Below are 57,671 nucleotides of genomic sequence, written 5' to 3'. Positions count from 1 at the left end.
CATATTATTGGGCAGGAAAAACTCCTGCAGCGCAATTTTTTGCAGCAGTTCCTTTTGGGATGAATAGTCAACAAATAACTTCTTGGTTAGAAGTAGGAGGGGGATATGAACTTTGGAAGAAAACCTATGCAAAATTCAATTTAGTTCCCTTTATGGGTGGTAATACGGGAGTGCAGATGGGAGGATGGTTTAACCGTGAAATTAATTCGGTAGAAGATTTTAAAGGATTAAAAATGCGTTTGCCAGGAATCGGTGGTAGGGTTTTAGAAAAAGCAGGAGGAGCCGCAGTGCTTGTTGCAGGAAGTGAAATTTATACAAGCTTAGAAAGAGGTGTTATTGATGCTACAGAATGGATAGGTCCTTATCACGATTATAAAATGGGATTTCATAAAATTTCAAAGTATTATTATACTCCTGGATGGCACGAAACAGGATCTCAATTAGAGTTTTTTATTAATAAAAAACTTCACGACGGGCTTCCTCCACATCTGCAAGCTGTGTTGCAAGCTGCATCAAAACGTGCACAAGTCTGGGTGCTATCAGAGTTCGATAAACAGAACGGAGTTTATCTAGACAAATTGGTAAATGAGGAACAAGTAGAGATTCGGGAGTTTTCTAAAGAAACGCTAGACGCATTACGAGGTTTTACGGAGGAAGCAATACTAGAAATGATAGGTGATGATCCGTTATCGAAAGAAGTATATGAGAGTTACTCTAATTTTCAGAGAAGAATTTCTAAATGGTCTGAAATTACAGAAAAAGCCTACTATAATAAGATTCAGAAGTAACGTGTTTTTTTTGAAAAACTAGGCAGCGGACGGAGCTAAGCAAAATGTTATTTGTTATTATCACTATTATAGAGATCAATTTTTTACTTCCATTTTCTTTTTCATTCGCATGTTTAAAAATTCAACGAGTAAAGAAAAAGCAATAGCAAAATACAGGTACCCTTTGGGGATAGCTCCAATTTCCTGATTGAAAATAACCGCTTTTGATAAATGAGCCGCTTCTGTGATAAGCATAAAGCCAATTAAAATTAAAAATGATAAAGCCAGTAATTGCATTGATGGATGTTTGTTGATAAAAGTTCTTATTCCATTTGCAAAAATCATCATGATTAATATAGAGATTACCACAGCAATAATCATTAAAACCAGTGCATCCTGTGGTTTATCGCCAATTCCGTTAGTCATTCCAATAGCAGTTAATATCGAGTCTATAGAAAAAATAAAATCTATAATAAGGATTTGAACGATTGCCCTTTTTAAAGAGGTTATTTTTTTATTTTTTAATTCATCTTCCTCTTTTTTAGGAGTATCTACCTTATCGTGAATTTCGGACGTACTTTTATATAGTAAAAAGATACCTCCAAAAAATAAAATTAAACTTTGCCAGCTAATACCAATGTTCAACCAAGAATTATCTATAGTATAAAAAGGTTCTTTTAGTGCTACAAGGTAAGAGACACCAAATAGTAAAATAATTCTTTGTCCCATTGCTAGAATTAACCCCCAATTAGTCGCTTGTCGTTGTTGATGGGCAGGTAGTTTGCTGGCTGCAATTGAAATAAAAACAATGTTATCAATACCTAAGATAATTTCTAAAAAGGTAAGGGTTAATAATGCAACCCAGGCATCTGCATTAGTTAAAATATCTAACATTTTACTTGAAGATTTATACGAAGTAAATCAAAAAAATACAATTCCAATAGTTAGAATTGTATTTTTTTTTTAAATAAATTTCGGAGTGAAATTCCAATTGATCTTTTGTTACATTTTATCAATTTCTTCTTTCAGTTCCTCTTTTGTTTTCCCCGTTTTTTCCTGAAGGTTACCTAGCATCTCATCAAATCTACCTTCAGCGTACGTCGTGTCATCATCGGTGACTTTCCCATATTTCTGTTTGAATTGCCCCTTTACTTGTTTCCATTTGCCCTCTAATTGATCAGTATTCATAGTATATAATTTTAAATTATTAATAATCCACAATTTATTGAAATTGACAGGGAAACATTAACCCGATTAAAAGGTTTTTTAACCTGAATGCTAGTACGGTGTTTTTGATATAATATCCTCCAATAACAAAATATTTTCTTTATGAGGACTAGCAAGGTTGTTATAAAATTTATATCAGTGTATGATTTGAATGTTTTTTTATAACTTGAGAATAATTACGTTGCAAAGAATTTTTCTAATCCATACCTTCGCAGCGAATGTTCGCTAATCATCACTTAAACACGAAAATATCACCATGCAGATCAAAAAAGTTTTAGTTGCCAATCGAGGGGAAATAGCTATCAGAATTTTTAGAGCTTGTACAGAAATTGGCCTACAAACTGTAGGGGTTTATACTTATGAAGATAGGTATTCTTTACATCGCTATAAAGCAGATGAAGCATATCAAATAGGCGCGGATAACGAGCCTTTAAAACCGTATTTGAATATAGATGCAATTATCAAGGTTGCAAAAAGTAATAATGTGGATGCGATACATCCAGGATATGGTTTCCTTTCGGAGAATGCAGATTTTGCCCAGAAATGTGAAGAAAATGATGTTATTTTTATAGGGCCTAAAGTATCGGTGCTCCGCTCGTTAGGTGACAAAATAATGGCAAAAGAAGTCGCTATTAAGAATGATATTCCTATTATTCAAAGTAATAAACAAGACCTTACAGATGTAAAAATTGCAAGTAAAGAAGCGAAACGAATTGGTTTTCCTGTTATGCTAAAAGCAGCTTCTGGAGGAGGAGGCAGAGGAATGCGAGTAATTAGAAGTGTAGAAGAGTTAGAAAAAGCATATCCCGAATCCCAAAGAGAAGCCCTCAATGCATTTGGGGATGATACTGTTTTTTTAGAGAAGTTTGTCGAGAATCCAAAACATATAGAGATTCAAATAGTTGCTGATCATCACGGTAATATGGTGCATCTTTTTGAGCGTGATTGCTCTGTTCAGAGGCGATATCAAAAAGTGATTGAATACGCTCCATCATATGGAGTGCCACAAGAAATTCTCGAAAGTTTATACACCTACGCTTTAACTATTTGCAAAGCAGTGGACTATAATAACATTGGTACGGTAGAATTTTTAGTAGACGATGACGGAAGTATTTATTTTATAGAAGTAAACCCTCGGGTACAGGTAGAACATACAGTTACAGAAATTGTAACAGGAATCGATTTGATCAAAGCGCAAATATTTATCGCTGGTAACTATAAATTATCAGATAAACAAATCAAGATAGAAAGTCAGGAGAGCCTAAAGGTTAATGGATATGCAGTACAATGTAGGATTACAACCGAAGATCCAGAAAATGATTTCAAACCTGATTACGGAACTATAACAACCTACAGAAGTGCATCTGGATTTGGGATTAGACTAGACGCAGGAAGCGTGTATCAAGGGGTTACCATTTCACCATTTTTTGATTCCATGTTAGTAAAGGTTTCTGCTAATAGTAGAACCTTGGACGGGGCTTGCAGAAAAATGCGCAGAGCGCTTTCAGAATTTAGAATTCGAGGTGTAAAAACCAACATGCCTTTTTTGGATAATATTTTGCAGCATGAAACTTTTAGAAAAGGCAAGGTTACCGTTAATTTTATTCGGGATACAAAAGCATTGTTCACCATTAAAGAACCTCGAAACCGTGCAACTAAATTAGCAAACTTTTTAGGAGATATTATTGTAAACGGTAATCCAGATGTAAAAGGTATCGATTCAACGAAGACTTTTGTTGTTCCCAAGGTGCCAGAATTTGATCAAACTAATGGATATAAAAAAGGAACAAAAGATTTATTAACTGAATTAGGTCCCGAAAAATTTTCCTCTTGGTTGAAAAGCGAAAAGAAAGTTCATTTTACGGATACTACTATGCGTGATGCACACCAGAGTTTATTGGCTACCAGAATGCGAACGTATGATATGCTCAAAGTTGCAGAAGGATTTGCAAAAAACCACCCCGAAGTATTTAGTATGGAAGTTTGGGGAGGAGCAACTTTTGATGTGTGTCTTCGATTTTTAAGAGAAAACCCTTGGGAGCGCCTTCGCTCTCTAAGAAAAGCTATGCCCAATTTGTTGTTGCAGATGCTAATTCGAGGGTCAAATGGCGTTGGATATACCGCTTACCCTGACAACTTAATTGGAAAGTTTGTAGAGCAATCTTGGGAAAATGGAGTAGATGTCTTTAGGATCTTCGATTCATTGAACTGGATGAAATCAATTGCTCCTTGTATCGAACACGTTAGGACTCGTACAAATGGTTTGGCTGAAGGTTCCCTGTGTTATACAGGAGATATTTTGGACCCTAAACGAACTAAATATACGTTAGCATATTATGTTCAATTGGCAAAGGACATAGAAAATGCAGGGGCTCATATCTTAGGGATTAAGGATATGGCTGGATTGCTGAAACCCTATGCAGCATACGAGTTGGTATCAGCATTAAAGTCTGAGATTAATATCCCTATTCATTTGCATACGCACGATACTTCTTCTGTACAATCTGCTTCTTATCTAAAGGCAATTGAAGCAGGAGTAGATGTTGTAGATGTTGCGTTAGGAGGGCTTTCTGGATTAACAGCTCAACCTAATTTTAATGCAATTGTAGAAATGTTGAGATTTCACAATCGTGAAAACCCAATAGATATAAAAAAATTGAACGAATATTCTAATTATTGGGAGGTCGTACGCGAATATTACTACGTTTTTGAATCTGGTCTGAAAGCAGGAACAGGAGAAGTTTATCAACATGAAATTCCTGGAGGGCAATACTCTAATCTAAAACCACAAGCGCAAGGATTAGGATTGGCTGATCGTTTTCATGAAATTACTAAGATGTACGGAGAAGTAAATACCCTTTTTGGGGATATTGTAAAAGTAACACCAAGCTCAAAAGTAGTAGGAGATATGGCTCAATATCTTGTTAGCAATAATCTAACCATTGCGGATGTAAAAGAAAGAGGAGAGACAATTTCATTCCCCCAATCTGTAGTTAGTTTGTTTAAAGGAGAGCTTGGACAGCCAGAAGGAGGGTTTCCGAAAGATCTTCAGAAATCAATTTTAAAAGATCAGAAACCATTTACTAATAGACCTAATGCACACTTGGAACCAGTGGATTTTGAGACTGAATTTAAAGACTTCGTAAAGGTATTTAAGAAAGGAATGGGCAGACCATTGGATATCACAGATTTCCTTTCATATAAGTTGTACCCCAAGGTATTTACCGGAGCATACAATCATCATGTTCAATATGGTAATGTAATGAATATTCCGTCTAAAAATTTCTTTTATGGAATGACTCCGGGTGAAGAAATTATCATTGAATTGGACAAAGGAAAGATCTTATTGATAGAATTGATTTCAATAGGAGAGCCTCACGAGAATGGTAAGGTCACTGTATTCTTTAAAGTAAATGGTCAAACTAGAAACGTAGAGATTAAAGATAACTCCATAAAGGTTGATAAAGTTGTACATGCTAAGGTGGATAAGACAGATCCAAAACAGGTGGGAGCTCCGCTACAAGGTTCCTTGTCTTCAATAGTAGTAAAAACAGGTCAGGAAGTAAAGAAAAATGATCCATTATTTGTTATAGAAGCTATGAAAATGGAAACCACTATTACTGCGAACGAAGATGCTACGGTTAAAAAAATTGTGTTGAAATCAGGCAAGATGGTAGAAGCAGATGATTTAATCATCACTTTCAAATAAGATCGGTCTTTATTTCAAAAGGTTTATAAATCTGTTGAGGTAAATCAAGTTTTATTATTTTAGCCAAATGCTATACTTTTTAATGGTAGCCTTATACAAGTATTCTGTATTTATCACACTTTTAAGTATAGAAACGAATACTACTGGTATTTTCTAATTTTATTTTTACCAGTTATTGGTTGTATTACCTATCTCTTGACCCAGGTGTTTATTAAAAAAGACTTAAGTGTCGTTCAAAATGAGATTATTACTGTTGTCAATCCGACCAAAAGCGTAAATGATCTTAAAAAAATAGGTTAATTTTGCTGATACTAATCAGAATCGAGTACATCGTGGAGATGCATTATGTGAAATGAAAGACTACCATGTAGGTATTGATGAATATGAAATAGCTCTGAAAAGTAATTATAAACAGGATGCCGGAGTTATTAAAAAATTACTTCAGGGATATTATAAAACAAATGAATTTGATAAAGTTGTTTTCTGTGCGGAGCAAATAAACTCGAAAGCAGATTTTACAGGTTCCAGAAACCAGTTTCTTTATGGTTTGGCATTAGATAAGCAGGGCAGATCAGAAGAAGCAGAAGAAAACGTAAAGTCTATTGATTAGCGATATGTTAATTATAAAGAACGTTATACCCTAGCTCAATTTCTACTAGAAAAGGGAGAAGAAACAAGACTAAAGAGATTTTAGAAGAGATTATTATAGAATCTCAACATTTTTCTAAACCCAATCGAAATAAATATAGCGGAGTGGTTAATGATGTAAAAACCTAATTACCTCCATCTAGTAAAAAGGTATCGTTACCTCTACAGTTAGAGTGATTATAAGCTAAAAAGATGTAATCTGATCATTATTGGTTTAGGATTTATCTGTAAACCAATGATTATTCCTTTGCATTTCGCAAAAACTTTCTATTTTTACAAAAACCAAAAGTCCCCGATAATCTTGAAAATCAAACCTATTCAAATATCCTTGTTTCTAATACTCATATTGGGTGGATTATTTGGTCTTATGTTTTTGAGTAAAAAAGGAGGAATCCAAAAAGAACAAATAGAAGAAGATGGTTTCTCGTATGAAGAAATCTCTCTTAAATACCCTACTTACAAAACTTTTTTGGCGTTAGAAAAGGATTCAACGCTTACCAAAAAGCAAGATATTCTCAAAGTAACTGAAACAGTCACGCCAATAGCAGATGAAGCAGACCTAGAACCGGATATGTCGTCTGCTGAAGTAGCGAAGAAAGACAGTTTACAACGACCTGATTTTTCTAAAATTGATACCACCAGAATTGAAAGAATAAGATATCCGGCAAGTAATCCAGATTTTGCGAAAGAGCTACAAACTAAATTGTCTTCTAGATCTTGTAGGATATTGCATTATGGTGACTCTCAGATCGAAGGTGATAGGATTACTGGGTACGTAAGAAATAGATTACAAGGGATGTACGGTGGCAGTGGCCCAGGATTTATACCGGTAAAACCTGTTTATAACCAAATTGCAGCTATTGTGAAACCTAGTACGAATTGGCTAAGATATGCAAGGTTTGATCCTACACAAGAAAAGTTTAAACATAGAAAATATGGCGCATATATGTCTGTTTCACGATTTACAGAACATAAAAAAACAGCTCCAGATAGTATGGCTCTGGACACGTTGCCAATAATAAAAGCCTCAGTAACCATAGGTAAGTCTAAGAAAGCATATGCTAAATTCAGGAGATTCACCAATATAGGGTTGCATTATGGTAACAGTAATTTTCCTATTAAAGTTTCTGTATTTAACAACGGAAAGTTAATCCAAGAAGATAGTTTGATTGCTGATGGTAAATACCATAAGTACAGTATTAAAACTAATACAACGCCTAGTAACTTAAAAATTGAATTAGAAGGGAAAATAAGTGCAGATTTTTATGGATTAACCCTTGATGGAGGATCAAGAATACAAATGGACAATGTGGCGATGCGAGGTTCATCGGGAACTATTTTTTCTAGCACAAATGCGTCAATATACGGCCAGATGATAAAGAATTTAAAGCCCAAGGTTATTATTATGCAATATGGTGGAAATACAATGCCATATCTAAAAGATTCTACTAAAGTTGATAACTATGCTAAATCGATTGTTAATCAAATTAATTGGTTAAGACGTAGGACCAAAAATGTAAGCTTTATATTTATAGGCCCTACCGATATGTGCCTTCCTATTAATGGTACGATGGAAACGTACCCTCTGTTGCCGTATCTAAATGAAAAATTGATAGAAACCTGCTCTGAGAACAATGTGGCTTATTGGAGTATGTACGATGCCATGGGAGGAAAAGGATCTATGCCCTTTTGGGTAGAAGAAAAGCTAACAGCCAATGATTATATGCACTTTACCTGGAAAGGAACTAAAATTATTTCAGAATTATTTTTTACCGCCTTATATCTTGATCTAAAAGAAAAAGTTGATGATGAAACATAACGTACTATTTTTTTTCGTGTTCTTGTGGAGTATTTCAGCAATAGCTCAGGATTATGTTTTGGACACAATTCAGAATAAATATCCTTTTGTGAATTGGAAAGCTAATCAGATTAAGTTTGTAGAAAACGCACCTTCTTTTGCTAAACTGTTTCGTAAACTGGATACTATTGCCAAAGGAAAAGAACAGGATGTTCATATTTTTCATATTGGCGGATCTCATATTCAAGCGGATATCTATTCTAATAGATTAAGGACATACCTGCAGCATATGAGCCCGACGTCAAAAGGGCAACGTGGTTTTATTTATCCATATAAAATAGCAAGCACTAATAACCCTAGTAATTATGATGTGGAGTACGATGGCAATTGGACCGGATATCGTTGTTCCATAAAAAAAGACAGTGTAGCTTGGGGATTGGCAGGGGTTACGGCTGTTTTTAGAGATTCTGTCGCAAACATCAAGATAAAGGCAAACTATAGAGGGTATGATACACAGCAATATGATTTTAATAGAATAAGAGTCTTTTATGATAATTGGAGTGACGACTACGAAATCAACTTCAAAGAATCAGGACTAATTGCAGATACTAAAATAAATAAAGAAGCACATTTTATTGAGTTTGTTCTTACTAAAACCTTAGAAGAATTAGAGTTTTGCGTACAAAAAATTAGTGATCAGGAGAATACAGAGTTTCTGATGATGGGTATAGAATTAATGAATGATAAAAGAGGAGTAGAGTATACAACGATAGGGGTCAATGGGGCTAGCTTTAATTATTATAACCGATGTGAGTTTTTCAAGGATCAATTACTATTGTACAAGCCAGATCTATTTATTGTTTCTGTAGGAACTAATGATGGATATCATCCGGATTTTAAACCAGAAGAATACAAAAAGTATTACGAGAACCTTATTCTAACCGTACAGAAAGCAAATCCGAATTGTGCAGTGCTGCTGACGGTGCCTAATGATTCTTATTATAAAAGAAAATACCCAAATCCAAGAACACGAATAATGCAAAAGATTATTTATGAACTGGCAAAAAAATATAAAATGGCTGTTTGGGATTTTTATGAGATTATGGGAGGTTTTAATTCTTCCAGAGATTGGTATGAGCATAAATTGATGCCAAGCGATAGAATACATTTTACACAATTGGGATATAGAATTAAAGCAGATTTACTATTACAAGCATTGACTGATTCATGGGAAAAAGAATTACAGTTGGAGCCAAATTCTGTTTTAAATCAAATAATTAATGAATAGGCTAAAAGATATTTTTTCTTTTTCAGAGGATTTTCCTCTGATATTTACACAGGCAGATTTCTGGATTTTTTTTGCAGCAGTCTACTTTTTGTATGCAATAATATATCGTAAAAAGACAATTCGTAGTGCATATCTTTTTGCCATTAGTTTGTTGTTCTATTATAAAACCAGTGGATTATTTATTGGAATTTTATTATTTAGTACAGTAAACGATTTCTTTTTAGGAAAAGCTATTTATCACAGCAAATCCATTATAGTAAAAAAAATCTTGGTTGCCTTTAGTGTAATTATTAATCTAGGAACGCTCTGTTATTTCAAGTATGCTTACTTCTTTACGGAGTCATATAACAACTTATTTCATACAGACCATCAGGTGATCAACTATCTGGCAGAGTTCGCTAATACCTGGGCAAGTGTAGACTATTTTACCGTAGACACCATCATACTACCTGTAGGGATTTCTTTTTATACCTTCCAGACGATTAGTTATAGTGTAGATATTTATAGAAAACAGATCAAACCATTAAACTCTATAATTGATTTTGGCTTCTTCGTTAGTTTCTTTCCCCAATTGGTTGCGGGTCCGATTGTACGTGCAGCAGATTTTGTACCACAGATCAGAAAAGAGATTCATATAACCAAAGAAGAATTTGGAAATGCAACTTTTATGATTCTGAAGGGCTTGATAAAGAAGATGCTTTTTGCAGATTTCATTGCGATGAATTTTATGGACCGTGTATTTGATGTACCTGAGATGTTTTCTGGATTTACCAATATTATGGCAATGTTTGGGTATTCATTACAGATTTACGGAGATTTTTCGGGATATACAGACATTGCCATTGGATTAGCATTATTGATGGGGTATAAACTCCCTGTTAATTTTAACTCACCCTATAAGGCAATACATTGTGGAGATTTCTGGAAACGTTGGCATATCTCACTTTCTAGTTGGCTGAAAGATTATTTATATATCCCGATAGGTGGAAACCGAAACGGAAGTATTTTTTCGTATGTGTTTATTATTATTTTTACCTTTTTAGGAGCTTTTGCATATGCTGATTTTGGTATTGCAATCATCTCCACTGCAGGAATCGGATTGTTGCTTATCGTTACATTATTTTCCGCTAAACTGGCTTGGCATTTTAATAGAAATGTAAATATTATGATTACCATGCTGGTAGGTGGTTTATGGCACGGAGCATCCTGGAAGTTTGTGATATGGGGTGGTCTGAATGGTTTAGGAGTTGTTGCTTATAAATATTGGCGAAAAATAAGTCCTTATGAAAACTCAAATGCTTGGTTAGTAACGATATGGAAAATAGCATTTACTTTTGTTTTTATAACTTTTACTCGAGTTTATTTTAGAGGAAATAGCATGGATCACATTGACCGTTTCTATCAATCAATAATGACCAATATGGATTGGACCAATGCATTGCTTGTTCTTTGGGAATATAGAGTTGTGTTTATTGTTATGCTCGTTGGATATGTTACACATTGGTTGCCTTACAGAACCAAGGATTGGTTATTAGATCAGTTCATTAGAAGTAATGTGGTGGTTAAAGGATTCATAGCGATGATCGTTGCTATCATCTGTTACCAAACGTATGCTGCCGATTTTCAACCATTTATTTATTTTCAGTTTTAATAAGAGAACTGGTCAAGTGTAACTTTTGATACTGTAAATTGCTATAAATCAATTGCCTTCTAAAGATTAAAAGTCCAACCATTTTTGGTCGGGCTTTCTATAAAATTAAGGGAATTTTATGTTTCTTAACGTGGTGTTTGGTATCAATATCTAAGTACACCGAAAGGATTTAATCCAGAATCAAATTCGGATAGTTGTTCCAATTGGGCGTTTCTGCCTACTTGGTAAAATACAACCTTAGTTGCAGTACTTCCAGAGTGAGATAAGAATAATAAATTTCCTCTACGATTGACCGTCAAATTATGAGGAGTGTTGAATTCTGTATCAATTTCAGAAACTACCCTATTAGAAAACCTGTCGATCACCCCAACCAGATTATCAGCAATAGCTGTTGTAAATACTAATCTTCGGTTATTAATAATTCCGTGAGAAGAAGAAAAAGGTATTTCATCTAATTTTGTTAGATTAAATCTATTGAAAACAGTTATTTTATTTTCATTTTGAGCAGCAACGGATAATGCTATTCCTACTGGTGATAAATGTGCATCTCCGCCTACAACTTCGTGTTTTATGTAATCTAGAGTTCGGGTATTGTACATGACAACATAGCTTATATCATTTCCATCTAGAATAGTGACATACGCAGCAAAACCATCTGGCGAAATAGTAACATCGTGTTGTACCGTATTTTCGGTAAGTTAGGGGATTTCTTGTATAGGTAATGGAATGTTTTTGAGTAAGATATTTGATTGTAAATCAATTATATATGTGGTTTTAGAAACAATGTTGTTTACCCATAACTGATTCACTCGGTCATTTATCCACATATGGAATGCACCTTCTTCTATTTCAATTTCTCCTAAGAAATCAAAAGATTTATCATCATAATAAACTATTTTTTGGTTAATGAAATCCCCTACATAGATGCTGTTGTTTTTCTATGCGCAAGATAAGTAGGTTGTGCTCCTGAATCTGGCAATGTGATTTCATTAATAAAATCAGTAGTTTTAGCATTAAAAATAGTAACGGTTGAAGCACCTCTATAGGCAACAAGAAAAAATTCATCATCATTGAGGTCTGATACTTATTATTCAATTCATTTGCTTCTTGTTGATTAGACCTCGTATCAACTGTTTCATTTTCGCAAGAACTCAGAAGTATCATTATACTAGATACTAATAATAAAAGTGCTTTTTTCATTTGTGTATAAATTTAAGTTGGATTAATTATTCTAAACAGTTTCAAGAGTAAACGTAATTATTTATAAAAATAATCATTGATACTTCTCTGATTTATTAGCTACATTACGAATTAGGTTCAACTATTTTTTATTTTTGGAGAGGACTTTAGTAGCAGTAAATAATTCATTATAAATAGTACCAATAATTTAAAATCAATTTTGTTAGAGCATACACATCCATACGAACCCTTTTTTCCAAAGGGAGCTACAAAACTAATTGTGGGTACTTTACCGCCACCACGTTTTACATCTGGAGAACTAAAAGAGGGAGATGTAGATTTTTGCTATGGAAGTATTAGCGGATTGCTTTGGCCGGTTTTAGATCGTATTTTTCATTTAAATCTCATATTCGAAACTACTCAAGAAGCGATAAACCAGCGAAAAAAATTCTTGACCTCTCGTGGCATTGGAGTCTGTGATATTGTACATAGTTGTCAACGGGAGAAAATTGATGCCTCAGATTTAGGAATGCGAGATATAAAATTAAGAGATGTCGTATCCTATGTAAGCCAATACCCTAAGATCGACACCCTACTTTTTACAGGAGGTAATAGTAAAAATGGTCCCGAATATTTTTTTAGAAAACACCTTAAGGATTATCAAATACAATTACAGCTGATTTCAGATAAAACTCCAAGAATTCATAGTTTTCAACTAGGAAACAGAAGTATCAATACAGTTTCTTTAACCGCTCCATCAGGAGCTGCTAATAGATCTATTGGAAGTATGCAATCCTATAAAGACTTAAAAAATCAAAACCCTAAATTCAACACCATCGATTTTAGAGCAATGCAGTATAAAGAATTCTTTTAGTTAAAGTCTCCCAAATTTCCCGTATAAACCCCTATTTCAAATCACAGTGATAAGGCATAGTTTAGTAGTGGGCTTAACTCATAGCACGCATTATAATTCCTAAGACGGATATTCCGAATTCGATTCAATATAGAACCAAAAAGGCAGGAGAAGACGAAACTTTAAACCCTAATTGGTCATTGTGCTAAGAAGTTGATTGGTACGTTGTTTATAATCACCAAAAATTATCCTGATATCAGTTATTCTTGATTTCTAAGACTGCTTTTATACCTATAATGCCCAATAATTTTATAGTCAAACAAACAATCTGCCAGAACCTGTCCACCACCAATATTATGAACAATTAAATAGCGTTGCTGGTCATCAGATTTTTTATCTACAACCAATCCAATATGAGTAAGCCCTCCACCTAAACTCCAACATACAATGTCTCCTGGGATATAATCTTTTGTTTTGTCAGAAATAGTTTTTACATCACCAAACCTAGAAAAAAATGTCATCAAATTAGGAACTCTTCTATGATCAATATTTTTATCAGGTTTTACTAGTCCCCAGTTCTTTGGATATATATTAAAATTAGCAATCATATCTTCATGAACTTCCTTTTGTAGATCAATCCCTAGTTTTCTATAAGCTCTGATCACTACATCTGTACAGACACCCTTATTGGCAGGTACATCGCCGTTGGGATATGGAATTGAGAAATAGGAAGGGTCATAGACCACATTCTGGGTTGTTAATGTTAACGTAGCATCCGATAACCTATCATAAAAGTCTTTTTGAGAAAAAAGACTAGAAGAAAATATCAGAAATAAAATTAGTAAAAGTGATTTGTTCATTTGGATTTTTTTCAATACGTTAACAAAATTAATTTTTTATTATTAAGAAAAATCTTGCATTATAGTATTTTAATTCTTTTTTTTGATGCTGAATAAAAATAGGCTAATTACTTGAAACTAATTGGACGAATTTATTTTACACCCCCTAATCTCCCATTTTCGAATTGTACCTCTTAAGCGAAGGTAACTAAATAAGGTTACTACGATATTTCGTTATGAGAACTCATCATTTATTTATTTTTTCTTATTGTCTGCTCACTTGTGGCTATTCACAGCAGATAGATACTGATTTTTCTAGAAACGGTTTACTGTTATTTAAAGAGTTAGGGATGGTTTCATCTCACATTATCGACTTTGATGTTATTGAAGAAAACAAGATCAACGTCCTGTATGAGACGGATGCTAAGAAAAATATGGTACGCCTTTTCAAAAATGGTACAAAAGATATTCAGTTTGATATAACTTCCAGTAATTTAGATAATCAAAATACCATACCAATAGCTTTGGGTGCCAAATCAGATGGAAGTGTTTTAGTCTTATCTAATTATTGGAATGGATACAGCTGGATGATTTCTGTAAACGGTTTTTATGGAGATGGGAGTGTTAATGCCAATTTTGGAAGTAGTGGAGTGTATAAAAAGAATATATTGGATAATTTAGATGATAATTATGGGCAATATATTTATGCATCATCAAGGGATGAAATAATTGTGGTAGCTAAAATAAAAGGTGTTAATACTTCAAAAAAAGAAGAAAAAATTGCAATTCTGAAGCTTTCTGATATTGGAGAAACTTTATCATCTAGTCTATATGATGATCATCATTTTACATTGAACTGTTCAGCAATGGAGAATGATTATTTACTGCTTGCGTATTCTGAGTCAGTAAACAATGGACAAGAACAAGAACAAGCAACCTATTTGGCAGGATTCGATAGTGAACAAATGGCATCTAATAACCTTTATTGTCTTACCATAGAAGAGGATTACCAATCTTTTGACCATATCGTTTTGTCAAACTCGAACCTATATACATCCCAGATAGAAAATGAGTCCGAGGGCATATATCGTATTCGTAAGTATGGAGAAAAAGGAAATTTAGACATTTCTTTTTCTGATTCTGGAGAAATGGGATATAGCTCAGATATTTACAATACTGACTTTGTAGTAAATGAAGAAGGAGAAGTATTTGTAATCTCTCAAAGTCTAGACAGTGAGTTGGAAATATTAATCAAAAAACTATCAAGTAACGGTATTGTAGATACAACTTATGGTGTGAATGGTGTTGCATCTGTTTTGTTGAAGTATCCTATTCTAGATCTCCACAAAATACGATTAGATAAAAAAAGCGAACTTTATATTTCTGGCTCTATGAGTATTGAAGGTGATTCATATGGATTTATAACAAAACTTAAACTTAATGTCCAGCAATTAAAAAAAGAAAAACTGGAGAAATTCATTGATAATTTTTTTTCTAAAGAATAACGACTTACTTGGATAGTTCTTCTAGCCTTTCTTTTTCTAACGTACTGAGTTTATCGATACCTTGTTTATTAATTTTATCCAATAACCTGTTTAATTCTTTTTCCTTTTCGATTTTACTTATGTTGTAACGATCATCAACGTCTAACAATCCTTCTGGTTTTTGTGTAATAGTTTTTTTGAATTGAAGAAAATCAGGTTTCAACCATCTGATAAACAAAAAAATGATGATGATCGCAATTAATAACGGAATAGATATAAAACTCATTAATAAACTCAGTTAATCTTAATAATTTGATTGATTTTAGAGAAGTAAATTATAAAAATAGTAAATTTTTCGTAGTAGAATTTATAGATGTTAGCGAATTCCTTTTACAAAATCTTGGATGCGATCCACTCCATTATTAGTTAGGTGTTTGATAAAAGCTGACCCAATAATTGCACCTTTTGCAGTCTTTGTTGCTTGTGTAAAAGTCTCGTTATTACTAATCCCAAACCCTACAATTTGTGAGGCATTCAGATTCATATTTGCAATACGTTCGAAATACGCTTCTTGAGTATTTCCGAACCCAGAAGTTGATCCGGTAACACTGGCAGAACTTACCATATAGATAAACCCATTAGATACACTATCGATGAAACGAATTCGCTCTTCAGAGGTTTGTGGTGTAATCAAAAAAACATTAATTAACCCATACTTTTCAAAAGTTTCTTGATATTGTTCATGATATTCGGCAACTGGAAGATCTGGTATAATCAACCCATCAATACCTATTTTCTTACATTTTGCACAAAAAGCTTCTACACCATACTGCATCATAGGGTTAAAATATCCCATGATGATTAATGGAATATTTACTGTTTTACGAATATCCTCTAATTGTTGGAATAGCAGTTTTGTTGTCATCCCATTTTTTAAAGCTGCCGTAGAACTTTCTTGTATTGTTGGTCCATCGGCTAATGGATCACTAAATGGTAATCCGATTTCGATCATATCCACACCGCTTTTCTCTAGATCCTGAATAATTTGTTTCGTATCGTGTAATGATGGATATCCTGCAGTAAAATAGATGGATAGTAGTTTTTTATTTTCTGCTAATTTTTGATTAATTCGATTCATTGATTAGTATATTTTTTTAGTTCTCTTATCCTTTTTGTCATTCCAGCGTAGGCTGGGATCGATGATTCGTACCAGTTGTTTGCTAAATCATTCCAAGCCAGATTATCTTCTTCGATGAGATCAATTTTCTATTGTCTTTTCCAAGCTTTTAACCTTTTTTCTCTTGTAATAGCATCATTCACATAGGTATGCATCTCAAAATAAACCAGTTTATTTAGATCATATTATCTTAAGAACCCTTCGATCATTTTGTTTGTATGTTCATTAATTCTTTTTTCCAAAATAATAGTCATTTCCATATAAAGAGTTCCGTTCTTTTTATTACTAAGTATATAGAATGAATATTGATGTTCTGGTTTGAGCATTTATTTTCATTCTGGATTTCAGCCTTTGTTGGAATGAAAGGTACTCGGTTTATTATGTATTTAACTTACAATTTAAAATAATCGATGTAAGTGTTAAGGTCTTTGTCTCCACGACCAGAAAGACTTATGACCACAATGTCATCTGGTTTAAATTGTTTATCATTGAAAATAGCCAAGGCGTGTGATGTCTCTATTGCAGGAATAATGCCTTCTAACTGTGATAATTCTAATCCTGCTGTCATTGCATCATCATCGGTCACCGAATAAAATTCACCACGTCCGGTTTTATATAAATGGGAATGCAGTGGTCCCACACCAGGATAATCTAATCCTGCAGAGATTGAATAAGGTTCTGTAATTTGTCCATCGGGTGTTTGCATTAATAACGTTTTGCATCCGTGGATAATACCTTCTTTACCTAATTGTGATGTGGCTGCACTTTCTCCACTATGAACTCCCTTTCCTGCTGCTTCTATAGCAATAAGTCTCACATTGGGTTCATCCAGGAAATGGTAGTATGTTCCTGCAGCATTACTTCCACCACCGATACAGGCAACGACATAATCTGGATTTTCTCTTCCTTCTTTTTCTTTTAATTGCCATTTAATTTCTTCAGAAATAATTGATTGAAATCTGGTTACCATATCAGGATACGGATGAGGTCCGATAGCAGATCCTATGATGTAATGAGTATCAACCGGATTGTTAATCCAATCTCTAATAGCTTCATTGGTTGCGTCTTTTAGTGTTTTGCTTCCAGATTTTGCCGGTCTTACTTCTGCGCCCAGCATTTTCATACGCGCCACATTAGGAGCTTGCCGCTTGATATCAATCTCTCCCATATACACAATGCATTCAATTCCCATTAATGCACAAACGGTGGCAGTAGCTACACCGTGTTGTCCGGCTCCTGTTTCAGCAATGATTCTGTTTTTACCCAATTTCTTGGCTACAAGAATTTGTCCAATGGTATTGTTTACCTTGTGTGCACCTGTGTGATTCAGGTCCTCCCGTTTTAAATATACTTTTGTTTTATGTTTTTCTGATAGACGTTTGGCATAATATAATGGTGACGGTCGCCCAACATAATCCCGTAATAATTGGTTAAACTCTTCTTTAAAAGAAGGTTCATTCATAATATCCAGATAGGTAGATCGTAATTCTTCGACGTTTGGATATAACATCTCCGGGATGTAAGCTCCACCAAAATCACCATAATATCCTTTTTCGTTTACTTGATAACTCATTTTTTTATTTTTTTGGCGTGTCCGCTTAGACGGACCGGGTTATTCGTTTCAATTCCACTCCGCCTCAGGCGGATGCGGGATTTTCACTGCTATCCCTCACGCATATTATTGAATCTTTCTTTAAATTTTTTTAGATCATGTATATTTTTTAACCCTGGTTCAATTTCAAATTTACTATTTACATCAATAGCATATAGAGGTAAATCTGTACCCAGGATTTCTTTTATTTTTTCAGTTTCCTGTAACCCAATACCCCCACTTAAAATAAACGGAGTGGCAGCATGATAATTCTGCAAAACATTCCAGTCAAAAGCATATCCATTACCGCCTTTTGCTTTTCCTTTAGTATCAAATAAAAAATAATCGACAACTCCTTCGTATGGTTTTAGTATGTCAAAATCAAATTGATCTTTGATAGAAAAGACTTTAATAATTTCAATTTGATTATTTTGCTTCATATTAGATCTTTTATCAAGTGCAGGAAGACAACGTGTTTTTAGTTCCTTACAATATGCTGCGGATTCATTTCCGTGTAGTTGAATTGCTCTGAAGTTGTATTTTTTTACTTTTTCCAGAACAAAAGAAATTAATGCATCAACAAAAACCCCGGTTTTTATAATTGAATCTGGTATTTGCGGTATCCAGGTGTCGAAATTACGTGGGGATTTTTCGTAAAAAATGAATCCTAAATAATCGGGTTGCAGTGCAGCAACTGCTTCAATGTTTTCCTGATATTTCATTCCGCAAACTTTGAGTTTCATTTTTATATTTTTTATCATTTAGACCTGTTAGGTTTCAAAATCTAACAGGTCTAAAAACCTCTATTTATTGTTCCTTCAATTTTTTAATAAACGCCACAGCACTACGTCCCGGATTTTCCGTTTTCATAAAATTTTCACCTATTAAAAAACCTTTATAGTCGTATTGTTGTAAATCCTTTATCGCTTCAATACTACTAATGCCGCTTTCTGAAACTTTTACAAAATCATCAGGAATATGCCGACTTAGTGTTTTACTCACATTGGTGCTCACATCAAAAGTCTTTAAATTTCTATTATTAACACCCAGCATGTCTAGTGAAGGCATTACTGATTTTTCTAGTTCTTCTTGATTATGCACTTCTAATAATACATCTAGTGATAATTTTTTTGCAAATTCTGACAATGATTTTATCTCACCTCTAGATAATACAGCTGCTATTAATAAAATTACATCTGCTCCATAGGCTTTAGCTTCTAATAATTGATATTCATCGATAATAAATTCTTTACGAAGCAAAGGCATTTTGGAAGCAGCACGGGCTATTAATAAGTCATCCAGAGAACCACCAAAATATTTTCCATCTGTTAAAACAGACATACCGCACACTCCTGCTTTTTCGTATCCTGTGGCTACATCTTGTACACTAACTTTTTGATTAATAACCGATTTTGACGGAGATCTACGTTTATGTTCTGCAATGATACCGGTATCGCTTTTGCGTAAGGCTTCTGCCAAAGAGTTTCCTTTTCGATCAAATAAAACGGAGTTTTCTAATTGATGAATTGGTATTAAACTTTTTCTTAGGGCAACTTCTTTATATTTATCGGCTACTATTGTATCTAGTATGTTCATGTTAAGTTTATGGTTGATAGTTGGTTGTTGATGGTTTTTTGAATTTCTAATGTTTTATAATAGTTCATAAAACCATTAAATAATTTTTTGAAACCAATGATCTGATCTAATAATTCTTGATGTTCTTCTGATTGGTTATAATTTTGGTCTAATGCCAGATATAATTGAGTTCCTAATTCATATAATGATCTTCTGTAAATATGAAAAAAATGAATACTATCTTTCGGGCTTCTTCTCCCACAACTCTCTGCAATATTGGAGGGTATAAAGATCGAACATCTTCTTGTCTGATTTATCAACCCATAAAGTTCATCTTTTGGGAATCGTTTTGTTACATCATAACTACGATTGACTAATAATCTTGTTTCCTTAGAAATTTCTAATGCTGTATATTCCATACTATAAACAATGCACTAATACCTATCAATTAATTCTTACTCAGCTCCTGTACTTTTTTCAAGGCTTTTAATCCTTTACCTGAAAGCAATGATTCTTTTGCCTTTTCAAATCCTTTTTTTGGAATTAACCCTTCAACCGTAGCGATTGCCATTCCTGCATTAGCACACACAACATTATTTTGTGCTTCCGTACCGTTTCCGTTAAGAATGTTCATAAAAATAGTAGCAGATTCTTCGATAGAATCTCCACCAACTATTTCTTCCATTCTTAACGCTTGTACGCCAAAATCATCTGGCGTCAGCATTCCTTCCGTTTTGTTTGATATGGTTTTAGTATTTCCTGTAAGTGAAATCTCATCATATCCATCCAATGCATGAATAATGGTAAAGTTTTTATCTGTGTTTTGGTACAAATACCCGTACATTCTGGCGAGTTCTAGATTAAAAACACCTACGATTTGATTTTTCGGAAAAGCTGGGTTTACCATGGGTCCCAACATATTAAAGAATGTTTTTACTGCTAGTTCTCTTCGTATCGGAGCAACATTTTTCATAGCTGGATGAAATAGGGGAGCGTGTAATACACATATTCCAGCTTCATCAATACTTCGTTTGAGAAAATCTTTATCATTACTAAATTTTATACCTAAATGTTCCATAACATTAGAACTACCACATTTAGAAGAAACGCCATAATTACCGTGCTTGGTAACTTTGATTCCTGCTCCTGCGGATACAAATGATGAAAGTGTAGAAATATTAAAGGTGTCTTTTCCGTCTCCGCCGGTGCCACAAAGATCAATTGGGTTGTATTCGCTAAGATCTATGGCTACGCAAAGTTCTAGTAAAGCATCTCTAAACCCTTCTAACTCTTCTATGGTGATACTACGCATCATATAAACTGTTAGAAAAGAGGCTATCTGACTTTGGTTATACGCTCCTTTTGAAATATTTACCAAGACTTTTTTAGCCTCCTTTTTTGAAATAGTCTCGTGATTGATTAATCGATTGAGTAGATCTTTCATATCTTCTTTTTATCTTTAATTGCCAGCAGTTTGATAAGACTTATTCTGTGTCTTCTTTTGTATACCTTATGCTGTAAACTTTTTACCTGTTAGTAGAGAATACTAATTATTAATCCAGTTTTCTAACATTTTTTTTCCATCTGGAGTGAGTACAGATTCGGGGTGAAACTGTACACCTCTAATATCCAGTTTTCTATGCCTTAGGGACATAATCTGTCCATTTTTATCAAATGACGTTACCTCTAAACAGGAAGGTAAATCAGCCTCTGCAACTACCCAGGAATGATATCTGCCTACATTAAAAGTGTTCTTTAATCCTTTAAAAAGAAGCTCATCTGACACAGTGGTTTTTACTTCGGTTGCAACACCGTGATATACTTCTTTCAGATTAATAAGGCTTCCTCCAAAAACTTCTCCGATTGCCTGTTGACCCAAACAAACCCCAAAAATACTTTTGGTGTCCGCATAAGTATTGATGATGTCTTTTAGCAATCCGGCTTCATCCGGAATTCCAGGTCCGGGTGAAAGTAATATTTTATGAAAAGGTGCAACATCTTCTAAATCTAATTGATCATTACGTTTTACGACAACCTCACAGCCCAAATCTTCCAGATAATGAACCAGATTGTATACAAATGAATCGTAGTTGTCTATTACTAATACTTTTTTCATCTCATTTTAATAGGAGTTTATGAGCTCCTTATATTTCTTCAGCTAGTTGTAAAGCTTTGGTTAATGCTCCTAGTTTATTGTATACTTCTTGCAATTCATTTTCTTTATTTGATTCATTTACTAATCCAGCTCCAGCTTGCCAATGGAGTTGATGGTTTTTGCTTAAAAATGTTCGTATCATAATTGCATGATTAAAGTTGCCAGAGAAATCCATAAAACCTATGGCGCCACCATAAAAATCTCGATTTACTGTTTCGTATTTTTCTATAAGTTGCATCGCCTTATGTTTAGGAGCACCACTTAACGTTCCTGCAGGAAACGTGTCTGCAACTATTTGCATTGTTTTGGTATTCTTATGTTTTTTACCGGTAACCTTACTAACCAGATGGATCACGTGCGAATAAAACTGAACTTCTCTATACGTATCTACCGTAACTTCACTTCCATTACGACTTAAATCGTTGCGAGCCAAATCTACCAGCATTACGTGTTCTGCATTTTCTTTTTCATCTACAGATAATTTTTTAGCCAGTTCGGCATCTTGCTCATCATTTCCGGTACGTTTAAAAGTACCTGCAATAGGGTGGATCTCAGCGATATCATCTTTAACCACCAATTGAGCTTCTGGAGAACTACCAAATATTTTAAAATCACCATAATCAAAATAGAATAGGTAAGGAGATGGGTTAATACTGCGTAAGGCGCGATAAACATTAAATTCATCACCTTTAAATTTTTGTGAAAAACGTTTTGATAAAACCAGTTGAAAAACATCTCCGCGTTGGCAATGTTTTTTAGCTAAGACAACCTGTTCTTTATATTGTTCGTCATCCAAGTTAGAGGTGGTTTCGTCTACAGTAGTAAAGGTGTAGGATGCAAAGTTTTTAACTTTTAATAATGATTCTATTTCCTCGATATTACTGTCAGATTCATAACAATGTGCAAAAATACAAGCCTCGTTTGTGAAGTTACTAATAGCAATAATATTTTGATAAACAGTGTATTGCATATCTGGAATATCTAGACCTCCCTCTTTTTTGGAAATTGAAATATTTTCGAAATACCGAACTGCATCGTAAGAAATATATCCAAATAATCCGTTGTTTATAAACTTGAAGTCGCTTTTAGAAGTTATGAATTTTTGCCCAAATTGTTCTATGATCAGTGGGATATTAGTGTTCTTTGTAATCGGGGTTTCTTTGCGGGTTTTATCGGGAAATGATTCATAAATCGTTTCATTTTCAATCTTGATATTTGCGATAGGATTACAGCAGATATAAGAAAAGCTATTTTCACTACCTCGATAGTCATTATTTTCTAAAAGCAAACTATTAGGAAATCTATCCCTGATTTTTAGATAAACACTCACCGGAGTGATTGTATCGGCAAGAATCTGTTTGAAATGTGTGGTTAATGTATAACTCATGTTATATTTTGATATTTATAATTTATAAAACCCCTATTACGAATTAAACAAAAAAAAGGCTTGTCGTGATTTGACAAGCCTTAAATATGTTTATTTAACTATATGACAGGATCTATCTCACGACGTTTTCGTTATAAGATGACCACCACCAGGTATTTGTTAAGATTAGATTCATTTTTAATTTATTGATTCAAAGATATAAATTTATTACTATTCAAAAAATAAAAAAACTACATTTTTAAATTTACTGCTAATTCAAATTCATCATAAATTGCTTTGTCTCCTAAATTATCAAAGAAACTTCCGGATCCGTATTTGATATCGTATTTAGTTCTATCTATCATTAGGGTTGTAGAAGCAGTAGATCCATTAACTGCAAGATCAAAAGTGATCGGATTGGTTTTTCCTTTAATCGTAAGATCTCCTATCACTTTATAACCACCTTCCATTTCTGAAGCTTTTGAAATTACAAGTGTTGCCTTTTCGTGATTTTTTACTCCAAAGAAATCATCAGAATTCAGATGTCCTTCTAACTTTTCTTTACCCTTACCAGCTTCCAGATCAGTAACTGCCAAAGATGTCATGTCTACAACAAACTCTCCTCCTTTTAATGTTCCTGAATCAAAAGTTAGAAAACCACTAGCAAAATCCAGTGTTCCAGTATGCGAACCTGTTACTTTTTTACCAGTCCAATTGATAGTGCTTTGATCCGTTTTGATTTCTTTTTTTTGAGCGTAAATTGAAGCCGTTGCAAGTAAGGTTACAGCTAGGATAAATGATTTCATTTTAGTTTTCATGATTTTTAAAATTTAAATTATAAATGTGATTATTTAATTAACTTCTAAGTTTATTCAATAAATTGTTTAATGTGATTAATTCTTCTTCAGAAAGCGAGGATGTAATTCTTTTTTCGAAATTATTCATCACCGGACTTACCTGTTCCAGAAATTTACTTCCTTGTTGGGTAATACTGATCTCAACTTTCCTTCTATTAGCTTGGCAAAGTACCCGTTTTACCAAATCTTTTTTTATAAGTTTATCCACCAGTCTAGTAGTATTGCTCATCTTACTAACCATTCTTTCTTGTATGGTAGATAAGTTCGCTGGTTTACCTTTTCGACCTTTTAAAATTCTAAGCACATTAAATTGCTGAATAGATATATCATAAACTTTCAACTCAGAACTTATTTGTTCACTAATAGAATTTTCGGTGTATAAAAGATTTATAATTGCTTTTCTAGAAAGTGGTAGCTCTGCTTTGGTCTTTATAATATCTTCAATATTCATTTGTATATACAATATTTGTATATACAAATATAGGAGAATTTAATACTTTCATTATGACAGAGAGATACTAATTCTTTGTTAAAGTTCTAATGATGACTATTCTTTATAGTATCATTGTCTGTTTAACAAGGGTTAAAATCCTAAAATTATCTTTATGAATTATTTAAACCCTGTTAATTTCCTTTTGGGTAATAAAGCGTTTTAATATTTTAGTATGATGCAAAAAATAATCTTGTCTATAGGATTGACCATTTTACTGGTGAACTGTAAAGGAGAACAGAAAGTAGCAATAGAAGCTTCTAGTGTTTTTTCTCATAAAGGTGTAGAGATACCTGTATATGATTTTGAGAACTTTGAGTATTTGCTGAAGATTAATGATGGTAAAACTCGAATTGTTAATTTTTGGGCTACGTGGTGTAAACCTTGTGTGGCAGAATTACCATATTTCGAATTAATAAATAGTAGGTATCCTGATAATGAAGTTGAAGTAATTTTGGTGAGTCTAGACCTTCCTAATCAGGTAGAATCTAAATTGATCCCTTTTCTTAGGAAACAAAGGATACAAAGTAACGTAGTCTTATTGGATGATCCGGATGCTAATAGCTGGATTCCAAAAGTAAATAAGACCTGGTCAGGATCTATTCCTGCCACGATCATATATAAGGATAATGCTTCAAATTTTTATGAACGCTCCTTTACGTATGATGAGTTAGAAAGAGAATTGAAAAAAATGTTATAGTAACATACGGCTTTTATCTCATTGATGAAAGTTTTAATAAAACAGACAAATGAAAACTTTAAAAATTTTAGTAGCAGTTGTTTTGGTAATCGCGGTGAGTGCATTTGCGATTGATAATGTTAATGTGTCAGATAGTGATCTAGGATATAGTATAGGGGACACTGCAACAGATTTTAAACTTAAGAATATTGATGACACGATGGTTTCTTTGGCCGACTATAAGGATGCTAAAGGATTTATTGTCATCTTTACTTGTAATCATTGCCCTTATTCTGTTGCTTACGAGGATAGAATTATTGCCTTGCATAAAGCCTTCAAGTCCAAAGGCTACCCTGTAATAGCAATCAATCCCAATAATCCTAAAGCATATCCGACTGATAGTTTTGATAACATGAAAATTAGAGCAAAAGAAAAGGGATTCACATTTCCTTATTTATTTGATGATGGCCAGAAAATTTATCCACAATACGGAGCTACAAAAACACCTCATGTATACATCCTCGAAAAGACTTCAGCAGGAAATATCGTTCGCTATATGGGTGCTATCGATAACAATTATAAAGATGCATCATCTGCCGATCAAAAATATGTAGAGGATGCGGTAAATGCTTTGCTTAGCGGAGATAAAATTCCTGTAAAGACTACAAAAGCTATTGGTTGTAGCATCAAAGCATAACAACTACCTTATATTTTTTAGATAAATGAAGGTGTAGTCTTACATAATTCATTAAGGACTCTTATATTTGTACAGAATTGAATAGATAAAAGTTCAACTTAAAAACGGAAATATAAAATGGCCGAGGATATTACACAAGACCAATGGGAAGATCTTATTGCTAAAGATGACAATGCAGTAATTCTTGACGTAAGAACAGAAGAAGAAGTAGAAGATGGTTACATACCAAACATTCTTCATCTGGACATACGTATGGGACAAGGTTTTCTTGACGAAGTTGAGAAGCTGGACAAGTCTAAAAATTATTATATCTATTGTCGTTCTGGAGCCCGCAGTGCGCAAGCTTGTGCCCTCATGGATCAAATGGGTTTTAAAACTACTTATAATCTAATTGGTGGCTTTATGAATTGGGATGGCGAAGTTGCTGAATAATATTATGCAATCATGCTTATGAAAATCAAAACAATATTAAAGGTAGTTGCTCTTTCAATGTTACTTGTTAATTGCAAAGACAACCACCCTCAAAACGCTGGCGTTGTTGAGCGCATTACAGTAGAAGAAATGGATTCTTTACTTGAAATGGAAAAAGTACAGCTGATCGATGTTCGTACACCTAAAGAGTATGCAGAAGGACATATTGATGGTGCTATTAATATAGACTTTAGCGATGAAAATTTTGAAACGCTTATTTCTGAAGTGGATAAATCAAAACCTGTTGCAGTCTATTGTGGTCGTGGAGGAAGAAGTGGTAAATGTTCTGCGTATATGAAAAAAGCAGGTTTTACTAAAATTTACGATCTCGATGGAGGTATCACAGAATGGAAGTATAATGGGAAGTCTTTGGTAAAGTAAAACCATTAAAGATAAAAACAGCAAAAGGAGATTTTTTATACATCTCCCTTTGTTGTATTAGTTATGTTTTTATAAACGTATAGAGTTTATTGTACCGCTTTCAATACATCAATTTTTCCGTATCCATATTTGTTGCTACGATTTGGATAATATTCTCCGGCTTTTTGCATTTTGTCAAGTACTTGTTCTCTTGTCATATTAGGATCTGTAGCCCACACCAAAGCCGCTATACCTGCCGTAGTAGCGGTGGCGATTGATGAACCTCCTACCACATTTCTAACGTCAGAGCTAAACCCTAATACGGGTAGTGTTCTATTAGTAGCAGCATTCCTTTCCATGGCTACAGTAAAATCGATCTTTTTACCATCGTGGCATACAAAACAGCGTTTACCGTTTTCTTTAATACCTGTTACCGCAACAGTTTCTTTCATACTAGCTGGGAAAATAACAGCATACCAATTCGTAAATTGAGTAGATGTTCCGCCAGCAGCAACAATCATTTTCCCTTTGGAGTGAGCATATTTTACCGCATCTTTTATGTTTCGAACAGTCCATACCCAACCAATTGACATAGAAATGATCTTAACATCCGATCGGTCTCCTAATGCTCTAATAGCTTTACTTACTGCCTTGCGCTCTTTTCTGCCTTCTAGTAGTACATCTCCCGTACCTCTATAAACGACTAAATTGCTATTATAAGCAACTCCTACCGGCATGGCATCATCATTACGTGGTGAGGCAATAGCAGCAGACATTGCAGTACCATGTCCGCAATCATCAAAAACTGAACCATCAAAAGTACCAAATTGTTCTACAGTTCGATTATTAGAAAAACCATCGTTAAAATCCTCCCCTAAGAATTTTTGTGTTTGTGAAATTCCAGAATCCACTACCCCAACGGTAATATTTTGTCCTGTACTAAACTCCCAAGCTGCAGGAATGTTATGTACATCAAACGACCAGGGTAGCCAAGCATTAGGAGTAATTACCCTGTAATCTTCTGGATTAACACTCCTACCTTCTGTGGCACAACCAAAATTACGTTCTTGATCATTAGGTGAAAAATAAGAGTAACCAGGTTCGATATATCGAACTTTATCTGTTTCCTGAAGTACTATAATCGTTTCTAGTTTGCTGACACGCACTTCTATAAAGTTTAGAATAGTGTCATCATGTTGTACTGTATTTGATTTTGTTGATTGTTCAATGGTAGTAATAACATTAAGAATATTATCCTTAGCATTCATTAATAATGAAGAACGGTTTTCTGAAAAGCTTTCCCCTTCATTACCATAACCAATAGTTATCACACCTTCTGAGTGGATTGCCGCGCTCCATAGTACGGTGGCAGGGGCTGTAGTCCAATTTAAATCACCTTTTTCTTTAAGTTCATTATGGATATAGTCATTTACTTTTTCTATAGAGAGTAACTTTTGAGTACTATCTTGTTGTGGATCAATACTGTCTTCTATACGTTCATCAGCGCAAGAAAAAATCACTAAAAGCATTAAAACCGAGAGAATGTTTTTTTTCATTGTATAAGATTTATGAGTTTATGTCTAGTGGTTAAAACTATGTGTGGTGTATAGTTGGTGTCTATTTTTTTATTTCATATCGACCTCCTTTTATTTTATTAATTTATTGTATACTCGTTGTTGAAGTGTTGATAGTTATGTTCTTTATTATGATCTTTACGATAATTTTCTATGTCGTATAATCGTTCTCTATCTTTATCTCGATTTTATAGATCGTAAGCATATTTAGGTTTCCGAGATTAACCTTTTTTATGGTTGGGTTGATTTATAAAAAAACCTTCCGGCATGCTCGCTAGAATACCAGAAGTCTTCCATATAAATTGTAGTAATTCGTTACATCTTTATGATTTTTAACGTTCGGGTCTGACCACCATTTTCAGTTTTGATAAAGTATATGTTGGCAGGCATACCTTTAATCATATCAGTAATGTCAATGCTTTTACTGAACTCTTTTCCTGGAGTGTCGTATTTGGTTTTTAATATTTTACCTGTTAGATCTAATAAAAATATTTTGGTATGCTGAGAGTCAATTACATTATACGTTAGTGTTAACTGATTACCATCCGTAGGATTAGGATAAGCAACGTAATTGTGAGTTGTAGTATCTAAATCACTCTGAAGATTAGGGTTTTCTTTAGTAAGCGTGCTAATCGTTACATCTAGATTCCCTGAGGAAGACCAATTACCTGCAGCATCTCTGACTAGGCTTTTTACCTTTCCGTTTTTTCTACGAATATCTTTAATAACACCTTCCCCTGCAGAAATTGCTTGTGTGGATCCTGCTCTAAATTTATAGACTTTTAGGTCGTCAAATTCTACGATAGTCTTATTAGTTCTCAAGGAGATAGCACTTCCATTTTTTATAGGACTACTATCTGTCCATCTTAGTACAGATTTATTATTTTTAAAGACTTCTATTACTCCGAATGCCGGGCTATATGTTATTTTATAATTCGCCCAATTGTTATCCTGTGAAGTATTACCAATAGCTCTAAAATTTAAAATGTTATTGACGGTTTCATAGATTCTTACTTTGTTATCTTCTCCACTGAACCAAATCAGATATGAATTACCACGTTGTGACAGAGTTACATCATCTGCCATAATATGAATACCAAATTTTCGAGGCCCAGAGGTAGATTTGGTTTTAGCAGAAAATTCATATAAATAGGGTAGACCAGAATTTTGAGATAGGTATGTACTCAGTTTAGTATTGTCAGAAGAAGTGTTGGATTGATGTAGATGGTCGTTATTAATAATCCAGTTTCCGGCACCTGTTGTATATCCAGAGTATAATACATTAAAATTATCATTAAAAAATCCATTTCCTCTATTGGCATACCAATTATCACCGTATTTTTCTAACGCTTGATAGAACCTACGAGTAACGCCTACATTGTCATTATCAGAAAAGTTAACGGTAAAATTACCAGCTTGGGTATTACCTCCTGAAGCACTAATTGAGGTAGTAGGTGCAGTAGTGTCAGAAGATCCGCCATCGCCGCCACCAGAACAGTTACCTAAACTATTCTCTAACGCAGCTACATACGCATCCGCAAATTTATTTCTCCAGGAATCGCTAAGTAATTTTGATTTATCCGAAGAATCAACAAAACCAATCTCATTTAGAACTCCAATAGCATTATTACTGGTAAGAACTCCTAAATGGAATATATAAGAATCGTCTTCTACAGATCTCCTATCAGTCCATTGTCCTTTTTGCACCATTCTATTTTGTACCTCTCTAGAAAACTTACTATTGTTGGCATCCTTCGAATTGCTACGATTGCACCAAAAAGTTTCTGTACCAGATCCACCTCCTCCATTACAATGAATGCTTATAAATCTATCAGCATTCCAGCTATTAGACATGGTTCTTCTTTGTGTTAGAGAGATCCATCCGTTTCTGGTTGTTCTAGTCATTCGTACTGTCCAATTTCCGCATCCGCTTTGTAATTTTGTACGAAGTTTTAATCCTACCGAAAGTGCTGTAGCGTGTTCTGTGTCTGTTCTTCCGTCTGGATCTGTAATACCATTAGACGCATATCCGTGTCCTGGATCAATTACTACTACTTGAGCACTAGCTGAGAAAGAGAGGATTAGAAGAAAAAAAGCACAACACTGAATGTTATTTTTTGAGAATATATTTTTCATCGGTTTAGTTTTTAAGTTTAAGATCCGCAATAAAAATTCGACCTGATTTTTCATCAGAAAAAGCAATTCTTTTTCCATCTGGAGAAACATCTCCCCACATTTCTATTTGGTCTTTAGTAGACGTAAGTTGTTTTTTATTTAGTGATAACGTAGAAATAAAGTAAAGATCTGAGGCTGTTACACTATGTCCATCTTTACTTTCATCTTCAAAAGTAATAACACCTTTGCTATCTGGTAACCAACTACTTGCTATCCCAAATCCTAATTCTTTTCTTTCTTGACTTTCGTAAATTGAGTACAAATATATTGTAGGACCATCGTGTACAATAACAGATTTTTGATCAGGCGAAACAATAGGGTGGTAAAACTGACCATCTTCCTTGCTAATTACCCAAGGTTTTCCTTGGATACCCTCTCTCGCTTCAAGTTTTAATGTTTTTTGATTTATGTAAACGATAAGATTTTTGTTGGATTTATAAGATATCCTTGTTTTAACACTATTCGGATATACATCTTTTAAGGTGGCTTCTTTTCCTGTAAGTAGATTGATACTTTTCACTTGTACATCAGAAAAAGTTCCTCCTTCTGGTTTTTCTCTGAAGATGACACTTTTACCATCTGCAGACCAATAAGGAAGATATCCAATACCTTGCCCTTTTTTAATTTTTTTGATGTTATTTTTAGATATGTCAATTACAAATAATGCATCATTGTGATGATCTGTAAAGAGGATTTTCTGCCCGTCAGGAGACCAAATCGGAGTACTAAATTCTCCTTCATTAGTTATAGGTTTGCTATTAGATATAATTTGTGATTGCACAATTGAACTGAGTAAAGCGCATATGACAGTACACACTATTAATTTTGTAGTTTTCATATGATGAGATTTGTGTTTTTAAGTTTATGTTACAGAAGTAATTTCGAAAAAGAACAAGGGTTCAGGTATTTTTGTTATCCTTATGGTCAAACAAGTGAATTGAACCCTTTTATGTACACAATTTTCAAACTAATTTTTAATAATTGGTATAACTTTCGAACCGTTTTTACTACTTATTTTAATAAAATATTGTCCATTTTGTAAAGAGTAAAAATAGTTAGTAAGATCCATAGATTGATTCGTTGATTCTTTGGAATACTCTTGAAAAGATTTTAATACTCGACCAGTGATATCGGTAATGGATATAGCAGTGTTAGTATCTGAAATAGATTGATAACTCAATGTTAGTTTTGTTCCGTCTGTTGGGTTTGGATATATAAAAATATCATTTGCCTCAATAAATGAGTCATTCTGGAAGTTTGGATTTTCTTTAGTTAAAGTACTGATGGTTACATCCAGATTTCCTGGAGCGGACCAATTACCTGCTCCATCTCTTACCAAACTTTTTATTTTTCCGTTTTTTCTACGAATATCCTTGGTAACGGCTGTTCCGGTCGAAATAGCTTGTGACCCTGTTGCTCTGAATTTATAGACCTTAAGGTCATCAAATTCCACTACGGTCGTGTTGGTTCTCAATGATATAGAGCTTCCGTTTTTAATAGGAGAGGGATCAGTCCATTTTAAAATTGCGGTATTATTCCTAAATACTTCCAATACTCCAAATCCGGGACTATATGTGATTTTATAATTCGCCCATTGATTATCTAATGGCACGTCATCAATAGCCCTAAAGTTTAGTTGATTATTTAAAGTTTCATAAACCCTTACTTTATTATCTTCTCCGCTAAACCATATCAGATATGAGTTGCCTCTTTGACTAAGATCGGGGGAGTCAGCCATGATGTGAATACCAAATTTTCGAGGACCATTGGTTGATATGGTTTTTGCAGAGAATTCATATAAATAGGGGAGTCCAGAGTTTTGTGATAGAAAGGTACTCAGTTTTGTGTTATCCGAAGAAGTATTGGACTGGCGAAGATGATTATTATTTATTGTCCAGTCTCCATCTCCGATAGTATATCCAGAATATAGTACATTAAAATTATCGTTGAAGAATCCATTTCCTCTATTAGCATACCAATTGTCTCCATATTTTTCGAGTGCTTGATAAAACCTTCGAGTTACTCCTATATTATCATTATCAGAAAAAGTTACCGTAAAGTCTCCAGATTGCGTATTACCACCGGATGCACTCATTGATGTAGTAGGAGCTGTGGTATCTGAGATTGGAGGAGTTCCTAAGCTATTATTTGATTTGTAGCGATAATCCTGTCTTGGTTCTCCTATTCCTTTAAATTTACCTTTAGTAGAAGCATTTCCCCCTGCAGCTCTCCACTCAAAATGGATATGATCACCTGTCGATCCACCTGTTGTACCTTCTTTAGCAATTACTTGCCCTCTTGTTACGGTTTGACCATTAGATACTAAAAGTGTTTCGTTGTGCGCGTAATATGTTCTTGTTCCGTCACTATGTCTAATGATTACTAATCTGCCATATCCCGAACTTAAGCTGCCACTGGTTCCTGAAAATGTGACTGTACCACTGGCAGCAGCTCTAACATTTTGATCACTTGATAAAGAAGTTGCAAAATCAATTGCTGCGTAGCCGTGATGTCCTCCTGGACCGAATCGGTTACATCTTCCCTGATTAACGTGTGAACCCGATGGGCCGGGAGTTCCGTGTCTGGAAACACAAAGGCTTACGCCAGCATCCCAAGGAAGGTAATAATCAAGAGATGAAAATTTATTTTGAGTTTTTTTAGATGTCGAATTGTTAATTTGATTTTTCCAACCTTTTAAAGTTATTGATTTTCCTTTAGAAGATATAATAGTTTTTGCTTTGCCAGTTTTCATATTAAACTCGTAGAGAATATCCGTGTTACCGTGAACATAATCTACAGAATCATCTAATGTTCCTAAAAAAAACAACTTAGTACGATCCGGAGACAATAATGGAGTTCTTGTGTACTTAAATGGAAGCTTGATTCTATTCATTTTCTTAGTGGATAGATCATACACAAAGATACCTTCGTGTTCTTTTTCACTGTCGAGATATACTGCTTCTACCAAAATTTTGTTTGGTAAGTTTGTCCAACCAATTGGTTTTAAAGCTTTTTGATCTCGCTGTATATTTCTGTTTGAAATTAAGGTCTCTTTTTTTTCGATTTTGATATTGAATTCTTGTAATCTAAAACCGGCTTTAAGTTGCTCCCTCTCTAGAAAAACCCAGCGTTCAGGGTTATGTGGGCTCTGTAATGCCTGAAATAGCTCATATTCCTTAGAAGGCTTCATTTCTTTAGAAATTTCTTCTGGATAGATCGCTATGTTATCTAAGTAGATAAAAGTAGCGTTGGTATTGTAGTTTTTAGAAGTTATATTATTAATCTTTCTAGTCTCTATATCGAAAGAAAATGATTCTCCATTTTGATCAAAAATAATTTCTTGTGCATTGGCGATAGATATGCATAACAACAATACCCAAAAGGTGTTCAATGTAGTGTTTTTCATAATGACGAGTTAGTGTGATTTGATAGTAATACTAAACACTTATAGAAAACGTATGTAAAGGCTTAGAATTATTTCGAAATATATAAACACTTTTTGTGAAAAAAATAGGTACTTGTGCTCATTTTGGGGTAAAAAATGATAAAAGTTTATTTTTAAGACGTTAATGATGAATATATTTTAATTTCATCGTATATTTAAACAATGCATTGCTGCCTGCTATTTGTAGTTTTCTGCAAATATTTTGGCGATGGTTTTTTATCGTTTTTTCGCTTTTAAAAAGGGCAAGAGCAATCTCTTTATTCGTCTTTCCTAAAGCTACTTGATTTACTACTTTAACTTCGGTTTTAGATAATCTCTGATAGGATTTATCTGAAACTACGGGAATAGGGTTCGCTTGTTCTTTTCCCCAGGAATCTCTAAACACGCGACTTACATACGGTTTATTTTGGATCGCTCTTCCAGCACACTTTGTAATATTCTCTACAGTGTCCGCTTTGTAAAGAATCCATTTGATCTCCATTTCTTTAAGCTCCTTGATTAACCAATCTTCTAGAGTAAAAGCCATTATTACTATTTTGGTTCTCGAAGCGTGTAGTTTTGTATATTTTGCTAATTCTATTCCAGAATTATTAGAGTTTAAGGTAGCATCAATAACAATAAAATCAGGTTGAGAATTTACAATTACTTTCCGCAAATTTTCAAAGTCACTTATATCTTCATATAAGTTAAATTTCATGTCTTTTGGAGCCTCTAACATGGCTTTGATCCCTAATCTTTTCAAGGGATCATCATAAGCGACAATAACACTGTACTCTTGCATAATTTTAGGGAGTTATCAACAAGATTCAGTAATAATTCAGGTTTGGTTGATATCATATTACTGAAAAATTCAACTACGTGTTGAAATTACAAAATTGTGGTAGCAGCTATTTTTACTGTGAATAAATGCGTACATAATAAGTGGATACAAAGCCTTGGGTTGAGTGAGATATTTTCATTGATATTAAGTTTTCTTGTGAGCATTATAAAATTAAATTTTATTTTCCTTGCCTGATCAGATGGCTTATACTTTTCGATGTAATACGTTTTTTTTTGCTAAAACTAAAGGGGACAAAAGCTTGTTAAGTAACCTGTTAGAATAGAAAGATATGATCAACTTAAATGGATTTATCTAGTATTTTGGTTAGAATATAAGATGGTAATTTTTAATTAGTAGCCTTCTTTTTGTAAGGTAAAGCCTACCATTTTATTTGCCTATAGTAGCCGTAAAAATGGAAATATAAGATGATTTTAAATGCTTTATACTTGTATAAAATATTTAAAAATTCTAAAAACAGAACTTTTTATAGTTATATAGTTTTGTTTTATATGAGTTTTGATGAAAACGATCTTTTTTAGGATTTGAATAAAAAAAGTAATTCTCAAAAAACATTATATCAGATATTGGTAAGTAGATGTAAAATTTTCTTAAATCGATATGGGTTGGGTGTTTTTTGGGGAATTATTAACGCATTAAGACATTGTAAATAAGTATATTAAGATAAAATGATACAGATGAAAAAAATACTACTTATTACAATGTTCTTTTTTGTGGGTTCAACTGCGATACATCCTAATTTGAATCTTAATGGTGTCAGTATTGATTCTGGTATGAATGACAAAACCTTTTCTTTTGAACTCGCTGCTACCGCAGCACAACAAAGTTTAAAAATCATATCCGATGTTAAAGAACCTATGATGATTAAAATTGTTGATAAATCAGGTTTTATTAGAATACAAAAAGAGTTACATCTGGATCGCGAGATTGATCTTACGTCACTAAGAGAAGGGTTGTACTTAATCAAAGTTCACGTAGGTAATCATATGGAAGTAAAACGATTTTATAAAGGTAGGGATGGTATAGCTATCAGGTAAAATGTATTTACTATATATTTAAAAACTGAAGGAAATAATGAAAAATTTAATTTAGATTCATAATTTTAAAAAATAATTAAACAAAAAAAAGTTTCTTATTATGAGATAAGAAACTTTTTTCGTAGTTAATGTTTAGACTACAAAAAAATATTAGCTTACGAGCCTTTGAATATTTTTTTTACTAATTTGGAGGTTCCTTGTTTAAAAATTAAAATATAAACTCCATTTTTATATCCAGAAAGATCAACTATATGAGAAGCTTTACCTAACGATCCGTTAACTGTTTGTTGAATAAGCTTTCCATTAATGTCAAAAACAGAAACATCGGTCGCTAAACTAGGCTGCATTCCTTCTATATAAACAAGATTGAGCAAGGGATCCTGATAAACATGGATGGTATTTTCGTCGAATTCTGAAACACTAAGGGTTGCTTCGATATTAATCACAAATTCTAAGGTTTGAGAAGTCCCATTACAACCATTTGTAAAGTCAATCCGGACTGTCCAATTTCCTTCTATTTCTGTATCATTATCGGAAATTGAGGTAAACAAAATTTCTTCTGACGAATATGTCGTATTATTTGGTGCCGTCCAGGTCAGGGTACCGTCATAAAGCGCAGACGGTAATCGTAGACTGAAATCGCTACCTGATTCGATATTTGTTTCGGTGGTATTTTGAATTGTAGTGTATCCGGTATTATTTATATTTATTTGAATAGCATCAGATAAGTCAGGATTTGCAGGATATACTATTAGATTAATATTTTGAGTACTATTTTCATTACAAGCATTCTGATTCTTATATCTCACGATATAAGTCCCAGTATCGGATGGTGCTACATTGGTCAATTGCCATGCAGTTGATAAATCGGGTGTTGTATCTATAGTTCCATCGGGATACTCAATTTCAAAGTTAGAGGTACCTGCATTTTGAACTCCTAAATAAATATTCTCTCCTTGGCAGACTTCCAGGGTATCTTGTTGAGACCAACCACTTCCGCCATTCACAAAAGGAGTTAGTGCAAGTGGTTCTTGTACAGTTAATACGATAGTCGCCTGTGCTGTACAAGACCCGTTGTCATATGAAACCAAATATGCGCCAGAGTCTGTGGTCTGAATATCACTAAAAAACCAAGCGGTAGCTGTATCGGGTGTATCATCTATGGTACCGTCGGGATATCGTATTTGCACATTTTCTAATCCTATATTTTGCATTCCTAAATAGATATTTTCACCCTGACATACTTCAAGCGTACTTTGCTGTAACCATTCTGTTCCATTGTTGACATAAGGAGTGACCGTTTCGTTACATTGTAAAGGTGATAATGATGCTTCAAAAATTCCTCTTCCGTGTGTTCCTATAAATATCTTATCTTCATTTAAATATTGAATTTCAATATCATTAACTGATGTATTAGGGAGGCATCCATATTTTTTCCACTCCTGGGTTCCGTTTTCAAGAAAAAATACACCATTGTATGTTCCTACAAAGATAGAACCTGCCTGGGTGTCATAAGTCTCTAACGATAAAACAGGAATATTTGGTAAATTATAGGATATATTCTGCCAATTGTTTCCTCCATCAGTAGATGTATAGACTTTGCCATTCGTAGTGTATCCCCCATAAGAAATAAAAACGGTGTTTTCGTCTGCGGGATGAACTTCTAAATCAGAGATACCTTGATTTATGGGAGTCGTACTGGAAGACCAATTTAAATTTGCGGGATCTTGTGTATATACTACATTATAACGAGAAGCGTATATTTTGTCAGAATTCGTTTTAGCTATTGCAATTTGTTCTAAATTTTGCGAGCTTATGTTATCACCAATAACCGTCCAGCTGGTCCCTTGGTCATTGGATGCATAAACACTCTTGTATCCGATGATAATTCTATCAGAATTGTTGGGGTCAAGTTTAAACGGAGTTTCCCAAGCTCCATTTCCATCTTCTCCAGGAGGGGAAATAAACGTTCGTGTACCATTTTTCCATTTTCTAAGGGCGCCATTCTGAATAGCATAATATCTAGTAGAAGGTTCATTAAAATCTATTTCTTGTCCCATTCCATCGGCAGTAGGTTCGTAGCTTTCCCAAGTACCATTGGAGTTTCTGGTTACATTCCCATTATCCTGGGAGCCTGCTCCTAATATATTTGGATCGGTTTGCGAAACAGCAATATCATAGTATTGTGTAATAAATAAGTCTGAAGACAAGTTGGTAAAAGAATTATTGGATACCGAATATCTAAATACACCACCATCATTACAATAATAGATATAGTTCGGTTGTAAAGGATTCGTGTAGATATTTCGTTGATCTACATGTATAAATGGAAGTCCATCTCGTCCCAACCATTGCGTAGTAGCCTGAAAACTATCTCCTTCATTGCTGGAAGCATAGCACTCAAAGTTTCCGACTACAATATTAGAATCAGAGTTAACCGCGAAAGAAACTACGCAATTAGATTCGGGTAAGGTTTTTTGGTTAAAATTTTGTCCAAAATCAGAGGAGACATTTAATGAAGAGCCGTTTGTTATAGCTACATATCCAGAATTGGATTTAGTTGAAGTTGAAATCCTAACCTGACCGCTTCCGAAATCAGTATGTAGGTTAAAACTTTGACCCTTATCAGTACTTAAATAATATTGACCGCCAGATCCACCAGCATAGACATCATCAGAATGTAAATTGTATCTAACTGCTCTAATATCTGCATTGATTATTTTATTGGTAGTATTAAAATAATCTGTGGTTCTATATAAACCATTTGAGGTTGCTACCAGAAATTCTGAAGAATCATCAGGATGTACATCGATTTCATAAATTCTAATATTTTGTGGTAGAGTGAATGTTAAGTTAGTAGGAGTAAAAGTTACACCTCCATCGTTTGATTCGTATATTCCAATGCCAGACGGACCATACCAAACAATATCACTTAGTGCAATAATAATTCTATCTGGGTTTGTAGAATCTACAATAATATCAGAAACAGCAGTATGTGGTAAATTGTCATTCAGATTGATATATGATTGACCTCCATCCGTAGTTTTCCAAATTCCTCCAAAAGCAGCACCTACCCAAAAGATATTTGGATCTGTAGGATGAAATCCGATACTACTTACTCTACCCATATCAATTTGATAGCCAAAATTACCATTATAGTTAACTGGGCTCCATTCAGCATTATAACCGGTATTTTGACAACTAGCACTAGAAGTGCCTTTTTGAGATATTTGGGATCGCGTAAAATCACCTAGAGTTCCATCTTCATTTAGATGATGTTTCCAAAAGCTTTTCCATCTTTGATACTTTACAAAATCCCCATCTCTAAAATCCCCTTGTGATAATTCTGCAAAAGTCAGACCAGGACAGGTTGTCTTAAAAAAAGTATCCGCTTCCTTAATTATAGTATTAAACGTTGTTTTTTTTCCATTCTTCTGAGTAAGAAATGGATTAGAAAGGATTTCTTTGATAGTCCTGACCGTTTCTTTTTTTTGGGAAGTTACTGGAAAAGTTAGAAGCAGTGCTAGCAATACAATGAATTTTTTGGACATTTGGTTAAGTTTTATGGTACTATAAGTTGATTAAGGAGTGCAACTTATGTATTTTTTTTATTTTAGCATATTATAATCTTACCCTAAGTATGTAGTTTATTATCAAGATACATACAATTTTAAAAAATTGGATTAGCCTTAATAAAGGTAGGCAATTTGAAATCAAGGTTAAAAAGTACCGTAAACTTTCATCTTTCTTGACCTTAGACAATAAATTTGTCAGTTTTTAAATATAATTTGATAAATGGAGGGCTCCAAAGTTTGATATCGATCAAGAAAATTTTTTAGAAAAAAAAGGGGTGTGTAAGTGTTTGGCAATAATTTAGTTACAGAAGAAACTGTTGTTATAGTAACCATTCAGAAATGTTTTGGGTTTGATATAACTTTAAAGATACATACGTACTCGATGCCAGTAAGTCGTTCATCATAGAGTTTGTTAAACATTATCGTGTTATAAATGCTTTAGGTAGCAAAAATCTGGATTCAAGCTTATGGTGTTGTCAAGGACAAAATAAACACTACGTTAATATTACTCAAACAGAAATACCGACATTTGAAACCTTTATAAAAACATTGCCAAGTATTAAAGTCTGTCAATTATAAATGGAGTGTTCGTTTTCTACAATACCTAAATAGTTGGATCAGAAATTAAATAAATAATGCTACTGTATAAATTAAAACTGAAGTTTTTTTTAAGGATTAGTTGATGTGTTTCATAATAAGACGGTTTTATTTTGATAGAAAGATGTGTACATTTGAATATAAGAATAGCTACTTAAATGAGTAAAAAAGCATGCGTTTACCTGACTACATCATTATTGGCTACCTTAGTTTTTTTAAGCCCTAATCTATATAATGATTTTTTAAATTGGGATGATCCCACCTATGTTACTCAAAATCCTTTGATCAAAAACCTTACAATCGAGGGGGTGGTTGACATTTTTTCTACTAAGAAAGTGCTTAGTACATATTCTCCTTTAGTCTTATTATCATGGTCGCTCGATTATGCGATTTTTGGATTAAATCCTTTTATATTTCACCTTACCAATCTTCTTCTACATTTGATGGTTGTTACACTTATCTTTTATTTATCATTTTTGCTGAGCAAAAGTATAGAAGTTGCATTTGTAACTTCAATTTTATTTGGAATACACCCTATGCATGTAGAAGCAGTAGGTTGGATATCAGCACGAAAAGATTTGTTATATACATTATTTTTTATTGTTGGTCTCTTGTTTTATTGTTTTTATATTGAAAAAAAAGCTGCATATAAAAAGAAGTATTATTATTTAGGGTGTATTCTTTTTTATATTTTATCACTTTTATCAAAAGGAACAGCAGTGATTTTTCCTTTGGTTTTGTTTTTGTTCGACTATTTAAAAGGGCGAGAATACTCGAAGCAGATTATATTGGAAAAAATTCCTTTTTTGATATTAAGTATATGTTTTTTTCTGCTAGCCATAGACGGGCAAGCATCGAGTGGAGCTATGGAGGATCGGCAATTTGTATCATTTTTTGATTCTATTGCTGTCGGGTTTTACGGATATTTAAGTTACTTTATCAAATCGGTAGTCCCTTTTCAATTAAGCCCCTATCATCCATATCCTAACGACTTATCGGAACCATTCCCTTGGTATTTTTATGCCTCAGCAATTCCTGTTTTGGCTCTTTTTATTTTAATTGTGATTAAAGCAAAAACATCCCGGGTTTTAGGCTTTTGTATTGCTTTTTTCTTTGTCACTTTAATTCCGGTAATTCAAGTATTACCTTTTGGAACAGCAGTAATTTCAGAACGATATACGTATTTACCCTATTTTGGCTTATTCTTTTTACTTGGTGTTGGTTTTGTTCATTTAATTACTGAAAATCCAAATTTTAAGAAAACTATAATCACGGTAGGTTGTGGTTACATAGTTTCATTAGGAGTGATTACTTTTCAGTATTCAAGTACCTTTAAAAATACCGAAACATTTTGGACTAAGGTAATGACTCAATATCCTCAGGATTTTCTTTCGTATATGAATATGACCAATTATAAGATTTCAAAAGGAAGATATGGAGAAGCTTTGAAAGATGCTAACAAAGCAATAAGCCTTAAACCCGAAAGCTATATTTTATATTTTAACAGAGGCTTTGTGTTCGAAGCTATGGGCGAACTAAATAAAGCAATTGTAGAGTACTCTAAGTCGATTAAAATGTACCCTAAGTTTTATTCTAACTATGCTAATCGTGGTATACTTTACTTTAAAAGAAAGCGATATAATCTTGCTATTAGGGACTTTACGAATTCAATAAAACTATCCCCTAAAAATCCTGGAGGATATTACAATAGGGCAATGGTGTATCAAAGAATTGGTGAATTAAATAAAGCCCTTCTGGATATTAATCAACTAATTGCTCTAAACTTCGATCTACGTAATACTTTATACTCCAGAGCAAGAGTTTATGCACATCTTGATATGTTGGATAAATCGATATTGGATTTAACAAAGGTCATAAAGCTTCGTCCAAAATACATATCTGCTTTTATGGATCGAGGTAATATTTTTATCGAAAAAAGAAACTTTCTAGGTGCTTTACAGGATTTTGAAGAAATCATAAGAATAGATCATAACGTAGTAGACGCACATATTAATAAAGGACTTGTATTAATGAATATGAATAAATTTGAAGAAGCCTTGTTTAGTTTTAATGAAGCACAAAGCCTTACTCCAAACAATCATTTGATATATTTTAATAGAGGAATTTTATATAAAAAGTTAAATAATTTCAAACTGGCATTTAGCAATTTTGAAACTTGTAGTGAATTGGCTCCAGATTTTGAACCTGCCAAAATTGAAAAAGAAAAAATGAAGTTGTTGTTTTGATTATTATGCGCTACTTGTCTTTCCATTTATCCCAAATAGTCTCACCGACCAGTTTATAGCCACTAGCTCTCATATGTTGATCATAATTCCAGTATACGTGTTCTCCGTTTGACTCTTTTGCTTTTATGGTTCTAGTAAGGTCTATAAACTGAATCCCGAAAGAGTCACATTGCTTTTTTAAAACTTTTTGATGTCTTTGATATTTAATATTGGTAAGATTGAGTTTGTGTGAGCATTTTAGACAGTATTTTTTTTCAAATTTTAGATAATAATCAGTCACTTGATTACGACTAGGAATATAAACTATTACTGGTTTTATACTATATTTATTACAGATATATTTAAAAAAACCAATAGTTTCTCCAATAGCTGGAGGTGCTTTTAAAAAGGTTTCTTCTTTTTGTAAAGAATTTGTTAAAAATGGATTGAAAGCAGCTGTTTTCATATGTTTAACTAGCCAAGGAGTTACATGATCTTGTAAGTTTACTTCATTTACTGACCAGGGGTTACTTTCTTTAGGAACAGCTGGTAGATAAGGTTTGCTATGATTTGCCCATCTAAAACGAAGAGGTCCATATGTACTGGATTGCTTGAAAATCTCAACTAATCTGGGAGTATAAGGATTATAGTATTCAGGTTTAAGGAAAAACTCAGGAACTTTAGGATTCTCTTTTCCCAAATCATTTGCGTAAATGCATAAAAATATAGCATCTGGTCTATATGTAGGTGTTAAATCTGCGATTAACTGAAGATAAGAATTAAGACCGCAACCTAATAGTCCTCCATTAAATGTTTCATATTTCCCATTACTAACGTGTTCAAATGCTAAAGGAATAGTTTCATCTTGGGCTGCCATTACCCCTTCTACAAAACTGTCGCCAATAAAAACAGCTCTTTTTTTGCCAGTAGTTTTTTCTACGAACCATTCTTTATCCCTAAATCCATACAAATTCATTTTGTGTATAAATCTGGATGTAGTATCAGGTAGTGACCACCATTCCCAATTTTGATCTCTGGAGTGTGTAGAGCCGCTTCCGTCATAATATAACTTCATAAAATTAACCCTATCAAAATTCTCTATTTCCCTTATCGGGAAAAAGTACCGAAAAACCATTTCCTGAAAAATAAAAAGAGTGAACATATATACAAATACTTTTAACCCCTTCATCATATTCTACACTTGAAATTTTTATTGTTTATTTAAAAAAATGTTTAGCAAACTCAATACTGTTTTCTGCTATTTTCTTGCCCATTCTTCTTCCTTCAATGTCATCTGCCGGAGGGTGAATACCTCCCCAAACTCTGGATAGGCAAGTTTCTATCGCAGCATCATAAAATGTTGCCCATTGTAAGGTAACTTCTTCTGAAGGGCCATCTTCAAATGCCAGAAATTCATTTTTCCTAGCAGTAAAAGTTTCTAAACCATTAGGAAAATATGGAGAACCAGTCATATAATCGAGAAGTATTGCACCGGTAGTAGAAAAAGTAGAATGACCAGAAGTATATCCCGCAAAAGGAGGTGTAGCGAAGGTATACCTTTGATAGGGCCACCAGTTTTCTGCTAGAATCCATCCTGCTCCTGCAGTATCGGTAATAGGGTTGTTAATAGCATCCGGACCTTTCCATGAATATATTTTTAATTTATTCAAATGTTCTTTATTTTTTCCCACTAACGGATCATTTTCTGTTACTAATGCTACACTACCATCTTTCAATTTAAGACCATTATGATTATAATTTGGTAGGTCGGGATCAGAGGCTTGTCCTAATTGTCCTAAGAATCTAATAGCGCTTATGGGTCGGATATAATCGTAGTGAGATTTAACACTCCAACAAGCGATACCAGCATCGTGAAATGCTCCGGTCATCAAAAAATAACTTTTAATGTCCCAATCTAATTGAGATAGTGGCTTGCCTTGTCCAGTCCATTTTCTTTCAAAATTCGTATTGTAGGATACTTTATTTAAAAATTGTAGCCAGTGACCAGGCGGTGAAGTGGTATTTGGTCCGTCCACCCAAAATTCTGCAATTACCCTGCAATAGTTTCCTTGTTTTACTAAATTTTTTGAATACCTATTTTTTGTTATTGGGTTTTTTACTTTTTTCGGCCGCTTATTATTTTTTATATCAACGTAATATTTTTTATATGCTTCAAAAGTGTCCGGTAGATGTTCATCAATATTGGTAATTCCTTTTGGTGATACGTCCCAGATGTTTTTATTATCAGGAGACAGATATCCCGACCAATCCTGTACGGTCTGAAACCCCCATCGATATTCCTTTGTGCTTAGAGAGTCATTTGGGTCAAAAATTGGAGGTGGACCTGGGTCGAAGTGTAAGTTGTTATTTGATGGTTGTAATGCAAATGATAGTACTTCTCCCCAATAGGAGGTTAAAAACTGTGTGTTTCCAGGTATTAACAGATAATTCCAGTCTTTTAATGTTTTATCATTCCCTTTAGTATCAATATAATATCGAATCTCTATGGGTTGCCAGTGATTAGGATCCTTTAGATCTCCTGTGCCTGGCAAATCTGGTCTGAGAAATTTATTAACCCCTACATAACTTTCGGATTCATGATTGTCATCTTCTCTAGAGTTATCATTGGCTCCCAATTCTATGATGTAATTTGCAATATAATTGCCTAGTGCTTCGGGGGAACCATTTTGATAGTCCAAATTATTATTTTTGATTTTGTACCCTAAACTATCCAATTGATTGTGCAGGTAATCAATGGTTCTTCCTTTACTTCCATATTGTTCATAACGTCCAGATAATACACCATAGGCTGCATAGTATATGGCTATATTACGAAGACTGTCTGTGTTTTTTGATGTTTTTTTAAAATCAGGATCAAAGGGAAGTTGAAAACCGTGATAATTTTTTCCTAAAAAAAAAGTCTCCTGCCCAGGTTCGTATGCAGCCCAGGCGTCATACATCGCAGCCGCTGTATGAAAAAAATTTCGTGCTTGGATAGTTGGACCTTGGCCATCTTCCTTAACCATCCCTAACATAATATCAATCATTTTTCTTGCAACGCTATGTTCTCGTTGCGCTTGGATAGATTGCAAAATAAAAAAGGTACTTATAAGAAATAACTTAAAGGGCATGGATTTATTTTTTTACAAATTTATGCTTTAATTCGGACACAGCTTCATTGTATTCTAGGCGATTTCTGATGTCATGCATGAATAAATCTTCTGGCCACCTTTCGGTATAGACCTTGATATAAGAGAGGGCTTTATCATAGTTTTCTGCTTCTAAGGCACAATGTATACCAAATCTAAGTGAATCTTGCTCAGATGGATACTTCAATGTTATCAATTGTGAAGCGATATTTAATGCTTTAGTATAGTTTTCGAGAACAAAATAAGCCTCCATCTTATATGTCAATATTTGATGGTTATAAGGGTTATAGTATGAAGCCCGTTTCAAATCCCTAAGAGCTTTCTTGTAAAGTTTCTGTTTTCGTAGCGCTATTAAACCAGCCTTAGCAAGCGAGTCAGAAGTTTTTATGTGTCTTTCTGGAATAGATAAGTTTTTCTTGATAAATTCTAGATTGACCTTGTCAATATATTCGTGAGTTAATTTTAAATAAGAAGCATGCCATTCAGCATCAAGTATTAGGTTTCTGGAGATTAAATAGTCTTTATTGGCAAAAGCATTAATACCCTCATCTAATAATAAAGCAGCGTATGTTTGATCCTTTTTCCCTCTTGTAAAAGGTTTTAATTTTTCTAATAAGGCCTTCTTTCTTTGTGCATAACGTTTTTTCCCTTCAAGCATCTGTAAAGCATATAGCATAAAAGAATCTGAATGTTGATAATAAGTTTTGTAGACTCGCACACCAACACTTTCTATGCGGTAGGAGTGCATAGTTTTATTGATCATAACAATAAAAACTGGAATTGCTAATACCTGCAATGCTATAATTGTATATACATTTGTTTTGGTAATACTTCTACTATTATCACCTTTTTGTAATACCATTAATAAAATCATCAGGATAAGAGGGAACGGTAACGTGTATAGATCCCAATCCATAGGTAAGGACATTAAGGGGTTAATCATAAACAAAAACCCGAGCAATAAGACGAATGTTAGTGTTAAAATATTTATTAAGGGGTTGTTCCAGTTCAATTTTTTATACCGCAGTAATATCAAACTTATTATGAACAGTACTCCGGGAGACCAGAAAAACAATACCATCAGAAAATCAGAGATATGGTTCCAACTTAATAAGTTGTAAGTATCTAAAGGAGCTTCTGGAGAAATTAAAGGCAGAAACAATCTATCAATATCCTGTGTTTTAGCATTCAGAATACGCGAATCATTATAATCAGCAAAAACAAAAAAATAAAAAACGAAACCTGTAAGAATTAAAGGGATTAGGATTATGGTAAACAATTTCTTAGCAGTAAAAAGAGATTTCACTTTGGGGAGGTTATTAAAACAGATATGAACAAACCCCAAAACTAAAGCAGGACTTAATAATAAAGAAGGGGTGTTAAACCTTACGCAAATAAGAAATAATATGAACGACAAGAGAAGTAGGATGATTTTTTTTCTTTTTACAGCATTAACAAAAAGATATAACCAACTTACTTGTAAAAACATTATAAACCCGTAAATTTCAATATGTCCACAAAAAATGATTAACACAGGCGACGTACAGCCTAAAGCAATTAGAATTATGGTAGTTAAAGTATCTTGAGAATACCTTTTAATTGCAAGTAACCATACCCAAATAAAACCAGCACCGAAAATAGCATTCATGAGCTTAAAGGTCTGAAACATATTTATTCTCATTAGATACGAAATACCGCTGTAGAGGTTGAAAACACCCCATCGGCCGTGTCCTGTTTTAAATTCTATAGAGAATAAGTTGTTCCAAAATTCTTTGGGAATCAAATCTAATTTTCTATCTAGATAGGGAGAAAAGTTTTTGGCATCTCCATAATAATCATTAGCAATATCTAGATTGTAAAAGATAATTAGCCCAAGGAGTGTAATACTGTATATGACTAACTTACTAAGCTTGAAATCCATTTTTTTCTCTCGTCTGCTACCAAAATGAAGATAGAGAATAGTTAGTAATACTAGCGAGGGGATACCAAACTGTAGTGAAGATGGCAGAAATGCCAAAAAATGTGTGCCCCAAAAAACATCGGGATATATGATGCCTAATACATACATCATAACTATTATCGAAGCAACGAATAATGAAGAGAATTCTACAAGCTTAAACTTTAGGGGCATCATAGAAATTAAAATCTATTGATCAGATATTCAAAAATAACCTAAAAAAAAATAGGATGACCAAAATTATTTTAGCTTGCACATATTTTTTCAAAATTAGAAGCTTAACTAGTAACTTAAAGTAATTACCGTTATTTTCGTTGATGAAAAGATAAACTTCAGGTACGTGAATAGACAAAATACTTTTCTGATAAGCGCGCTTGTACTTACATTTTTAGTCCTGATCCCAACACTCTGGAACGATTGGACCAATCTTGATGACCCAATGTATGTGCTTGATAATTTATTGGTAAAAGATCTTTCTCGGACGGGAATAAAAAGAATGTTTACCACACTTCAGGTTAATGGTTCATACAATCCTATAGTATTACTTTCTTGGGCTTTGGATTATAGTTTTGTTGGTTTGAACCCTATGTTGTACCACATGACTAACTTAATCATTCATCTTTTAGTAGTAGTATTAGTTTATTATTTAGGACTACAACTCACCAATCATACGCTAATTGCTTTTGGTATCAGCTTATTATTTGGCATTCACCCAATGCATGTAGAGTCTGTAGCGTGGATTACTTCCAGAAAAGAGCTTTTATACACGTTATTTTATTTTGCCGGATTACTTGCTTATTTTCAATATTTAAAAAAGGATTCTAAATATCCAAGTTGGTATAATTTAGTTTGTTGCTTTATCTTTTATCTTTTGTCTTTGTTGTCAAAAGGATCTGCGGTAACATTTCCACTTATATTATGGATGTTGGACTATTTTACAAAACGAAAAGAGACGTACAGGTTAATACTTGAAAAAATTCCATTTATAGTATTAAGTATTGGTTTTACGTATTTTTCTATAAAAGCTCAACGTGAAGGAGAAGCATTACAATTTAGAGCATTCTATTCTGTGATAGACTCATTAAGTGTTGGTTTTTATGGATACTTAACATATTTGATAAAAGCTTTTATTCCATATCATCTGAGTGCTATACATCCTTATCCAACTCCGTCTGGGACACCGAGTCCCTGGTATTTTGCTGCTTCTGCTATACCAGTTTTAACTATTGCGATATATGGTTTATATAAGATTAAAACAGCAAGGAAGTTTGTGTTTGGTTTTGGTTTTTTCTTTATCACATTGATACCTGTTATACAAGTATTGTCCTTTGCCGTTTCTGTTACTGCAGATCGTTTTACGTACTTACCTTATTTTGGAATTTTTTATATAATGGTTACTGGAGTAGTGAGATTATCTGAGAAATACCCTGCTTATCAAAAAATTATAAAAATTGTTGTGATTTGCTTTGTAGGGATACTATCAGGAACTACATTTTCTTATGCGCAAACATTTAAAAACTCAGAGACTTTATGGAGTAGGGTGATCAAGTACTATCCCGACTATTTTGTGTCATATGTCAATAGGTCAGAATACAGAATCAACCAAGGGCAATTAAGAGCAGCCTTAGAAGATTGTAATCTTGCGATAACTCTGAAACCGGATTATTATTTAGCATACTACAATAGGGCATTCATTTATCAAAGGTTAGGGGAGCAAGAAAAGGCACTACAAGATTATACAAAAACTATTCAATTAAATAATGAACTTTTTGAAGCATATCAAAATCGTGGGATTTTATATGTCAAATTAAATCGTTTAAAAGAGGCACTTCAGGATTTTAATAAGTCTATCAAATTAAAGCCTGATGATCCAATGGCATATCTTAATAGAGCGTTGCTTTACGAAAGAGAAAGTGATTATCACAAAGCTTTAAAAGATGCAAATACTGGCTTGTCAATAAACAATGCAATAGAACGACTCTATTTAATTAGAGCGAAATCTTTACTAGGGTTAGGGTATAAAAATAAGGCGATCAAAGATTATACTAAGGCAATTTCGCTAAATGGTAGCATGGTGAAACCATTTATGGAAAGAGGGAATTTATTGTTAGATTTAGGGTATTTAACAGAAGCAAGACTGGATTTTACTAAAAGTTTAGAGCTAGATAGGAGTCAGGTTAATGCCTACATTAATCTTGGTATAATCTTAATGAATCAATCGTTGTTTGAGGAAGCATTATTTCAATTTAATCAAGCCCAAAATTATGCGCCAGATAATGCTTTAATTTATTTAAATCGCGGAATATTGTATAAATTGACTGGCGATTACAAAGAGGCTCTTAAGGACTTGGATAAAAGCATTCAGTTGGACTCCTTAAATAATTTAGCAATTAAACAAAAAGATGAGGTTACTAAACTTTTAAAGATACTTTGATTAGAACAGTCTATACATATATGGCGTTATTGAGAGTGGATAATTACATTAAGAATTTGTTCATTTTTGCTCCTTTGTTTTTTGGTTTTCAATTTGACATTTCTATCATTTTATGTGCTGTATTATCTTTTTTGTTATTTTGCTTGCTAGCCAGTAGCATGTATATTTTTAATGATATTTTTGATATAGAATCTGATCGCTTGCATCCTGTAAAAAAGATAAGGCCATTGGCATCAGGCACAGTAACAATAAAAAATGCTATTAGTATAGCATTGCTATTGGTATCTATTAGTCTCTTTGGAGCTTATTTAATTGATATCTCTGTTGTGTGCGTTTTTGTTACGTATCTTTTTATTAATGTTCTGTATAATTTGTATTTGAAAAAGATTCCGATTATTGATGTAATTATTATATCATTCGGGTTTGTTATACGTATTATCGTGGGTAGTTACGCCACTAATATTAATGCTTCAACCTGGATATTATCAATGACCTTTCTCTTAGCCTTGTTTTTAGGCTTTTCAAAAAGAAGAGCCGATATGGTTCTTGTAGATTCAAGAGTAGAAAAATCTTCAAATATTAGATTGTTCACAATTTCGTCTATTGATAAAACAATTTACATATTAGCATTCATAATCAGTATAACTTATATATTGTATACGTTAAGCAAAGAAGTTGTAGACAGAGTAGGTAGTTCTTTTGTGTTTTTAACAAGTTTTTGGGTAATTACGGGTATCACAAGGTATATTCATACAACAAAATCCAGTATAATATATAAAGATCCCACTGCAGTTGTTATCCAAGATTGGTTACTGCAAAGTATAATTTTATTATGGGTATCTTCATTTATAATTTTAAAATATTTATGAATCCTTTAAATAAAACTTTTGTCAATCTAAGTGCTTGGGGGAGATATCAGAAAATTAAATCCAAATTGCATTTTATCACATCGGATAAAATACCCGTTACCGTTCATGATAAAAAATTCATATCTTTTGGAAACGGAAGGAGTTATGGAGACTGCGCGTTGCAAAAAGATTCATTGCAAACAAACGGATTAAACAAAATAATTTCTTTAGAAAAGAAAAAAGGATTGATATGCTGTGAATCTGGAGTTTTATTGTCAGAAATTATTGAGCGGATAGTGCCTCATGGCTGGTTTCTACCTGTAACTCCTGGTACTAAATATATTACTTTAGGAGGAGCAATAGCAGCTGATATACATGGTAAAAATCATCATAAAAAAGGTTGTTTTAGTCAGCATATTTTATATTTTAAGTTGTTACTACCTAATGAAAATGTAGTCACCTGTTCAAAAATTGAAAACGTTGAACTGTTTAAGGCTACCTGCGGGGGAATGGGGCTTACAGGTGTCATATTGGAAGTAAGTATGCAGCTTATGAAAATACAAAGTGCTTTTATCAAGAAAATAACAATAAAAACTAACAATTTAGAGGAGACTTTTTTTGCTTTTGATAAGAATAAAGATTCTTCCTATGCTGTAGCTTGGATAGACGCATTGGCAGAAAAGGATAAGCTTGGTAAGGGATTATTATTCTTAGGCGAACATGCGAATGATAATAATTTGAAAATACACAAAAAAAATAGGATCAAAATTCCTAAATGGTTTCCCTCTTATATGCTAAACAAATGGTCAATAAGAATATATAACAAGTACTATTATTATAAGCATAAAAAAATATGTAGAAAGGTTGCTCTATACTCTTTTTTTTATCCGTTAGATACTATTGCAAACTGGAATAGAATCTACGGTAGTAAAGGCTTTATTCAATATCAGGTAGTCATACCAAAATTAGGAGCATATTCTGGAATAAAAGAGCTATTAGAACTCGTGAGTATAAGCAACCATACATCATATTTAACCGTATTGAAATTATTGGGAAAAGAAAATGAAAATTATCTTTCTTTTCCTTTAGAGGGATATACAGTTACAATGGATTTTAAGATTAAAAAGGGATTGTATGCTCTCTTAGATTGTTTAGATGCTATTGTAACTAAATACAATGGAAGGGCATACTTAGCAAAAGATGTAAGAATGAGTCAGACATTTTTTGAAAAGGGTTATCCAAAACTGGCAAAATTAAAATCAGTTAGAGAACTATATAAACTTCAGCAATTACAATCACTACAGTCAAAAAGATTAAGTTTGTAAACCGTTGAAAACAGACTGGCAATTCATTATGAAACACATTCTTATTCTTGGAGCTAAAAGTGATATTGCTAGGTCAATAGCTGAAATATATGCTGAAAACGGTTATCATCTCATATTGGCAGGAAGAATAGTTAGTTCGTTGATGGGTTTTAAATCTTCACTTGAAAAAAAATATAATGTTTCAGTACAATTAGAGGAGTTTGATGTACTTGATTATGATCGTCATCAGTCTTTCTATAATGGCTTACAAACGAAACCTTATGGTATTATCTGTGCTATTGGTTATTTAGGAGATCAATCCCGTGCAGAACAAAACTCCGTAGAGGCAAAATGTATTATAGACACCAACTATACCGGATGTGTCCATATTTTGACTATTTGTACTTCTTTTTTAGAAAATCTTGAAGAAGGATTTATTGTAGGAATAAGTTCTGTAGCTGGAGATCGGGGAAGGAAAAAAAATTATTTTTATGGTAGTAGCAAAGCTGGTTTTACTGCATATCTAAGTGGGTTACGAGCTAGGCTGTCTAAAAAAGGAATACATGTTTTAACTGTAAAACCTGGGTTCATATACACAAAAATGACAGCACATGTAGAGCTGCCAAAGTTATTAACTACTACTCCTCAAAAATTAGCTTTTTCCGTTTTTAAAGCACAGCAAAACAAAAAGAATGTGATCTATGTTAAATGGATTTGGAGATATATTATGTGGGTAATCCGATGGATTCCCGAATTTATTTTTAAAAAGATGAATTTATGACCATAGCTTTTTTTGATTTTGATGGCACCATAACAAAGAAAGATAGTTTTCTGGATTTTATAGCATTTACTCATGGTAAAAGAAAATTATTTACGGGGCTTTTGAAACACACTTTAGCTATTCTGGGATATAAGCTAAACCTTGTTTCAGGAACTAAAATAAAAGAATTACTACTCTCTTATTTCTATAAAGGATTGTGTATTGATGAGTTTAAAAAATTTGGGTTTGATTATTCTCAAAACAGATTGCCAGAAATTATTTCTCCTTTAGCATTACAACGATTGCTATGGCATAAAGATAATGGTCATAAAGTTGTTGTGGTTACCGCATCTGTTTCAGAATGGATTAGGCACTGGTGTGATCAACAAAAGATAGATCTTATTGCAACAGAGTTATTGATTAAAGATAATAAGTTAACTGGTAAAATCAAGGGAGAAAATTGTAACGGTATAGAAAAAGTAAACAGAATCAAGGAAAAATACGAACTGAGAACAATTTCATATTCCTACGCTTATGGTAACAGTATTGGAGATAAGGAGCTTTTGACTTTAGCAGACGAAAAGTTTTACAAGATTTTTTAGCTATCAGGGATTCTTAAAGCTATTTTAGTTAAACCGTTTATCACAATTTATAAAAAAAAGAATCCTCATTGTTTTCTAAAACATTTTAGTTTTTTGCCCCAAACAATATAGTAAGTAACTACCGGGAACAAAAACAGATCAAAGTAAGACTTAGAGCCAAGCAAACATCATCCGTAAAACTGCTATTGTATAGCTTATTTTCTTTAGTGCTCTCTCTGATTATTGCTAAAATTAGTGCGCTATATATAATTCAATTTGGTTGAAAATGGATAAAACAAAACAATCATTACAATAACTATCACAGAATAGTTGTAGTGAGGTAAGATTTTATTTGGTTTAAAACAGTTTATAAATTAAAGTGCGGCTAAAACACTGCTACCAAGTACGATTAAAAACCCTAAAATAAAAAGGAAAACAAGAATTAAGATCAACTAAAACTCTTTGCCGTAGTGCTCCTGATTATATTTCGTATAGAATTACTTCCTGAATTTATTAGCAAACAGAAATTTTAATTCTTTAATACGGTCGTTCTTATGTAGTCTTTGATATACTTCCTCTACAATTTTATTATCAGGCCAGTTCTTTAGGATAACAGTACAGGTTTCAAAAGCTTCTTGGTAAAGTTGGGCTTCAAGAGCGCAATGCAGCTTTATTTTTAACGCTTTTTCTACTGAAGGAAAACGTAGTAAAACAAGTTCTTCTGCAACCATAAAAGCATTTTCGTATTGCTGCAATGCAAAATATGCTTCTAAAGATAATAGTTTGGCATTATGAGCAGGAGCATATTCCTGCGCTAAAGTAAATAGCCCAAGCGCTTTTACAGGATCATTTTGTATTCTTAAAAAATACCTGCCTTGATCGACAACGAGAGTTGCATATTCGTAATCAATGCCTTTTTGAGCTTTTGAACCTATTTTTTTTCGAAAATCCTCACCTCGCTCCAGCCTGTTGATATTAAATGGGTCGTTTAAGGAATAAGCGTGTTCAATAGTTTTTGCTGTCCATTCATAATAGGTGGTGTACATTCTTGCAGCCACACTCTCTAACCTTTCTGATAACGCTCTCTCTGATTGATGTACTACGAATACCGGAAGATTAAGTGCAGCAATTATTCCAGAAGCATACAAAATTTTAGAAGGAGAAATATATTTTTCGACCTGAGAAACGACAACTGCTGTAAACGCTAATAAGTAAGGGGCAGGTAATGAAAATAGATCCCAGTCTATTGGCATACCCAATAACGGATTGACGACAAAAAAGAAGGTTGTAAATAGTATAAAGCATACACCCAAGATCAATACCTCAGGAGCATTCCAATTCACTTCTTTTCGTTTTAGTATGAGTAATAAAATAAGAAGGAATAAAGCAATCGGTGACCAAAGGAGTATCACAGAAAAGAAATCAAAAAAATGATTAAAGCTTAGTAGATTGTATTGATCTAAAGGAGGCTCTGGCGAAAATAAAGGTAAAAATAAATGTTCGAATGCCATTGCTGTACTTTGAAGACTTCTATTATCTATATGATCTTCAAAGTAGAAAAAGTACAAAAATAAACCTATGATAAATATGGGGGTTAGTACAAAGTAGCTTACTTGTTTCCAGTTCGGATACGTACCTTGATAATTTTTCCAAAATAATAGGAATAGCGCAGGTATACATAAAACGCTTGTAGAATGTAATTTCAAACCAATTAATAATATTAAAAGTACTAACCAAAGATATTTAGCTTTTTCAGTTTTTATAAATAACAATGTGATATAAATCCATAGAATATTGATAAAGAAAACAGGAGCATAAATTTCTATATGACCAAAGAAAACAAGCATAAAAGGAGCCGTTATGCCAGTCAGAGTTAATATAACTTTCCACGTATCGTTTTTTATTAAGATGCGAATAACTTGGAGCCAAAAAAACACAAAAAGCCCTCCAAAAATAGCATCAAAAAGTATAAAAGCAGTTTTATATGTAACCTGTAAAAAATAGGCGATATAGGTGATTAAGGAAAGGACAGTCCCTTCTCCTGCCCAAGGAGATAAACTAAAAGTAAAAAACTTATCGTGCGTTTCAGTTGGAATTAAGGTAGGGGTTTTGGGCAAGAACTTATTGAATTTATATGCATCCCCATAAAAATCCTGGACCATTGGAAAAACAATGGTTAGTAATAATAAGCTGATACTGAAAATAATAACACTTCTAATGGTTAATTTAAAACGAGTAAATTCTATACTTTCATTGATGCTGGTTTTATAAAGTTTATACCCCAACACTAAAAGTAATACAAGTATAATAACCTGTATAATTGGAGAGGTAAATCTAATAAAATGAACACTCCACCAGTAATCTGGAAAAAAATAGCCAAAAATATAAAGACTTACAAAAGCGATCAGAATAGCTATTAACGATTTGGTAGGTACTTGCATTTTATGTTGAATTGTATGGAGCAAGATAAGTTTTAATTTCTTGAGATGAAAAACTAAAAAATAGGTTTTTCGATTTGTAATTAACATTTTATTTGGTTTTTTTTATATATTTGTAAACATTTGATAATTACTAATCCCAAACGCCATAACCTATGAAAAGACAACTACACTGTTTTTTATTGATTCTTTTTTTCGGAACTTTTGTAACTACAAATGCTCAAACAGCAAATGAAGCTTTAGGTTCTCAAGCTGGAGTATCTATTACCACTGGTGATTATAATGTGATGCTGGGTGATTCTGCTGCATATTCACTTTCTTCAGGTTCTCTAAATACAATGGTAGGAGCAAGAGCAGGATTTAGCCAAACTTCTGGTCAGCAAAACACCTATATAGGTCGTAATGCAGGCTTTAGTAATACTACTGGGCAGGATAATGTAGCGATCGGAGAAGGAGCTGGATATTTTAGTACGGATACAGATGGTGTTTTTATCGGTACACATGCTGGTTATTATAATACTTTTGGTTCTGATGCTACCTTTATAGGAGAAGAAGCAGGAAGATATAATACTACGGGTGATGATAACACATTCATTGGCGAAGATTCTGGATATAATAATACCACAGCTAGTGATAATACTTTTGTGGGTAGTGCAGCCGGTAGAACTAATACGACCGGATATCGAAATGCTTTTTTTGGTAGTGAGGCAGGATATGATAACCGCGATGGGCATCATAATGTAGCTGTAGGGGATTCTGCAGGTATCGATAACTCTACAGGGATTTACAATACATTCGTTGGTGCAGGATCTGGAGCAGCTACCGAGTATTCAAGTTACAGCACGTTTATTGGCGGTTATGCCGGTTGGGATAACAACAGAACGAATCTAAGTAATGGATCATCAGATAGTAATACGTATATTGGGTTTAGAGCCGGTTATAGCAACAGGGTAGGAACTGGTAATGTTGGTATGGGATCCAGAGCGGATTTTAATGAAACTACTGTGTCGAGAGCAACCTTTATAGGTGCAGATGCTACTGCGGGAGAAGAAGATATAGTTTTGCTAGGGTATAACACCTATGCGGATGCAGATTTTGCGATCGCTATTGGTTCTTACGCAGATGCCAACCAAGCAACAGGTGGTATTGGGATAGGGTATAATATAGATCTAGCTAATGCTGCAAATCAATCTATTGGTATAGGTAGAGAGGTCGATATTGATGATAACAACGCTATTGTACTAGGATATCTTGGCAAAGGTACTGGAGAGTATGGGATTGGTATAGGTGATCAAGTAGAAGTAGATACAATGTCTGTTAGTATTGGTAGAAGTTCATCTGTACTGGGGCAGTATTCCATTGCCTTAGGAGATGGAGTAACTATAGCAGATCAAGTTAAATATGCAACCGCTATAGGAGCAGGAGCTACAGCGACTACAAGTAATAGTATGGTGCTCGGTGGAGTAACAACTACAGATCGTGTAAGTGTAGGTATTGGAACCGCAATACCTAATCAAAATGCTTCGTTAGATTTGGCAGACACGGATAAAGGGTTACAAATAAATCGATTGACCAATGCCCAAAAAACAACCTTAGAAGCTAGTCTCTCTACGACAGATGAGGGATTAATTGTATATGATAATGAGGATAAAACTGTGTATACATGGGATGGCACACAATGGTTAAACACATCTTCATTAAATACTGATGAGCAGGAACTTTCATTAGCAACTAATACCTTAAGTATATCTGGAGGAACGGATACGGTAGATCTTTCAGGATACCTTGATAATACCGATGAGCAGGAACTTTCATTAGCAACTAATACCTTAAGTATATCTGGAGGAACGGATACGGTAGATCTTTCAGGATA

General features: G+C 33.5%; 47 protein-coding genes (1 of these 47 running past the window's edge). 20 read left to right on the top strand and 27 right to left on the bottom strand.

Annotated features, from left to right (window positions below):
• Positions 1–788: the 3' portion of a TRAP transporter substrate-binding protein gene (locus tag ACWGOQ_RS14035; RefSeq protein WP_452058996.1), read on the top strand. 346 nt of this gene lie to the left of the window's left edge; only the last 788 of its 1,134 coding nucleotides appear in the window; its start codon lies off the left edge, out of view; it ends in the stop codon at positions 786–788.
• 75 nt (positions 789–863) lie between these two features.
• Here the strand turns inward: ACWGOQ_RS14035 and ACWGOQ_RS14030 are convergent, their stop codons facing one another.
• Positions 864–1,661, bottom strand: coding sequence for a TerC family protein (locus tag ACWGOQ_RS14030; protein ID WP_452058997.1), 798 nt, complete (start codon positions 1,659–1,661; stop codon positions 864–866).
• A 108-nt stretch (positions 1,662–1,769) separates the two neighbouring features.
• The gene (locus tag ACWGOQ_RS14025) at positions 1,770–1,955 is read right to left on the bottom strand and encodes a CsbD family protein (protein WP_452058998.1); all 186 of its coding nucleotides are present in this window, start codon (positions 1,953–1,955) and stop codon (positions 1,770–1,772) included.
• 295 nt (positions 1,956–2,250) lie between these two features.
• On the opposite strand from ACWGOQ_RS14025, the gene ACWGOQ_RS14020 reads away from it, so the two are divergent.
• The 5 genes from ACWGOQ_RS14020 to ACWGOQ_RS14000 all read left to right on the top strand — a co-directional run bounded on the left by ACWGOQ_RS14020 (position 2,251) and on the right by ACWGOQ_RS14000 (position 11,088).
• Complete coding sequence (locus ACWGOQ_RS14020; RefSeq protein ID WP_452058999.1) at positions 2,251–5,703, top strand: pyruvate carboxylase; 3,453 nt, start codon at positions 2,251–2,253, stop codon at positions 5,701–5,703.
• 352 nt (positions 5,704–6,055) lie between these two features.
• Positions 6,056–6,313, top strand: coding sequence for a hypothetical protein (locus ACWGOQ_RS14015; protein ID WP_452059000.1), 258 nt, complete (start codon positions 6,056–6,058; stop codon positions 6,311–6,313).
• A 339-nt stretch (positions 6,314–6,652) separates the two neighbouring features.
• On the top strand, positions 6,653–8,170 hold the full coding sequence (locus ACWGOQ_RS14010; RefSeq protein ID WP_452059001.1) for an SGNH/GDSL hydrolase family protein: 1,518 nt from the start codon (positions 6,653–6,655) through the stop codon (positions 8,168–8,170).
• Positions 8,157–9,437, top strand: coding sequence for a GDSL-type esterase/lipase family protein (locus ACWGOQ_RS14005; RefSeq protein ID WP_452059002.1), 1,281 nt, complete (start codon positions 8,157–8,159; stop codon positions 9,435–9,437). The genes ACWGOQ_RS14010 and ACWGOQ_RS14005 overlap by 14 nt, the downstream gene beginning before the upstream one ends.
• A complete protein-coding gene (locus tag ACWGOQ_RS14000; protein WP_452059003.1) occupies positions 9,430–11,088 on the top strand; it encodes an MBOAT family O-acyltransferase in 1,659 nt (552 codons plus the stop codon). The genes ACWGOQ_RS14005 and ACWGOQ_RS14000 overlap by 8 nt, the downstream gene beginning before the upstream one ends.
• Positions 11,089–11,231: 143 nt before the next feature.
• Here the strand turns inward: ACWGOQ_RS14000 and ACWGOQ_RS13995 are convergent, their stop codons facing one another.
• Both ACWGOQ_RS13995 and ACWGOQ_RS13990 read right to left on the bottom strand, forming a co-directional pair.
• Positions 11,232–11,687 (bottom strand): YncE family protein, encoded by a 456-nt coding sequence (locus ACWGOQ_RS13995; RefSeq protein WP_452059004.1) that lies wholly within the window; start codon positions 11,685–11,687, stop codon positions 11,232–11,234.
• A 304-nt stretch (positions 11,688–11,991) separates the two neighbouring features.
• Entirely contained in the window at positions 11,992–12,288 is a 297-nt protein-coding gene (locus tag ACWGOQ_RS13990) for a hypothetical protein (protein ID WP_452059005.1), read from the bottom strand.
• Between the two features lie 199 nt (positions 12,289–12,487).
• Between ACWGOQ_RS13990 and ACWGOQ_RS13985 the strand changes: the two genes are divergently transcribed.
• On the top strand, positions 12,488–13,141 hold the full coding sequence (locus ACWGOQ_RS13985; RefSeq protein ID WP_452059006.1) for a uracil-DNA glycosylase family protein: 654 nt from the start codon (positions 12,488–12,490) through the stop codon (positions 13,139–13,141).
• A gap of 239 nt (positions 13,142–13,380) precedes the next feature.
• Here the strand turns inward: ACWGOQ_RS13985 and ACWGOQ_RS13980 are convergent, their stop codons facing one another.
• The gene (locus ACWGOQ_RS13980; RefSeq protein WP_452059007.1) at positions 13,381–13,980 is read right to left on the bottom strand and encodes a DUF1287 domain-containing protein; all 600 of its coding nucleotides are present in this window, start codon (positions 13,978–13,980) and stop codon (positions 13,381–13,383) included.
• Positions 13,981–14,195: 215 nt separating this feature from the next.
• On the opposite strand from ACWGOQ_RS13980, the gene ACWGOQ_RS13975 reads away from it, so the two are divergent.
• A complete protein-coding gene (locus tag ACWGOQ_RS13975) occupies positions 14,196–15,464 on the top strand; it encodes a hypothetical protein (protein WP_452059008.1) in 1,269 nt (422 codons plus the stop codon).
• 4 nt (positions 15,465–15,468) lie between these two features.
• Here the strand turns inward: ACWGOQ_RS13975 and ACWGOQ_RS13970 are convergent, their stop codons facing one another.
• The 12 genes from ACWGOQ_RS13970 to ACWGOQ_RS13915 form a co-directional block, all read right to left on the bottom strand.
• On the bottom strand, positions 15,469–15,729 hold the full coding sequence (locus ACWGOQ_RS13970; RefSeq protein WP_452059009.1) for a DUF6576 domain-containing protein: 261 nt from the start codon (positions 15,727–15,729) through the stop codon (positions 15,469–15,471).
• A 90-nt stretch (positions 15,730–15,819) separates the two neighbouring features.
• A complete protein-coding gene (gene trpA / locus ACWGOQ_RS13965; RefSeq protein WP_452059010.1) occupies positions 15,820–16,581 on the bottom strand; it encodes a tryptophan synthase subunit alpha in 762 nt (253 codons plus the stop codon).
• Positions 16,582–16,805: 224 nt separating this feature from the next.
• Positions 16,806–16,946, bottom strand: coding sequence for a GIY-YIG nuclease family protein (locus ACWGOQ_RS13960; RefSeq protein ID WP_452059011.1), 141 nt, complete (start codon positions 16,944–16,946; stop codon positions 16,806–16,808).
• A gap of 65 nt (positions 16,947–17,011) precedes the next feature.
• Positions 17,012–18,193 (bottom strand): tryptophan synthase subunit beta, encoded by a 1,182-nt coding sequence (trpB, locus tag ACWGOQ_RS13955; protein ID WP_452059012.1) that lies wholly within the window; start codon positions 18,191–18,193, stop codon positions 17,012–17,014.
• 89 nt (positions 18,194–18,282) lie between these two features.
• On the bottom strand, positions 18,283–18,954 hold the full coding sequence (locus tag ACWGOQ_RS13950; RefSeq protein ID WP_452059013.1) for a phosphoribosylanthranilate isomerase: 672 nt from the start codon (positions 18,952–18,954) through the stop codon (positions 18,283–18,285).
• A 64-nt stretch (positions 18,955–19,018) separates the two neighbouring features.
• On the bottom strand, positions 19,019–19,807 hold the full coding sequence (trpC, locus tag ACWGOQ_RS13945) for an indole-3-glycerol phosphate synthase TrpC (protein WP_452059014.1): 789 nt from the start codon (positions 19,805–19,807) through the stop codon (positions 19,019–19,021).
• Positions 19,804–20,205, bottom strand: coding sequence for a four helix bundle protein (locus tag ACWGOQ_RS13940; RefSeq protein ID WP_452059015.1), 402 nt, complete (start codon positions 20,203–20,205; stop codon positions 19,804–19,806). Before ACWGOQ_RS13940 ends, trpC begins: the two co-directional genes overlap by 4 nt.
• 29 nt (positions 20,206–20,234) lie before the next feature.
• Entirely contained in the window at positions 20,235–21,230 is a 996-nt protein-coding gene (gene trpD, locus ACWGOQ_RS13935; RefSeq protein WP_452059016.1) for an anthranilate phosphoribosyltransferase, read from the bottom strand.
• Between the two features lie 102 nt (positions 21,231–21,332).
• Positions 21,333–21,902: an anthranilate synthase component II gene (locus ACWGOQ_RS13930; RefSeq protein ID WP_452059017.1), complete on the bottom strand. Its 570-nt coding sequence runs from the start codon at positions 21,900–21,902 to the stop codon at positions 21,333–21,335.
• A gap of 28 nt (positions 21,903–21,930) precedes the next feature.
• The gene (locus tag ACWGOQ_RS13925; protein ID WP_452059018.1) at positions 21,931–23,328 is read right to left on the bottom strand and encodes an anthranilate synthase component I family protein; all 1,398 of its coding nucleotides are present in this window, start codon (positions 23,326–23,328) and stop codon (positions 21,931–21,933) included.
• Between the two features lie 230 nt (positions 23,329–23,558).
• Positions 23,559–24,125 (bottom strand): YceI family protein, encoded by a 567-nt coding sequence (locus ACWGOQ_RS13920; RefSeq protein WP_452059019.1) that lies wholly within the window; start codon positions 24,123–24,125, stop codon positions 23,559–23,561.
• A gap of 37 nt (positions 24,126–24,162) precedes the next feature.
• Positions 24,163–24,615, bottom strand: a complete 453-nt coding sequence (locus ACWGOQ_RS13915; RefSeq protein WP_452059020.1) for a MarR family winged helix-turn-helix transcriptional regulator — start codon at positions 24,613–24,615, stop codon at positions 24,163–24,165.
• Positions 24,616–24,829: 214 nt separating this feature from the next.
• On the opposite strand from ACWGOQ_RS13915, the gene ACWGOQ_RS13910 reads away from it, so the two are divergent.
• The 4 genes from ACWGOQ_RS13910 (at position 24,830) to ACWGOQ_RS13895 (ending at position 26,882) form a co-directional block, all read left to right on the top strand.
• Positions 24,830–25,354 (top strand): TlpA family protein disulfide reductase, encoded by a 525-nt coding sequence (locus ACWGOQ_RS13910; protein ID WP_452059021.1) that lies wholly within the window; start codon positions 24,830–24,832, stop codon positions 25,352–25,354.
• Positions 25,355–25,403: 49 nt separating this feature from the next.
• Positions 25,404–26,030, top strand: a complete 627-nt coding sequence (locus ACWGOQ_RS13905; protein WP_452059022.1) for a thioredoxin family protein — start codon at positions 25,404–25,406, stop codon at positions 26,028–26,030.
• 117 nt (positions 26,031–26,147) lie between these two features.
• Complete coding sequence (locus ACWGOQ_RS13900; RefSeq protein ID WP_452059023.1) at positions 26,148–26,462, top strand: rhodanese-like domain-containing protein; 315 nt, start codon at positions 26,148–26,150, stop codon at positions 26,460–26,462.
• 18 nt (positions 26,463–26,480) lie between these two features.
• Complete coding sequence (locus tag ACWGOQ_RS13895) at positions 26,481–26,882, top strand: rhodanese-like domain-containing protein (RefSeq protein ID WP_458202824.1); 402 nt, start codon at positions 26,481–26,483, stop codon at positions 26,880–26,882.
• 86 nt (positions 26,883–26,968) lie between these two features.
• On the opposite strand, the gene ACWGOQ_RS13890 is transcribed toward ACWGOQ_RS13895, so the two are convergent.
• The 5 genes from ACWGOQ_RS13890 to ACWGOQ_RS13870 all read right to left on the bottom strand — a co-directional run bounded on the left by ACWGOQ_RS13890 (position 26,969) and on the right by ACWGOQ_RS13870 (position 34,836).
• A complete protein-coding gene (locus ACWGOQ_RS13890) occupies positions 26,969–28,417 on the bottom strand; it encodes a S8 family peptidase (protein ID WP_452059025.1) in 1,449 nt (482 codons plus the stop codon).
• 333 nt (positions 28,418–28,750) lie between these two features.
• A complete protein-coding gene (locus ACWGOQ_RS13885; RefSeq protein ID WP_452059026.1) occupies positions 28,751–30,571 on the bottom strand; it encodes an N-acetylmuramoyl-L-alanine amidase in 1,821 nt (606 codons plus the stop codon).
• A 4-nt stretch (positions 30,572–30,575) separates the two neighbouring features.
• Positions 30,576–31,448, bottom strand: a complete 873-nt coding sequence (locus tag ACWGOQ_RS13880) for a TolB family protein (protein WP_452059027.1) — start codon at positions 31,446–31,448, stop codon at positions 30,576–30,578.
• Positions 31,449–31,577: 129 nt separating this feature from the next.
• The gene (locus ACWGOQ_RS13875; protein WP_452059028.1) at positions 31,578–34,016 is read right to left on the bottom strand and encodes a peptidoglycan DD-metalloendopeptidase family protein; all 2,439 of its coding nucleotides are present in this window, start codon (positions 34,014–34,016) and stop codon (positions 31,578–31,580) included.
• A gap of 160 nt (positions 34,017–34,176) precedes the next feature.
• On the bottom strand, positions 34,177–34,836 hold the full coding sequence (locus tag ACWGOQ_RS13870; protein ID WP_452059029.1) for a response regulator transcription factor: 660 nt from the start codon (positions 34,834–34,836) through the stop codon (positions 34,177–34,179).
• A 734-nt stretch (positions 34,837–35,570) separates the two neighbouring features.
• Between ACWGOQ_RS13870 and ACWGOQ_RS13865 the strand changes: the two genes are divergently transcribed.
• Positions 35,571–35,930 (top strand): T9SS type A sorting domain-containing protein, encoded by a 360-nt coding sequence (locus ACWGOQ_RS13865; RefSeq protein WP_452059030.1) that lies wholly within the window; start codon positions 35,571–35,573, stop codon positions 35,928–35,930.
• Positions 35,931–36,085: 155 nt separating this feature from the next.
• Here the strand turns inward: ACWGOQ_RS13865 and ACWGOQ_RS13860 are convergent, their stop codons facing one another.
• Entirely contained in the window at positions 36,086–39,481 is a 3,396-nt protein-coding gene (locus ACWGOQ_RS13860) for a VPS10 domain-containing protein (RefSeq protein WP_452059031.1), read from the bottom strand.
• Between the two features lie 779 nt (positions 39,482–40,260).
• On the opposite strand from ACWGOQ_RS13860, the gene ACWGOQ_RS13855 reads away from it, so the two are divergent.
• Complete coding sequence (locus ACWGOQ_RS13855) at positions 40,261–42,348, top strand: tetratricopeptide repeat protein (protein WP_452059032.1); 2,088 nt, start codon at positions 40,261–40,263, stop codon at positions 42,346–42,348.
• 10 nt (positions 42,349–42,358) lie between these two features.
• Here ACWGOQ_RS13855 and ACWGOQ_RS13850 read toward each other — a convergent pair whose 3' ends face one another.
• The 3 genes from ACWGOQ_RS13850 to ACWGOQ_RS13840 all read right to left on the bottom strand — a co-directional run bounded on the left by ACWGOQ_RS13850 (position 42,359) and on the right by ACWGOQ_RS13840 (position 47,610).
• On the bottom strand, positions 42,359–43,402 hold the full coding sequence (locus ACWGOQ_RS13850; protein WP_452059033.1) for an SGNH/GDSL hydrolase family protein: 1,044 nt from the start codon (positions 43,400–43,402) through the stop codon (positions 42,359–42,361).
• A gap of 142 nt (positions 43,403–43,544) precedes the next feature.
• Entirely contained in the window at positions 43,545–45,458 is a 1,914-nt protein-coding gene (locus ACWGOQ_RS13845) for a vanadium-dependent haloperoxidase (RefSeq protein ID WP_452059034.1), read from the bottom strand.
• Positions 45,459–45,462: 4 nt separating this feature from the next.
• Positions 45,463–47,610: a tetratricopeptide repeat protein gene (locus ACWGOQ_RS13840; protein ID WP_452059035.1), complete on the bottom strand. Its 2,148-nt coding sequence runs from the start codon at positions 47,608–47,610 to the stop codon at positions 45,463–45,465.
• Between the two features lie 163 nt (positions 47,611–47,773).
• Here ACWGOQ_RS13840 and ACWGOQ_RS13835 point away from each other — a divergent pair, with 163 nt between their 5' ends.
• The 5 genes from ACWGOQ_RS13835 to ACWGOQ_RS13815 are packed head-to-tail and all read left to right on the top strand — an operon-like array spanning position 47,774 to position 53,381.
• On the top strand, positions 47,774–49,867 hold the full coding sequence (locus ACWGOQ_RS13835; protein ID WP_452059036.1) for a tetratricopeptide repeat protein: 2,094 nt from the start codon (positions 47,774–47,776) through the stop codon (positions 49,865–49,867).
• Complete coding sequence (locus ACWGOQ_RS13830; protein ID WP_452059037.1) at positions 49,864–50,736, top strand: UbiA prenyltransferase family protein; 873 nt, start codon at positions 49,864–49,866, stop codon at positions 50,734–50,736. Before ACWGOQ_RS13835 ends, ACWGOQ_RS13830 begins: the two co-directional genes overlap by 4 nt.
• A complete protein-coding gene (locus ACWGOQ_RS13825) occupies positions 50,733–52,040 on the top strand; it encodes an FAD-binding oxidoreductase (protein WP_452059038.1) in 1,308 nt (435 codons plus the stop codon). Before ACWGOQ_RS13830 ends, ACWGOQ_RS13825 begins: the two co-directional genes overlap by 4 nt.
• A gap of 28 nt (positions 52,041–52,068) precedes the next feature.
• Positions 52,069–52,800, top strand: coding sequence for an SDR family oxidoreductase (locus ACWGOQ_RS13820; protein ID WP_452059039.1), 732 nt, complete (start codon positions 52,069–52,071; stop codon positions 52,798–52,800).
• The gene (locus ACWGOQ_RS13815) at positions 52,797–53,381 is read left to right on the top strand and encodes an HAD family hydrolase (RefSeq protein ID WP_452059040.1); all 585 of its coding nucleotides are present in this window, start codon (positions 52,797–52,799) and stop codon (positions 53,379–53,381) included. Before ACWGOQ_RS13820 ends, ACWGOQ_RS13815 begins: the two co-directional genes overlap by 4 nt.
• Before the next feature lie 476 nt (positions 53,382–53,857).
• Here the strand turns inward: ACWGOQ_RS13815 and ACWGOQ_RS13810 are convergent, their stop codons facing one another.
• Positions 53,858–55,801 carry a hypothetical protein gene (locus ACWGOQ_RS13810; RefSeq protein ID WP_452059041.1) on the bottom strand — a complete coding sequence of 648 codons (1,944 nt, stop codon included), beginning with the start codon at positions 55,799–55,801 and terminating at the stop codon, positions 53,858–53,860.
• Positions 55,802–55,953: 152 nt separating this feature from the next.
• Here ACWGOQ_RS13810 and ACWGOQ_RS13805 point away from each other — a divergent pair.
• On the top strand, positions 55,954–57,671 hold a 1,718-nt coding region (locus ACWGOQ_RS13805; RefSeq protein ID WP_458202823.1), incomplete at its 3' end, for a phage tail-like protein.

It is taken from the genome of Aquimarina ulvae, assembly GCF_053613295.3.
The sequence above is the reverse complement of the archived record's forward strand: the minus strand, read 5'-3'. Positions and strand labels throughout refer to the sequence as shown.

What these genes read in the sequence shown, in the direction of transcription:
- ACWGOQ_RS13950 (WP_452059013.1), bottom strand. Translation starts at nt 18,954, where the DNA reads ATGAAACTCAAAGTTTGCGGAATGAAATATCAGGAAAACATTGAAGCA.
- ACWGOQ_RS13845 (WP_452059034.1), bottom strand. Translation starts at nt 45,458, where the DNA reads ATGCCCTTTAAGTTATTTCTTATAAGTACCTTTTTTATTTTGCAATCT.
- trpB (WP_452059012.1), bottom strand. Translation starts at nt 18,193, where the DNA reads ATGAGTTATCAAGTAAACGAAAAAGGATATTATGGTGATTTTGGTGGA.
- ACWGOQ_RS13940 (WP_452059015.1), bottom strand. Translation starts at nt 20,205, where the DNA reads ATGGAATATACAGCATTAGAAATTTCTAAGGAAACAAGATTATTAGTC.
- ACWGOQ_RS13995 (WP_452059004.1), bottom strand. Translation starts at nt 11,687, where the DNA reads ATGTACAATACCCGAACTCTAGATTACATAAAACACGAAGTTGTAGGC.
- ACWGOQ_RS13880 (WP_452059027.1), bottom strand. Translation starts at nt 31,448, where the DNA reads ATGAAAACTACAAAATTAATAGTGTGTACTGTCATATGCGCTTTACTC.
- ACWGOQ_RS13960 (WP_452059011.1), bottom strand. Translation starts at nt 16,946, where the DNA reads ATGCTCAAACCAGAACATCAATATTCATTCTATATACTTAGTAATAAA.
- ACWGOQ_RS13930 (WP_452059017.1), bottom strand. Translation starts at nt 21,902, where the DNA reads ATGAAAAAAGTATTAGTAATAGACAACTACGATTCATTTGTATACAAT.
- ACWGOQ_RS13920 (WP_452059019.1), bottom strand. Translation starts at nt 24,125, where the DNA reads ATGAAAACTAAAATGAAATCATTTATCCTAGCTGTAACCTTACTTGCA.
- ACWGOQ_RS13905 (WP_452059022.1), top strand. Translation starts at nt 25,404, where the DNA reads ATGAAAACTTTAAAAATTTTAGTAGCAGTTGTTTTGGTAATCGCGGTG.
- ACWGOQ_RS13855 (WP_452059032.1), top strand. Translation starts at nt 40,261, where the DNA reads ATGAGTAAAAAAGCATGCGTTTACCTGACTACATCATTATTGGCTACC.
- ACWGOQ_RS14000 (WP_452059003.1), top strand. Translation starts at nt 9,430, where the DNA reads ATGAATAGGCTAAAAGATATTTTTTCTTTTTCAGAGGATTTTCCTCTG.
- ACWGOQ_RS13860 (WP_452059031.1), bottom strand. Translation starts at nt 39,481, where the DNA reads ATGTCCAAAAAATTCATTGTATTGCTAGCACTGCTTCTAACTTTTCCA.
- ACWGOQ_RS13875 (WP_452059028.1), bottom strand. Translation starts at nt 34,016, where the DNA reads ATGAAAAACACTACATTGAACACCTTTTGGGTATTGTTGTTATGCATA.
- ACWGOQ_RS13895 (WP_458202824.1), top strand. Translation starts at nt 26,481, where the DNA reads ATGAAAATCAAAACAATATTAAAGGTAGTTGCTCTTTCAATGTTACTT.
- ACWGOQ_RS13815 (WP_452059040.1), top strand. Translation starts at nt 52,797, where the DNA reads ATGACCATAGCTTTTTTTGATTTTGATGGCACCATAACAAAGAAAGAT.
- ACWGOQ_RS13910 (WP_452059021.1), top strand. Translation starts at nt 24,830, where the DNA reads ATGATGCAAAAAATAATCTTGTCTATAGGATTGACCATTTTACTGGTG.
- trpD (WP_452059016.1), bottom strand. Translation starts at nt 21,230, where the DNA reads ATGAAAGATCTACTCAATCGATTAATCAATCACGAGACTATTTCAAAA.
- ACWGOQ_RS14030 (WP_452058997.1), bottom strand. Translation starts at nt 1,661, where the DNA reads ATGTTAGATATTTTAACTAATGCAGATGCCTGGGTTGCATTATTAACC.
- ACWGOQ_RS14015 (WP_452059000.1), top strand. Translation starts at nt 6,056, where the DNA reads ATGAAAGACTACCATGTAGGTATTGATGAATATGAAATAGCTCTGAAA.
- ACWGOQ_RS13885 (WP_452059026.1), bottom strand. Translation starts at nt 30,571, where the DNA reads ATGAAAAATATATTCTCAAAAAATAACATTCAGTGTTGTGCTTTTTTT.
- trpC (WP_452059014.1), bottom strand. Translation starts at nt 19,807, where the DNA reads ATGAACATACTAGATACAATAGTAGCCGATAAATATAAAGAAGTTGCC.
- ACWGOQ_RS14020 (WP_452058999.1), top strand. Translation starts at nt 2,251, where the DNA reads ATGCAGATCAAAAAAGTTTTAGTTGCCAATCGAGGGGAAATAGCTATC.
- ACWGOQ_RS13870 (WP_452059029.1), bottom strand. Translation starts at nt 34,836, where the DNA reads ATGCAAGAGTACAGTGTTATTGTCGCTTATGATGATCCCTTGAAAAGA.
- ACWGOQ_RS13850 (WP_452059033.1), bottom strand. Translation starts at nt 43,402, where the DNA reads ATGAAGTTATATTATGACGGAAGCGGCTCTACACACTCCAGAGATCAA.
- ACWGOQ_RS13810 (WP_452059041.1), bottom strand. Translation starts at nt 55,801, where the DNA reads ATGCAAGTACCTACCAAATCGTTAATAGCTATTCTGATCGCTTTTGTA.
- ACWGOQ_RS13890 (WP_452059025.1), bottom strand. Translation starts at nt 28,417, where the DNA reads ATGAAAAAAAACATTCTCTCGGTTTTAATGCTTTTAGTGATTTTTTCT.
- ACWGOQ_RS13820 (WP_452059039.1), top strand. Translation starts at nt 52,069, where the DNA reads ATGAAACACATTCTTATTCTTGGAGCTAAAAGTGATATTGCTAGGTCA.
- ACWGOQ_RS13970 (WP_452059009.1), bottom strand. Translation starts at nt 15,729, where the DNA reads ATGAGTTTTATATCTATTCCGTTATTAATTGCGATCATCATCATTTTT.
- ACWGOQ_RS13990 (WP_452059005.1), bottom strand. Translation starts at nt 12,288, where the DNA reads ATGAAAAAAGCACTTTTATTATTAGTATCTAGTATAATGATACTTCTG.
- ACWGOQ_RS13915 (WP_452059020.1), bottom strand. Translation starts at nt 24,615, where the DNA reads ATGAATATTGAAGATATTATAAAGACCAAAGCAGAGCTACCACTTTCT.
- ACWGOQ_RS14005 (WP_452059002.1), top strand. Translation starts at nt 8,157, where the DNA reads ATGATGAAACATAACGTACTATTTTTTTTCGTGTTCTTGTGGAGTATT.
- ACWGOQ_RS14025 (WP_452058998.1), bottom strand. Translation starts at nt 1,955, where the DNA reads ATGAATACTGATCAATTAGAGGGCAAATGGAAACAAGTAAAGGGGCAA.
- ACWGOQ_RS13925 (WP_452059018.1), bottom strand. Translation starts at nt 23,328, where the DNA reads ATGAGTTATACATTAACCACACATTTCAAACAGATTCTTGCCGATACA.
- ACWGOQ_RS13980 (WP_452059007.1), bottom strand. Translation starts at nt 13,980, where the DNA reads ATGAACAAATCACTTTTACTAATTTTATTTCTGATATTTTCTTCTAGT.
- ACWGOQ_RS13865 (WP_452059030.1), top strand. Translation starts at nt 35,571, where the DNA reads ATGAAAAAAATACTACTTATTACAATGTTCTTTTTTGTGGGTTCAACT.
- ACWGOQ_RS13825 (WP_452059038.1), top strand. Translation starts at nt 50,733, where the DNA reads ATGAATCCTTTAAATAAAACTTTTGTCAATCTAAGTGCTTGGGGGAGA.
- ACWGOQ_RS13900 (WP_452059023.1), top strand. Translation starts at nt 26,148, where the DNA reads ATGGCCGAGGATATTACACAAGACCAATGGGAAGATCTTATTGCTAAA.
- ACWGOQ_RS13840 (WP_452059035.1), bottom strand. Translation starts at nt 47,610, where the DNA reads ATGATGCCCCTAAAGTTTAAGCTTGTAGAATTCTCTTCATTATTCGTT.
- trpA (WP_452059010.1), bottom strand. Translation starts at nt 16,581, where the DNA reads ATGAATCGAATTAATCAAAAATTAGCAGAAAATAAAAAACTACTATCC.
- ACWGOQ_RS13975 (WP_452059008.1), top strand. Translation starts at nt 14,196, where the DNA reads ATGAGAACTCATCATTTATTTATTTTTTCTTATTGTCTGCTCACTTGT.